This is a genomic window from Burkholderia sp. IMCC1007 (assembly GCF_027257875.1).
GTDB lineage: Bacteria > Pseudomonadota > Gammaproteobacteria > Burkholderiales > Burkholderiaceae > Burkholderia.
In genome coordinates, this window is sequence record NZ_JAPVQY010000067.1 from 1 (window position 1) to 43,008 (window position 43,008).

Genomic DNA, 43,008 nt, shown 5'->3' on the forward strand with positions numbered 1-43,008 from the left:
TGGAGGCTTGACCTCCTTGAAGGGTCGTTCGAGACCAGGACGTTGATAGGTCAGGTGTGTAAGCGCAGTAATGCGTTCAGCTAACTGATACTAATTGCCCGTAAGGCTTGATCCTATAACAAGTCTGCCTTATAGATCGGCGCCGTGCGCAAGCACTGGCCGCGATCCAAAGCGACAAGTTGGATTCTCGTGTGTGATACACACAACTCAAAATTACTGCTTCTTCCCAGATTGGTTCTGTTGGCCACGCCAGCAGAACAACCCCCTTTGCCTGATGACCATAGCGAGTCGGTCCCACCCCTTCCCATCCCGAACAGGACCGTGAAACGACTCTACGCCGATGATAGTGCGGATTCCCGTGTGAAAGTAGGTAATCGTCAGGCTCCCTAAGCCAAGAACCCCCGCCCGAAAGGCGGGGGTTTTTGCATTTCTGGCGCGGATTTACGCGGCATGGGGCTAGATTTCAATGAACGATGAAATCTGCGACGCAATCAGCCGCGGTGCCGGTGAACACTGGCACACGCATAAATCATCACTCAGCGCCGCCTGCCGACCGTCCGGTCCGGTGGTGTGGATACGTGGCCCATCGCACGCGATCTTGCCTACGGTCTTGCATGCAGGGCACGAGACCGGATCGCCCTCGTAAGCCTGTTCGCGGGTGCCGACCAAGTTGTTGGCATCGCCGCCCACGATCAAGCCAGCCGCCGTGGTGGTATCGCCCTTCACGATGTCATAGCGCTTCACTTGGATACTCCGATTCCGTTGGCCGTCGGGCCGCGATAGTGGAAGCTGTTCAGCACTGCGTCCCATGCTTGAATTGCTTGTTCTTTGCTGACGGGCGAGGTTGCCTCCGCAGCTGGTGTAACGTCATCGGGTGCAGCCCCGAAGAGCAACTGAATACCCGCGTGAGGCTTCGAGAAATCGCCTTCGACGCCGGCGGCCAGCAGATAGAACTGATACCTCTGGACGCCGTCCTCGCTGATGTCTATAAGAAGTTCCTCTGCGGGCATGCCGGCGAACTGGCGCGGGCCTTTTCGGAGGATCTTGTATTGATGCGCGTAAGGCTTCAACCCCGACTCAAATTCGGATAGCCCTTTGAGCAACGACGCTTTTTGATCGAGATCGACCGACTCACGCAACTTCACGATCAAATTGGATGGGCGACCGGGTACGAGTCCGACTGCCAACGTAGCATCAAACCCGGGCAGTGCCTTGCCGCTGATGGCGCCACCATTGAAGCAGAACGCACTATCCGGAGGGACGTCCCAAACTCCACGAGGATGTATGTTGCGAAGGATCTCCGACGCATTCTGGATGGCCGTCTGATCATACCCATCGCCGAACCTATTCTTCAGAGTGAATAGCGTCTTGTCTGCTACGGCGTATCCTTCTACATCGTAGACCTGCTCTCCCTGGGGCACGTCATAGCGACCAAAAACGAAGAATCGGGAATCATCGCTTGGTCGAACCACCTGATGTATCCACGGAGTTTTTGTGGCCGTGAACGATTTGTGTGGGTCTAGCCTCATAGTGGCTCTGAGTTCGCGCTCGCGCGCGTCGACCCGATGTGCAAACTCTTGTGCGTTTACGTTCTGCGTACTCTCGATCGAATACCCCATGTATTTGAACTGTTCGTTGTACACCTCGGCGTCACGAGGAAGGTCGAGGACGAAGCGCCCGATACACCGCGGGCGAATATCGTGCATGAGGGATGCGGTCATAACGTGATCCGATGAATTGCTGTTTTTGCACGCCGTTAGCCCCCAAAAGAGAATGGCCAGAGCGGCGAGAATTTGTTTGCCGAAGCGGTTCAATGTGGTCATGCCGGAGCGTCGATTGTTCTTGCGATCTTGACCATGCTATATAGCGTGGCCCAGCGGGCCCACGGATGATTAAAGCACTCCTGATGACCGAAGCCGTTTTGGTCGAAAGCGATCTGTACACCTTCGGCCTTTCCTCCCCGGATGCCTTCTTTCAACCCACGCGCGACCGCTTCACCGGACCACACGGGCACAGTTCCGTCGCCGAAAATCATGCCTCGTTCCGCAGCAAAGTTGGGCGTCATCATTTCGGCTTCGATCGTGTAGACCGCGTCCTTGATGCGAATGCGAACTTGGCCTTTTGCGTTATCGCTCATCAGCTGCGCACCCAGCAAGTCCGCCTCCGTAATGCCGGCTGGGAAATCTCCACGCCAGAAGATACGGCCGAACGTGAGCAGCTTTTCACGGGAAGCAGACACCTCATGACCGCTCGATTTCTTCGATGCGGTATTGCCCGTTGTTGCCGGGTCAGCAACGTGCCGTAGCGGGCCGTTCCCATAAAAGGCGTAGGTCTTCGGGTGATACTTGTTGATCAATGCCGTTTGCCGCTCAACCACCTCACGCATCGTCATTTGAAATTTCTTTTGAACGGTCATGCCGGGCTCGTTTACTGCCAGGCGCTTCTTGGCAATACCAGCCGGATCGAGGACCGCATCAATTTGGCGAGGCACCAATCCGTACCACTGCTGCGATGTGTACAGGGAAAGCGTATCGCCCGGCTTAGGAAGACGGAGAATTTCCTGGCGCCTCAAATTTCGGACAATCCACCATGGTTCATAGTCGTGGTAATCGGGCATCGGCACAAGCTCCAAAGGTCCGGGCGCGTTCGCCGTGATGGCGGTGAACTCTAGGCCGTTCCGGCCCACCAGCACCTGATTGATGATCGCGTTTTCTCCTTGCGCCCCTGCTCGAAAGCGTCTTGCGGCAAGCGGTGCGCCTGTCGCCGGCTGTGCGCCGTGGATCACCCCATACATCAGGTCGGCATGTCCGGCGATTACCGATGCCATTCGCGCGACCAGGCCCCCCATAGAATGCGTAATGACGATCGCCTTCTTGACGTTGTTTTCCGCGCAGATCTCCTTGATACCCATGAGTCGAGACGTCCTGCGATGCTTGTTGTCGACACATTTGATGCCCTCGACCACATGCCGAGCGGAATCCAGATTCGATTGAAGCCAGTTGTAGCCAATCGCATAGACTGGATATCGAAACTCGCAGAACTTCTTGAACTCTTCCGACGCGGCATGGATTACGTCCGCAGCGCGCCCGTGTGCACCATATAGGGTCGGTGGAGTTCCGATGACGGGATTAAGCGTGAACGTTTCGCCCGTTGGATCGCCTGTGGCCCATGCTCCGACAAGTTCGCCTGATTTCGCTGGGTTATTCAGTTGGTGTTCGAGCCATGCCAAAGTGGCGTGGTAGCTCGCGTTGTGCACCGAACCCCAACCTCTACGCCGTGCCTCTTCTACCGTTAAGTCGCAGCCGTTCGTGCTTATGGTGCCGAATGGCGTCACCATGGCTGCGTGTGGATCGTATCGGGTTTGGCGCTCAGCGGCGTTGGCGAAGTACCCGGACGACGCAAACGAAGCGGAACCACGGAGGCCATTCGGTGGACTCCATATCTCCTCGCCAGTGTTTCGGTCGAGCAGCAAGGACCCCATGACGCCAGGAATAAAGATCACCGGGATTGGCTGCCGTGGATCGCAGTCGATCTGCTTCGTGCAGGTGTTCGAGTCGGGGGTTAGTGTCACTCGTGCAGACGAACCGCCTCCACGTTCGTGCTGTGCCTGGATGACGACGACTTTTGCCTTCTTGTCGGTGCTGTTGCTTGCGGGATTGCTCATGCGAGTATCAGGAGGAAACGATGGTCGATCGATGAAGAAGGGGTTCGCGTTCTCATTAGGACACGCCGCTATCCAACACCGTCCCGAGGGAATGGCAACACCCGAATCAGTAACGACTCGATATCGACGTTCTTCTGTACGGTGGTCTGCCCGGATTCGTCCGTCATTCCCTTGATGACCGTTCCGTCACCACGCACGATTTCGTATGGATGATTCTTGAGGACTTCCCCGGTGATCTTGTGATGAAGAACGTACGGATCGTTGAACGCGGTGTGTGGCCGTTCGTTCATGTGCTCGGCGAGCGAGCTTGGCCCGAGCCGGCTGAACGACGCGGCCTTGCTCGTCCGGGCGCCGAGCGTGCCTTCTTCGATGCCGTCGGCCGTGATGCGAATGTATGAACCGCCGCACTTCAGCAGGAGCTCTTTCTTGCCTTCGATGGAAATGCAGCCGCGATTGCTGGTGATCGAAAGATCCAGATCCGCGTAGAGCCGCATGGCATCGCTTTGCGCTTCGATCTCGACCTGACCTTTCGCCGCGAATAGCTTCATGCCCGCCTTCTGGACATACAGGCTGATTTTCTCGACAGCGGCCGCGATCAACGACTTGCCCGTCGCGATGTGGGTATGTTCGCCACTGACAAAATTGATGTGTTTGTCCGCTGCGATCTGTGTCGATTGCTGCGTCGTGGCCGCGATTCCCGCGGGACTGGACATGACGATCAGCGGTGACGCGAAGCCGTTCGCTTCACCCAAGCCGCCGCCGCCCGTTCGACCGCCCGAGGTCTGGCCAGACTCGGGTTGTTGAGTAGATCGTGCGATTGCTTCGAAGTCGTCGCAGCCCGCCTGTAGCGATTCAGCCTGCGCCGTCGCACTCGCATGCGACAACGACTCAAGCAGCATGCCGGATCGTGTCAGCTGATCCCGCGCTTCGGTGACGTCGAGCTGGTCGCTGTCGATCGATTTCGTATGCGTGGTGAGATGGATGCCACGATTCGCTCGTACCGCGCCGTAGTCGTCGGTGTGCAGCACGAATCCCATGCCCAGATAACGGCCCCGCGTGTTGCCGTCCTGGCGAATCAGGTAGCCCTGATGAAACAGGCTGTAGTGCTTGCCCGTGAAGGTGGTTAGCCGTGTGCTGCCTTGATTCGTTGCGTCGTCATGCACCAGCGCGTTGTAGGCGCCAGTCTTGCCGAATCCCTTCGACTGGAATCCCGACAATAGGACGTTCGTATGCCACGGCGGTGGCGTTGTGGCGCCGCTCAGACGGCCCAGCACGAAGGGACGATCGCAGTCGCCGCCCCAGTGCCCGATCGCGACCCATTCGCCAGCGCGCGGGACATGCACAGCGCCATATGCATTACCAGTGTCGGCTTGTAGCGACAGCAGCAAGGGGGACGTGCCGAAGGCGCCAGGGGGACTTTGACGATCCCATACATGTTGTACGCGAATTCGGTTCAGCGGATCGGACCACGCTTCTTCTCCCTCGGGCGCAACGACGTGCGCATGTTCGATGTGTATCGCTGGTTTGGGATGTTCAAACGGGCTGCGATACTGGACCGCCGTACGCTGAGCTTCTATTTCGACGACGAAGAACCCTACTTCTCCGTCACTGAAGTGTGGGCGTGACTCGAAGCGGGCGCCGTGCTTGGCCCTCGCTTCGGTGATCGCCTGCTGCAGGCCGCGGAGTAACGTGTCGGTTGGCCGTCCGATCGGAATGTTGTTCTCGATGTACCAATGCGCTTCAATCGTGACGAATTCACGATCTTGTGGTGGGGTGCCGATGTGCCCGGGGTGATGGTTCAGGACGAAGCGTGCACCCGCATCGATCCACCGCAGGCCGCCAGTTCCGATGTAGCGATGGGCCAACGAATCCCATGCCTCCGTTCGAAGCCGAGCGCGCTGGTCGCCGGCACGAGAATCGGCGTAGCCGTACGACGTAGACTCGAAAATCTCTGTCGGTGCGGATGGAATGTGGTGTGCCGCGCGTCGGCGGCCGTCGCCCGTCTCGTACGTTGTCGAGGCAAGGTCGCTGACCGCGTCGAAATCCTGATGCGATCGTTTGTAATCGAACGAGCGCGATGTGTAGCGAACGCTCTGGAGGGTCTGGTGCGCCGACCATTGCGTCAGGCCGTCTGCTTCATTGTTGGCGTCATCCCGGCAATATGTCACCGAGCGTGCTTCGGGCAGCGACGACAATCGATCGACGACGATCGGAATCGTGGTCGGCTGCTCGCCTTGCTGCACTTCTACGTGCTTCCAATAGCAGTACCAGCCTTCGTCCTCGAGCAACCGGTGAACGAAGTTCAAGTCGGACTCCGCTTGTCGGCAATACGACCGTATGCGCGGTGGGTTCATGATTTCCAGACGGAAGCGGCCGCGAAGCTGGGGGTACCGGTGGAACACGTCGATTAGGATCTCGCGAGCGTCCTTCTCCAGCCAGTAGTGATCGTCGCGCGCATGGCCGAGGAAAAAAAGAGCCGATGCGAACTCGATTTGATAGATGGTGAGATCGCCATCCGAGTCCAATATTCCGGCTCGATGGACGAAGCCGTGGACTGGGCGATACGTCGAGTTAAAAAAAGGTGCGGACGCTTGCTGAATCCACAGCGTGATCGGCTGATGCATCAGCGAGAGCAGTGCGATATCGTCGCGGATCGATGCGACGTCGACGGTCCATCGATAGTCGCGCCCGAGCTTCGCCCAGCCCTTGGCGCGGATGGGAATAAGCATGTTCGCGCCGAGAGGTGTATCCAGCTTCAGCAACCTCTCGTGTTGCAGAAGGCCTCGGTGAAACGCGTCGAAAAGACTGCGGGATGTCAATTTTCCGGACGAAGGTGGTTTTGCCAACACGGTTCTTCTCCCTTTCTCTCAGGTGCTGCGTACGGCGGCGGTGGCGAGGACAACCGTGTTGTCTTCGCGGATTTTTCTATTTGAAATGTCCTGGTCGATATGGCATAGTTTGGGACATGTCCTAAGGAATACAGAATTAAATTCGGACTCGAAACACTTGGATAAAAACAGTGGCGCTTGGAGTTCGAGAAGGAAATTTTCACCAGGACCAAACGTATCGACAAGTCATTTGAATGACCGCTAGCAATGGAGCGAGTGCCTCGTCGCGGGAGATATCTTCCTAGAGAGTTTAGGGCACGCGGTTTTCGCGCGAGAATGTAGTTGACGCCTCTAAATCAGAGAACTGTGTCTGATTGTCACATTGCCGGCGAACAGCGGGGCGGTGACGGTAGCGGCGGTAACTAGCGATGGTGATTACCGTTGTGACTGTTGTTGAGGATTGGTGCTGCAGAATGCGCCGGTGCCGGGCCAGGAAGGGCACGAGAAGACTTTCCGAACGTTGAGCCATCCACCGAGCAGTAAGGGCCGCATAAAGCGGCCTTGGCTCTTTAACGCGCAAACGGGTTTCTCCCGCCCGGCAGATGGTAAGGCTGCTCGCGGAACTCAAGATCGCCATAGTCCGGCGTGATATGGATTTGCCGAAGCAGAAACCTTGTCATGAAGAAGTCGCGGTTCAGCGAAGAGCAGATTATCGGGGTGCTGAAGGAAGCCGACGCAGGCATGAAGGTCGCAGACCTGTGCCGCAAACACGGCATATCGGATGCGACGTTCTATAACTGGCGTAGTCGTTACGGCGGCATGGATGTGTCGGAAGCGCGACGATTGCGGCAACAGGAGGAAGAAAATCAGCGGCTCAAGCGGCTGGTGGCCGACCAGGCGCTGGACATCCAGGTTCTGAAGGACGTTCTCGGAAAAAAGTGAGTTCGCCCGCGCAGCGCCGAGAAGTTGTGCAGCAGGTGATTGAACAGCACGACTATTCGGAGCGGCGGGCGTGCGCGCTCATTGGCCTGAATCGCCGAACGTTCCGACGGCCGGCGCCGCCTGACGCCGGCCATGAAGTGCGGCAACGGCTGCGCGAACTGGCACAGGAGCGGCCACGGTTTGGCTCGCCCCGCCTGCATGTCTTGCTGCGCCGGGAGGGCCTGGTCCAGAACCACAAGCGCACTGAGCGGCTGTACCGCGCAGAAGGCCTGTCGCTTCGCCTGAGACGCCGAAAGAAGCGCCCGAGTCATCTACGCGTGGTAATGCCGACGCCCAACGGCGTAGACGAAAGCTGGGCGATGGACCTCGTTGCCGATGCGCTTGCAAGTGGCCGGCGCGTGCGAATGTTGACCATCATCGATACGTGGAACCGAGAGTGTCCGCACATCGAAGTCGACTTCTCGCTGACGGGCGTCCGAGTAGCGCGCGTGCTCGAGCAGTTGCGGTAACAAGGACGGCGTCCGAAACTGATTCAGGTGGATAACGGCCCGGAGTTCGTTAGTAAGGCGCTCGACGCCTGGGCGCACGAGTATGGCGTCAAGCTGCAGTTCATTCGGCCTGGCAAGCCGGTGGAAAACGCGTACATCGAGAGCTTCAACGGGCGACTGCGCGAAGAATGTCTGAATCAGCATGCATTCGTCAGCCTGGACGACGCACGTAAGCGAATCGAAGTGTGGCGCACGGACTACAACACGGTCCGCCAGCATAGCGCCTTGGGGCAGTTGGCGCCGGACCAATTCCGGCAATTGCATCAACTCACAACCGGCGAGATCACTAACTTACGAATGGCGTACTCGAAGGGGTAAGGTCAGCGGAAATGCATGGGGGGATCCGGATGCGATCCGGGTGCCAAGTACCGCACAAGCACGGGTGCCCCACCGGGCCGCACATCAATACATACGGTTCGCGGCCTTTGCCCATGCGTGCAAATGCAGGATGGCGACGCGTTGCCAACGCAATTGCGCTAGCTTGCCTGCTACGCAGCTAATCCGTACCGCCGAGCCCAGCGCATTCAGCGCGCCGCCGTTCTGGAGCAATCCCAGTGGTGTCGTACTGAATCTCGGCATGCTTCCACGGGCCGCACCAACACGTCTTCAAAGTCAGTTGCAGCCAATGCCAAGTATCTGATCGCGATCCTGTAATCGCGGTTGATGAGCGATGTTGATCGGAAATGGCTGATAAATGCCGATTTTTGACGAAACACTGCCCTCCCTCATATCCCGGTTCTCGGGTACGAAGCGTCGTGTGCTCCACTCGGCCAACACAGCGCGAAATCGTCATAAAAATCTATGCGCATAAAGTCCACTCGCGCGACATGCCCGGCAGAGCGGAGAGCAGCCCCTTCGGGGTAATATCGCCGTTCGTCCCGATTTCCCGGTGCGCTTGTCCGCATCCGCTGGCAGTCGGGGTCTCTTGCATTCCGTGTCCTGCATCGCTCATGACTGACAGCCCCGCACAAGGTGGTCGGACGACCGACTTCTTGCCGTATCTCGTCGCCGCGACGTTCTTCATGGAATACCTCGACACGACCGTGATCGCGACCGCGCTGCCGCAAATGGCCCGGTCGTTTGGCGTCGGGCCGAATGCGCTGAGCCTTGGGATGACCGCCTACATGCTGGCGCTGGCGGTATTCATTCCGATCAGCGGCTGGATCGCGGATCGCTATGGGTCGCGTACGGTGTTCGCGAGTGCGATCGTCGTCTTTACCGGCGCGTCGGTGCTGTGCGGGCTGTCTGAAGGCGTGATGTCGTTCACGGCCGCCCGACTGCTGCAGGGTATCGGCGGGGCGATGATGGTGCCGGTGGGGCGGATGATCGTCGTGCGCAGTACCGAAAAGGCCAAGCTGATGCGGGCGATCGCGACGATCACGTGGCCAGGTATCGTCGCGCCGGTCGTCGGGCCGCCGATCGGCGGCTTCATCACGACCTACGCGTCGTGGCGATGGATCTTCCTGTTGAACGTCCCGTTTGGCCTTGCCGCGCTCGTTTGTACCTGGCTGATCGTCCGGAATACGCGGGCCGACGAGCAACGGCCGCTCGACTGGGTCGGCTTCGTGCTGGCCGGCGGCGCATTGACCTGCCTGCTGCTCGGTACCGAAACGGCCGGGCAGCAGGATGTCGACTTCACGCGCGCGGGCGTCCTGGTGGGCGCGAGCGTGCTGTTCGGCATCGCCGCATGGCTGCATGCGCGACGCTGCGCGCATCCGCTGCTCGATTTCACGACGCTGAAAGTGCCGACGTTCTCGGTCACGGTGATCACCGGCTCGATCACGCGGATGGCGATCAACGCCGTGCCGTACCTGCTGCCGCTGCTGTTCCAGATCGGCTTCGGGCTGTCGCCGTTCCAGTCCGGCCTGTTGTTGCTCGCGAGCGCGCTCGGCAATCTCGGGATGAAAGCCGGTACGTCGTGGATCCTCGACCGTTACGGCTTTCGGCGTGTCGCGCTCGTCGACGTGACGATCGTCGGCATCTTCACGATCGCATGCGGGTGGCTGACCGCGTCGACGCCGTTGGCGATCACACTGTTCGTCGTATTCGTCTACGGGCTCACGCGGTCGATGCAGTTCACGACGCTCGCGACGCTGGCTTATGCGGATATCCCCACTCAGCAGACGAGCGCGGCCAGCACGCTGTGGAGTGCCGCGCAGCAAATGACGATCGGGATGGGGATCGCGTTCGGTGCACTGTCGCTACGGCTCGCGGCATTGGTGCGGGGCGATGCCGTCGGCATGCATTACGTACTCGACGATTTCCGCTGGGCGTTCGTCGCGGCGGGCGTGCTCGCATTACTGACGTTGCCGGGCTACGCACGGCTGGCTTCCGACGCTGGCGACCGGTTGCGTGCCAGCGTGGCGCGAGGCTAGACCGGACTCAAATCGCATTTGCGTTGTGACAGGTGAGTACGCCTGTTTCTCGGCGCTCACCCGCCGCGCTGATTCGTTGTGGCAGCGGTGGCTTGACCGTCAGCCAATCGGTCGTCTGGCACCGCGGGGAGCGGGCCTTCCAGGCAGCCATGCTCGGCGGCAATGCTGTTTGAACAATGCCGCGCGGTGCTCGCCAGAGCATGAATCCGGTGCACGATTAGCGGCAGCGGCAGCGGCAGCGCCAGCGCCAGCGCCAGCGGCACCGGCAGCGGCACCGGCACCGGCACCGGCACCGGCACCGGCACCGGCACCGGCGCGGCTGCCCCGCCTCTCGCTACTGCGCGTCGTGGAAGATGATGCCAACCGTGTGGCGGTGGCCGCTTCGAATTCGGCTCACGCCGTGACGGAGGTTGACGCGATAGACGCCACGGGTTCCCTGCACGGGCCGGCCGTGTACCGCGAAGATCACCGCGTCCCCTTGTGTCAGCGGCACCACTTCCGCACGCGACTGCATGCGCGGTCGCTGCTCGGTCAACACGAACTCCCCGCCACTGAAATCGCGGCCCGGCGCCGACAGCAGGATCGCGACCTGCAGCGGGAACACGTGCTCGCCATACAGGTCCTGATGGAGGCAGTTATAGTCGTCGGCGCCGTATTGCAGGATGAGCGGCGTGGGTCGCGTCTGTCCCGCCGCGTGGCAGCGATCGAGGAACGTCGCATGGTCTTTCGGATAGCGAACGTCGATCCCGAGCGCCTGGTTCCAGCGATTCGCGATCGGCGCGAGATGCGGGTAGATCGTCGAGCGCAGCTCGGCGATGACTGCAGGCAGCGGATACGCGAAATACTTGTACTCGCCGCGGCCAAAGCCGTGTCGCGCCATCACGACGCGCGAACGATAGAGCTCATCGCGCGGATAGAGCGACGCGAGTGCATCGCACTCGCTTGCCGACATCAGCCCCGGCACGCACGCGCATCCGTGGCGATCGAGTTCGGCATCGACGGTCGGCCAGTCGAGCGCGCTCACGCGCCGCGCAATGTCGACGGATTCGACGGCGGGTTGCAGATCGGCGATGTTCACGGGGTACCTCGTTCGTTAGCGATGTGGCGTCGTACAGGCGTGCGAGCTATCGGCAGCGAAGCATCGAGCGTGCCGCGATGCGCAGTCGGTCGTTGTGGAAAGCGCGGCGACGTGATGTCGGCAAGCCCCGCGCATGCCTGCGTCCACGGTGAAAGGCGATGAACTCAGTCTAATGTCGTCCGTGCGACGACGCGCTCCAGATCTTGCTCTTCAATCCGGAAAGAACGGGCGGGTGTGGCGCGAGCATCCGGCGACGGTGGTACGGCGTGTCGGCGACGTTGACGCGGCGATGAGCGGGATGGACTTCGCTCAGCGCGAGCGAAACGGAAAGATTCCGACGCGAAGAGGAGAACCGAAGCGCCGAAGCACCGAAGCACCGAAGCACCGAAGACCCGAAGACCCGAAGACCCGAAGCGCCGAAGCGCCGAAGCGCCGAAGCGCCGAAGCGCCGAAGAACCGACATCGAATCTTCCGCGGCGAGCGGCCGATCCCCCGGCCGCTCGCCGCTTCCCGCTCAGGCGACCGAGCGGAACAACCAGTAAAGTCCGCCGGCCAGCGCGATCGATGCCGGCAACGTCAGCACCCACGCGAGCACGAGGCTGCGCACCGTGCTCCACTGCAGCCCGGATCCGTTCGCCGCCATCGTGCCCGCGACGCCCGACGACAGCACGTGCGTCGTCGACACCGGCAACCCGTACGCATCGGCGGCGCCGATCGTCAGCATCGCGACGAGCTCGGCCGATGCACCCTGTCCGTACGTCAGATGCTGCTTGCCGATTTTCTCGCCGACGGTCACGACGATCCGCTTCCAGCCAACCATCGTGCCGAGACCCAGCGCGATCGCGACGGCGACCTTCACCCAGGTCGGAATGAACTTGGTCGCGTGGTCGAGCTGCTTGCGGTAGTTGTCGATCGCGAGCTTGTCGTCGGCGGAGAATGCCGGCTGTCCCGACTTCTCGATCAGGCGAATCGCTTCGGACACCAGATACATCGTGTTGCGCACGTTGTCGACGTCGCCTTGCGGCACGGCCGCCATCGAGCCCGACGAACCGACCGCGGTCGCCAGCGACGCGGACAGTTGCTGCAGGCCCGGCAGCACGGCCGGCGTTATCTCGCGGCGCTGCACGAAGTGTTCGACGTCGGCGCGCGGATTCGCGGACGGTGCGACGCCGTTCGAGTATTTCGCGAACGTCGCGGCGGCCTGGTTCGCGACGGCGACGAACGTCTGCGACTCGGCCGGCGTGACGGCCTTGTTCAGCGCATACGCGGTCGGCACCGTGCCGATCAGGATCAGCATGATGAGGCCCATCCCTTTCTGCCCGTCGTTCGACCCGTGCGCGAACGACACGCCGGTGCAGGTGAGGATCAGCAGGCAGCGAACCCAGAACGGCGGCGGCTGGTCCTTCGGCGGCTCCTGGTACAGCTCCGGAACCCGGACGACGGCCTTCAGCGCGAGCAGCAGCAGCGACGCGCACAGGAAGCCGACGATCGGCGAGAACAGCAGCGACTTGCCGACGCCGAGCGCCTGGCCCCAGTCGACACCGCTCGTGCCGGACGGGCCGTGCATCAACTGGTTCATCAGCCCGACGCCGATGATCGAGCCGATCAGCGTATGCGAGCTCGACGACGGCAACCCGAAGTACCAGGTCGCGAGGTTCCACACGATCGCGGCGATCAGCAGCGCGAACACCATCGCGAAGCCCGAGCCGCTGCCGACCTGCAGGATCAGCTCGACCGGCAGCAACTGCAGGATGCCGAAAGCGACGGCGCCGCTCGAAACCATCACGCCGAGGAAGTTCCACATGCCGGACCAGATCACCGCGACGTTCGGCGTCAGCGAGTGCGTATAGATCACGGTCGCGACCGCATTCGCGGTGTCGTGGAAGCCGTTGACGAACTCGAAGCCGAGCGCGATCAGCAGCGCGGCGCCGAGCATCAGATACGGGAACAGCGATCCTTCGCGGACCGGCGACAGATCGGCAACCAGGTGGGTGGCGATATAGACGGCGCCAATCGCGAGCACCAGCAGGAAGGCGGCATAGCCGACCTGCCGGGTGCGTTCGGCGGAGCCGCGAGGATTGGCGGCGGACGAAGCAGGTTGATTCATGGCGGCATCTCGGAAGGGAATCGCGTCCGATCCTAGCTTCGGCTACCCGTCAGTTTGATGACAGTCGGGACGACGAATCGCCTCCTTGCAGATGTGTAAGAAACGCGTGCGCAGCCTTTTGCGATGGATGCAGCCGTGCTGCGCCGGCCCGCATCGTCAGCCCGATTGCGGGCAGCGGACTTACACGCCGGTATCGCGCGTGTCGTCGTCGGCCGTCAACGTCCATCCGTCCGTCGACCTGACGAGTGCCGTGCACGACAGCGGTGCGATATCGATGCGCATCGTGGCCCGCGGCTCCATCGGCAGCGCATGCGCGATGGCTGCGCGAATGATCGCCGCATGCGCGATCGCAACGACGTCGCGATCGGGCGGCAGGCCGTCGAGCCATGTGCCGACGCGGCTTGTGACGTCCTCGAACGATTCGCCGCCGTGCGGCGACGCGCGCGGATCGCCGAGCCATGCGCCGAGTTTGTCCGGCAAGTCGCGCGCGAGGTCCTGCAGTCGCTTGCCGCGCCAGCGGCCGTAGTCGACATCGCGAAGCGCCTCGTCGAGCCGCGCGCGTAGCCCGAGCGCATCGGCGGTCTGTCGCGCGCAACGCGCGGGACTGGTCAGCGCGATCACGTGAGGTCCGCCGGTGAACCGCTCGCGCACCGACGCGGCGTCGGCCAGCCCGTGCGCGTCGAGTGGATCGTCGTCGGGAAACGTGCCGGTGCGCATCGCACGGGTCGATGCATGCGCGATCAGGCGCAACGAGACAGGCTGGATCATGTCGGTGGTCGATTGGTCGAGGCGGTAGTGCGCGGCAGTGCCGATCATGCGCGGGCCTTCAATACGCGAACGTTCGCGCGTACAATTCGCCCGATACGAAACGTGGAAGCCGGTGCAATTCCGGCGCGGTCGCGCCACTGTAACCGGGGAATCGATGATCCCGGAAGCCAGACCTGCGTTCGTACCCATCCATCATTTGTCGGGGCGCGATTCCCCTGAGGTGCATCCATGAGCGAAGCAGTGCTGAAGCCGGCGGTCGTGCCGGCGCCCATCCCCGTCCGCGAACTGCTGCCGTGGGCCATCTTCGTCGGTCTGATCTTGCTGCTCGCACTCTATTTCGTCGGCGCGGAACAGGGCGCGACGTCGCTCGTGCCGGGCATGTACGTCCACGAATTCGTGCACGACGGCCGCCATCTGCTCGGCTTTCCCTGCCACTGACGCGGAGTAGATGATGGTCGGAAAGCTGCTCATGCGCGGGATGCTCGCAGGCATCGCCGCGGGCCTCCTCACGTTTGGTTTCGCTAAAATCGTCGGCGAACCGCAAGTCGATCAGGCGATCTCCGTCGAAGAAAAAACCGCCGCCGCTCAAGGCGAGGCACCGGAGCCCGAGCTGGTCAGCCGCCACACGCAGGCGGGCCTCGGGCTGCTGACGGGCGTCGTGACCTACGGCGCGGCATTCGGCGGGCTGTTCTCGCTGGTCTTCGCGTATGCGTACGGACGCGGCAGCCGCCTGCCGGCACGGCCGCTGGCCGCGTGGCTCGCGCTGGCGGCGTTCGTCGCGCTCGTGATCGTGCCGAATCTCAAGTACCCGGCCAATCCGCCGTCGGTCGGCGACCCCGATACCATCGGCTATCGCACGGGCCTGTTCTTCCTGATGATCGCGATCTCGGTCGCGACGATGGTGTTCTCGGTCGGCGTGCGCCGCCATCTGGTGGCGAAGCTCGGGCAGTGGAACGCGTCGATCGTCGCCGGGCTCGTGTTCATCGCGATCATCGCGGCCGTCCAGATCGGGCTGCCGTCGGTCAGCGAACTGCCGGCCGATTTCCCGGCGGCCTTGCTGTGGAAGTTCCGCGTGGCGGCCATCGGCATGCAGGTGATCATGTGGACGACGATCGGCCTGCTGTTCGGCGCGTGGGTCGAGCGCGGCGAACGCGCCGGCATGCGCGCCGCCTGACGCGCGGGGCGACCGCGGGCGCGCCTAGCGCAGCATGCGCGGCGCGCTCCACGTCGATTCGCGCGCGAGGGCGACGAACGCGGCCAGATAGTCGATCGCTGCATCCGCTTCGCGGATGCCGAGGAAGATCTGCTTCGCGATTCCGTTCCTGCCCAGCTTGACGGGCACGACCGGCATCCGGTCCGCGTATTCGTCGGCGAGCCACCTCGGCAGCGCGGCCACGCCGCGCCCGCTCGCGACCATCTGCAGCATGATGTCGGTTGTCTCGATCGACTTGTGGCGCCGCGGCACGATGCCGGCCGGCGTCAGGAACTGGTTGTAGATGTCGAGCCGGTCGGTTTCGACCGGGTACGTGATCAAAATTTCGTCGCCGAGCTGTTCGGGCGTCACGTAGTCCGCGTTCGCGAACCGGTGCGAATCCGCGACCACCAGCACCTGCTCGTAGTCGAACACGGGATCGAAGCGCAGCCCCGGCTTGTTCAGCGGATCGGGCGTCACCAGCACGTCGATGTCGTAACCGAACAGCGCGCCGATCCCGCCGAACTGGAAGCGCTGCTTCACGTCGACGTCGACGTCGGGCCAGCGCGACAGGTACGGCGACACGACCTTCAGCAGCCACTGGTAGCACGGGTGACACTCCATCCCGATGCGCAGCGTGCCGCGCTCGCCCTTCGCGTACTGCTTCATTCGCTCCTCGGCGAGCTCGAACTGCGGCAGCAGCCGGTTCGCCAGCTTCAGCAGATACTGGCCGCCCTGCGTGAGCCGCAGCCCGCGGCCTTCCCGGTCCCAGATCGGCGTGCCGAGCTGCTGCTCGACTTTCCTGACGGTATGGCTGAGCGCCGATTGCGTGAGGTGCAGTGCGTTGGCCGCCGCGGTCAGCGAGCCCTGGCGCTCGACTTCACGGATCACGACGAGATGGAATCGTTCCAGCATGGCTATCGCTTACCCCAACAGATACATGAACAAATTTAATGGTTGAATGAAATAATGCCATTTTATTTCATGAGATGAAATCCCTATGATGACTGCCGGATCTTCAATTCTTCTCTGGACGGCAGCTTCATGGTCACGACACACAACCTCGGTTTTCCGCGCATCGGCGCGAAGCGCGAACTCAAGTTCGGTCTCGAACGCTACTGGAAAGGCGAATCGTCGCGCGACGAACTGAAGGCGCTCGGCGCCGAGCTGCGGCGGCGCCACTGGCACGACCAGCGCGATCTCGATCTCGCGCCGATCGGCGACTTCGCGTTCTACGACCAGGTGCTCGACATGAGCTTCACGCTCGGCAACCTGCCGAAGCGCGTGCAGGATTTCCACGGCGATGCGCTCGACAACTCTTTCCGCGTCGCGCGCGGCCGTTCGGCGCAGTCGGCGGAAGAACATACGGCGTGCTGCGGCGGGGTCGCGGCCGGTGAAATGACGAAGTGGTTCGACACGAACTATCACTACATCGTGCCGGAGTTCCATGCGGACACGAACTTCTCGCTCGATCCGTCGCGTCTGCTGCAGCAACTCGCCGAAGCGAATGCGCAGGGCGTGAATGCGAAGCCGGTGATTCTCGGCCCCGTCACGTACCTGTGGCTCGGCAAGGCGAAGGACGATTCCGATCGCCTCGCGCTCCTGCCGAAGCTGCTGCCGGTGTACGGCGCGCTGCTCGACACGTTCACCGCGCAGGGCGTCGAATGGGTGCAGATCGACGAGCCGATTCTCGTCACCGAGCTCGATGCCGAATGGCGTCAGGCATTCCGCACCGCGTATGCGGCGCTGGAAACGCGCCGCATCAAGCTGCTGCTCGCCACCTACTTCGGCCAGCTTCAGGACAACCTGACGCTCGCGGCGTCGCTGCCGGTCGACGGCCTGCATATCGACGCAATCAACGCACGCGACGAAATCGACGCGCTGGTGCGCGAACTGCCGGCCGGGCGCGTGCTGTCGGTGGGCGCGATCAACGGCCGCAACATCTGGAAGACCGACCTGAATGCAGCGCTCGACTGGCTCGAGCCGCTCGCGAAGCAATTGGGCGATCGGCTGTGGCTCGCGCCGTCGTGCTCGCTGCTGCACGTGCCGGTCGATCTCGCGAGCGAAGCGAAGCTCGATGCGGAAATCCGCTCGTGGCTCGCGTTCGCGCTGCAGAAGCTCGACGAGCTGAAGGTGCTCGCGACCGCGCTGAACGAAGGTCGCGACAAGGTGGCCGACGCGCTCGCCGCGAATGCCGCCGCGATCGATTCGCGGCGCCGGTCGCCGCGCGTGAACAACCCGGCAGTGAAGGCCGCGATCGCGCGCATCGACGCGCAGCTCGGCAACCGCGCGAGCCCCTATGCGCAGCGTGCATCGAAGCAGTCGGCACGGCTGAACCTGCCGGCGTTCCCGACGACGACGATCGGCTCGTTCCCGCAGACTGCCGAAATCCGCCAGGCGCGCAGCCGGTTCAAGGCGGGCGCGCTGGACGAAGCTGGCTATCGCGCGGCGATGCAGGCCGAGATCGAGCGCAGCGTGCGCGAACAGGAATCGCTCGAACTCGACGTGCTCGTGCACGGCGAAGCGGAACGCAACGACATGGTCGAATACTTCGGCGAGCAGCTCGACGGCTACGCGTTCAGCCAGTTCGGCTGGGTGCAGTCGTACGGTTCGCGCTGCGTGAAGCCGCCGATCCTGTTCGGCGACATCAGCCGCCCGAACGCGATGACGGTCGAATGGATCGCCTATGCGCAGTCGCTGACGGACAAGCCGATGAAGGGCATGCTGACCGGCCCGGTGACGATCCTGAACTGGTCGTTCGTGCGCGACGACCAGCCGCGCTCGGTGTCGTGCTACCAGCTCGCACTGGCGATTCGCGACGAGGTGCTCGATCTCGAGAAGGCCGGCGTGCGCGTGATTCAGATCGACGAGGCCGCGCTGCGCGAAGGGTTGCCGCTGCGCCGCGCGCAATGGGCCGAGTATCTGAAGTGGGCGGTCGAGTCGTTCCGCATCACCGCGAACGGCGTGCAGGACGATACGCAGATCCACACGCATATGTGCTATTCGGAGTTCAACGACATCATCGCGTCGATCGCCGACATGGACGCGGACGTGATCACGATCGAGACGTCGCGTTCGGACATGGAGTTGCTCGATGCGTTCGACACCTTCAAGTATCCGAACGAAATCGGGCCGGGCGTGTACGACATCCATTCGCCGAACATCCCGACGCAGGATCACATCGTCGCGCTGATGAAGAAGGCGGCCGAGCGGATTCCGGCGGAACGTCTGTGGGTGAACCCGGACTGCGGGCTGAAGACGCGTCAGTGGGCGGAAGTGATTCCGGCGCTGACGAACATGGTCGCCGCCGCGAAGACGCTGCGCAGCCGGGTGCAGTGACGCGGTCGCGTTGATCGCGCGAGCGCCGCGCGACCAGCATGCCCCGGTGCTTCGCGAGGCGCCGGGGCGTTTGCGCCGATCGTCAATCCGGCCGCGTCACCGTGCCGAGCGGCACCGCGGCGAGGTCGACGTAGCGGAACGTCGCCCGCGCGTCATGGACTGCCGCGGGATCGAGCACGACATCGAGCAGTGCTTCCCGATCGCCGGGCGCGACCGCGATACACGTGCCGTCGGGCGCGGCGACGACGCTCGTGCCGCTGAACGTGTAGCGGTCGCCGGCGCCGACGCGGTTCGCCATTGCGACGTAGAGCTGGTTTTCCAGCGCGCGCACCGGGATCATCTGGCGATGCACGTTGCCGTACGGGTTCATCATCCCGTCGAGGATCACGACCAGTTCGGCGCCGGCATGCGCGAGCGCGCGCGCCGTTTCCGGAAACTCGAGATCGAAGCAGATCAGCAGCCCGACCTGCATTCCGCGCCACGCGCAGACCGGAAACGCGTCGCCGGCCTCGAACACGCCGAGATCGGATTCGTACAGATGCGTCTTCCGGTAGCGCAACAGCACGTCGCCGTTCGCATCGATCAGCAGCGCGGTATTGAAGAAGCGCGAGCCGTCGCGTTCCGCGAAGCCGAACGCGACGGCGACCGCCGCATCGCGCGCGGCAGCGCGCACCGCGGTGACGGACGGCCCGTCGAGCGGCTCGGCCAGCCGTCCGACATCGTCGGGCGTCGGGAAGCCGCTGACGTACGTTTCGGAGAACACGACGAGGTCGGCCGCGCCGCGCGCGGCGGCGATGATCGCGAGCGCTTTCGCGAGATTGCCGGCGACGTCGCCGTCGCGCAATGCCGACTGGACGACGCGAAGGCGCGGGCCGTTCATCGTGCTCATCGTGCGTCTCCCAGCGCTGCCGTGGCGGCCGGCGCGTCGGGCGCGGGGGTTGCCGCGATCACGCGTCGTTCGTCATCGAGGTCGAGCGAGCGCGACAGGAGCCGGTAGACGCCGCCCGCGACCGCCAGCCCGACGAGCCACGCGATGTCGACGCCGCCGAGCATCCGCGCGACCGGCCCGACGAACACCTCGCGGTTCGCTTCCGCATCGAACACGTAGAAGAACGGCACCATCGCCGCGAAGCCGATCAGGTACGACAGGATGCCGCGCAACTGCCACGCGCCGTACAGGCCGTCCGGCGTGAAGAAGTGCGTGATCGCATAGCGGCCGCGCCGCACGAAGAAATAGTCGACCAGGTTCACGGCGGTCCACGGCACGAGGAAGTAGAGCATCAGCGTCAGGAAGGTCTGCAGCAGCGCGATGCCGTTGCCGCGGATCGCGAACACGCAGGCGAGCACGAAGGTGCTGATGGCGACGATCGATGCGACGCGCGCGCGGCGTGTCGGCCGGATCGGCACGATGGAATCGATGCCGGTGAGCACGGTGAGCATCGCGCTGTACGCGTTGAGCGCGATGATCGGCAGGAAGCCGACCAGCGACACGATCGCGATCAGCTTGCCGAGGCCCGGCACGAGCGCCGAGCCGACGTCGTTCATCGCGACCAGCGCGTCGGCCGCATGCAGCTTCTGCGCGAGCCACGCGCCGAGCCCGATCATCCACGTGCCCGACAACGACGCGCCGGCGAAGATCACCGCGATCAGCTTCGTGCGGCTCGTGTGCTTCGGCAGGTAGCGGGAGTAGTCGGACACGTACGGCGCATACGAGATGTTGTAGCTGGCGGCGATCGCGAACTGCGTCGCGAATCCGATCCAGTTGAAACCCGGAGCGGCCGCCGACGCGGCGCCGGCCTGCGCGGGCGCCGCATGCCCGAACGCGAGCGCGAGCGTGACGAGCGCATAGAGCGGCAGCGTCGCGATCAGCGCCCACGTGAAAGTCCGGTGCATCAGGTCGTGCCCGTAGATCGCGAGCAGCGCGCCGATCGCAACGGCCGCGACCGCGACGAAGCCGCCGTCGATGCCGAACACGTTGTGCACGCCGTCGACCATCAGCGACACGTTGACGACGTTGAAGCCGACGAACACGAACAGCGTCGCGAGCAATGCGACGATCACGCCGCGATAGCCGAACTGCGCGCGCGACTGGATCATCTGCGGGAGTCCCATCTCCGGCCCCTGCGAGCCGTGGAACGCCATGAAGATCGTGCCGAACATGATGCCGAGCGCGCCGGCGAGCGTCGTCCAGCCCGCCGACAGCCCCATGCCGGGCCCGACGAAGCCGATCGAGATCGTGAAGAAATGGAAGTTGCCGAGGAACCAGAACGGCCCCTGGCTCGCGAGCTTCGCGTGGCGTTCGTGTTCGGGGATGTAGTCGATCGAGTGATGCTCGATCGCCAGGCCGGCCGGTTCGGCGCGGCCGAGCTCGAGGGTGTTGGGGTGGTTCATGTCGGTTTGTCTCGATGGGGTCGCGCGCGGTTCGTCGAGGCGACCGCGCGCGCCTGCCCGCCGCGGGACCGTCGCGGCGGACAATGTATATCGGGGTGGCGGCGCGTGCTGCGCGCCGCCGGACAGCGCAAAAAAACGGGCAGGCGACGCGCCTGCCCGTTGCGGGGTCTTACGCGGTGCGTGCGCCGCGCGGCAGCGCGTCGCGCGCCTTGCCGGGCGCACCCGCATCGTCGATGCTGACGCGGCGCGAGATCAGCCACACGCACAGCGACGACAGCACGGCAGCGCTCGTGTACTGGAGCGCGAGCGGCCACCATTGCGGCGCGGTGTTCTGCGCGACGATGGTCGCGACGAGCGGCGTGAGGCCGCCGGCGAGCGCACCGCACACCTGATACGCGATCGAGATCGCCGTATAGCGGATCCGTGCGACGAAGATGCCGCTGACGAAGCCCGCGACGACCGAGTAGTAGCCCGATTCCGCGAGCGTCGCGAGGCCGACGCCGACCGTGATCGACACCGGCGTGCCCAGGTGCACGAGCGGCAGCATCACGAACGGGACGATCATCGCCCAGGCGCCGGTGATCAGCAGCACGCGCGTGGTGCCGAAGCGCTGCGCGAGGAACGCGGCCGCGAGCTGCACGACGAACTGCAGCACCGCGACGATCGTCATGCAATGCAGCACCATCGACCGGTCGAGCGACAGGAACTGCGTCGCGTAGCTGATCATGAAGATGTTGCTGAAATACACGCCGGCGATCCCGTACACGTTCGCGCCGATCGCGAGCAGCAGCAGCGGCCAGACCTTGAGCGCTTCGCGCAGCGGTTTTTGCGCGATGTTGCCGCTCTTTTTGACTTCCTCGAACTCGGGCGATTCCGACACGCTTGCGCGGATCACGAAGCCGACGATCAGCAGTACGGAACTCGCGAGGAACGGCACGCGCCAGCCCCAGCTCATCATGTCGTCCTTCGACAGCGTGCTGATCGCGCCGAACGCGAGCATCGACAGGATCAGGCCGCTCGCGCTGCCCAGCTGCGCGAACGACGCGAAGAACGTGCGCTTGCCTTCGGGCGCATGCTCGCCGGCGAGCAGCACCGCACCGCCCCATTCGCCGCCGACCGCGATGCCTTGCAGCACGCGCATCAGCACCAGCAGGATCGGAGCGATCACGCCGGCTTGCGCATGCGTGGGCAGCAGGCCGATCGCGACCGTCGACACGGCCATCAGCATCAGCGTCGCGAGCAGCGAACGCTTGCGGCCGAAGCGGTCGCCGAGATAGCCGAACATCACGCCGCCGAGCGGCCGCGCGAAGAAGCCGACCGCGAACGAGCCGAACGACGCGAGCAGGCTGATGAAGCGGTTTTCGCCGGGAAAGAACAGCGGCCCGAACACGATGGCGGCGGCGGTCGCATAACTATAGAAGTCGTACCACTCGATCGTGGTGCCGACGAACGAAGCGAGCGCCGCCCGCTTCGGTTGCTTGACGGAAGTCCCCATCTCGTCGTGTGCTCCTCTGGAATCCTCTGATTTTGGAATAGTGACGGCGCCGGGATCAGTCGCGGTACGCGACGCCCGGCAGCACGCACAGCAGCTCGTACGCGAGGTTCGCGCCGAGCAGCGCCGTGGTGCCGAACGGGTCGTACGGCGGCGCGACTTCGACGAGATCGCAGCCGACGATGTTCAGCCCCTTCGCGCCGCGGATGATCTCGAGCGCCTGCGGCACCGTGAGGCCCGCGATTTCCGGCGTGCCGGTGCCGGGCGCATACGCCGGGTCGATACCGTCGATGTCGAACGTGATGTAGACGGGCGTATCGCCGATGCGCGCGCGCACTTCTTCCATCAGCGGCGCGAGCGACTTGTTCCAGCATTCCTCGGCCTGGACGACGCGGAAGCCCTGCTCGCGGCACCAGTCGAAATCCTCGGCCGCATAGCCGGTGCCGCGCAGGCCGATCTGCGTGACCTTGTCGCCGTGCAGCAGCCCTTCCTCGACCGCGCGGCGGAACGGCGTGCCGTGCGCGATTTTTTCGCCCATCATCGTGTCGTTCACGTCGGCGTGTGCATCGACGTGGATCAATGCAACCTTGCCGTGCTTGCGGTGGATCGCGCGCAGGATGGGCAGCGCGATCGTATGGTCGCCGCCGAGCGTGATCGGCTTGCAGTCGTGTTCGAGGATCGCGTCGTACGCGGCTTCGATGCGGGCGATCGAATCGTGCAGGTTGTACGGATTGATCGCGACGTCGCCGATGTCGGCGATCTGCAGCGAATCGAACGGCGCGGCGCGGGTGGCCATGTTGTAAGGGCGCAGCAGCACGGATTCGGTGCGGATCTGGCGCGGGCCGAAGCGCGCACCGGTGCGGTTGGAGGTGCCGAGGTCGAACGGCACGCCGACGAAACATGCGTCGAGGCCTTCGGCGCTCGACACGTGCGGCAGGCGCATCATCGTCGCGATGCCGCCGCAGCGCGGCATTTCATTGCCGCCGAGCGGCTGGAAATAGGGGTGGTCGTTCATGGGGCTGTCTCTTCCGATGTGGGGTTGCCGTATCATTCGACGCGGCCTGGCGCATAGTTTTACGCGTCCGGCCGGAAAGAAGAATGCGAAGATATCGACGTAAACATCGATTTTCATCGATGTATGGAAGGGGATGAACGTGCTGGGGAATCTGTCGACGCTCGATCTGCGGTTGATCCGCGTGTTTCTCGCGGTCACGGACGCGGGCGGCGTATCGGCCGCGCAGTCGGTGCTGAACGTCGGCCAGTCGACGATCAGCGCGCAGCTGTCGTCGCTCGAGACGCGGCTCGGCTACCGGCTCTGCGAGCGCGGCCGCAGCGGTTTCCGCCTCACGCCGAAGGGCGAGCGGTTCCACGCGATGAGCCGCAAGCTGCTCGCGGCGCTCGACGAATTCGGGATGGCGGCGCGGCACATGGACCGCCAGCTGGTCGGCACGCTGAACATCGGCCTGATCGGCCATACGCCGGTCAGCCAGAACGCGCGGATCGCCGAGGCGATCGCCGCGTTCCGCACGCGCGACGAAGCCGTGCGCTTCTCGATCTCGGTGCGCGCGCCGGGCGATCTCGAGGAAAAGCTGCTGAGCGACGAGATCCAGATCGCGGTGGGTTACTTCTGGCATCGCGTGCCGTCGCTGCACTACACGCCGCTGTTCATCGAGCGGCAGGTCGCGTACTGCGGCCGCGGCCATCCGCTGTTCGACGGCGCGGGCGCGCTGACGCCGGCCGACGTCGCCGGCTTCGAATGGGCGTGGCGCTCGTATCCGCTGCCGGAGGCGCAGATGTCGACGACGCCCGATCGCGTGACCGCGACCGCCGACAACATGGAAGCCGTCGCGCTGCTGATCCTGTCGGGCCATCATCTCGGCTACCTGCCGCAGCATTTCGCGGCGCCGTACGTCGCGCAGGGGCTGCTCATGCCGCTCAACCCGGAGCAGTTGCGCTACGACGTCACGTTCCACATGGTCGTGGCGCGCAACGGGCGCGGCGACCCGGTCGTCGAAGCGTTTCTCGAGGATCTCGAGCGCGCGCATCAGTCTCCCGACGTGGTGTGACGCGCCGCATGATGCCGGCGCGGCCGGCAACGTGAACCCGCGTCACACGGGCGCGGCCTGCCGCCAGGGTTACGGCACCGGCAATCCCGCGTCGTGCTTCACTTCCCGCAACGACAGCGCCGATTCGATCGACGTCACGCCCGGCAGCATTCGCAGCGATTCGCGCAGGAACGTGCCGTAGTCGTCGAGATCGCGCGCGACCACCTGCAGCAGATAGTCGGCCGTGCCTGCGACGTTGTGGCATGCGAGGATCCGCTCGATGCCGAGCACTTCCCGTTCGAACCGGTCGGCGACCTTGCGGTCGTGCGTCGCGAAACGCACGAGCACGAACGCGACGACGCCGAAGCCGAGCGCCTGGCGCGACAACTGCGCGCGGTAGCGCTCGATATAACCGTCGCTTTCGAGACGCTTCAGGCGACGCGCGCAAGGCGTCTCGGACAGGCCGACGGCGTCGGCGAGACGCGCGATCGGCACGCGGCCGTCGCGCTGCACCGCAGCGAGGATCGCGCGATCGGTTTTATCGAGTTCGGTCATTTTGGCGGAATCCTTGTTGGAACCACATGATTGTGGAGGATTCCTCTGTCGATCGCGAGTTCGGTGTCCAAAATGGCCAATAATCCCTCGTCCCTCAGCGGCAACATATCGTCATTGGAGGACGGGGGCAGACCATGATTTCCACGCATTTGCTGTTGATTTATCTCGCCGCGCTGGCGGCCATCTATGCGGTACCGGGGCCCGACATGGCGCTCGTGCTGCAGACCAGCATCGGTCGCGGCGTGCGTCCGGGCATGGCGGCGGCAGCCGGCCTGTCGCTGTCGCGCACCGCGCACGTGACGCTGTCCGCGTGCGGCGTCGCGGCGCTGATTCGCAGTGCGCCGTGGCTGTACGAAGTGATCCGTTACGGCGGCGCGCTCTATCTCGCGTACGTCGCGATCCAGGTGTTCCGCTCGCCGGTGTTCGCGCTCGGCGACGGCGAGGCCGCCGCCGCGGGCGAACTGCGGCAATCGTTCGTCAAGGGGCTGCTGACGAACCTGCTGAACCCGAAGGCGCTGCTGTTCTGCTCGGTGCTGCTGCCGCAGTTCGTGCGTCCCGAAGCCGGGCCGGTGGTGTGGCAGATGTTCGAACTCGGCGCGCTGCTCGTCGCGGCCGGCGTGTGTTTCGACGTCGCATGCGTGTTCGGCGCGTCGCGCATCGCGGCGTGGATGCGCGCGCATCCGCTCGCGCAAACCGTACAGCGCTGGACGTTCTCGGCGGCGCTGATCGGCTTCGCGCTGCGCCTGTCGATGGACTGACCGGCCGATCGAACCGCATCCCGGCATCGCTGCCGTGCCGCTCGACCGGCACGCACGCTGCGGTGCATCAACGACCCGAGGCCGCGCGCAATGCCGGCCTTTGCACGCTTGTTCGTCGCGGCGGCGCACACGCGAAAATCGTCTGACTGTTCTAAACTTCCTTGAACTTCGCGCTGCTGCGAACCGACTGACCGAGCGGAACCGTGTGCCGCCGGCCATGTCCGATTTCCTGGCTGTTCCGTGCAACGCGGTACCAAGGAGGGTCTGAACATGGCAAGACATCTTCAAGCCGACCGTGAACCCCGCATCGTCGCCGAGTCGAAGTGTCTCGGCCAGTGCGATCCGGCACAACGCATCCACGTCACGATCATGTTGCGGCGGCAGGAAGAAGGGCAACTCGATGCATTGGTCCACCAGCTCGCTGCCGGCGACGCCCGCGCCAAACCGGTGTCGCGCGACGCATTCGCGCAGCGTTTCTCCGCGAGCCCCGACGACATTCGCAAGACCGAGGACTTCGCACGCCGTCATCAGCTGACGGTCGATCGCGTCGATCCGGTCGAAAGCGTCGTCGTGCTGTCCGGCACGATCCAGCAGTTCGAAGCCGCGTTCAGCGTGAAGCTCGAGCGTTTCGAGCATCGTTCGATCGGCCAGTATCGCGGCCGCTCGGGCCCGATCGTGTTGCCCGACGATATCGGCGATGCGGTCACGGCCGTGCTCGGCCTCGACAGCCGCCCGCAGGCGCGGCCGCACTTTCGTTTCCGTCCGCCGTTCAAGCCTGCCCACGGCGCGGCGGCCGTCACGTTCACGCCGATCCAGCTTGCATCGTTGTACGACTTTCCGGCCGGCGACGGCGCCGGGCAATGCATCGCGATCATCGAACTCGGCGGCGGCTATCGCGCGGCCGACATCCAGCAGTACTTCCGCGGGCTCGGGATCACGACGCCGCCGACGCTCGTCGACGTGAACGTCGGCACCGGCCGCAATGCGCCGACCGGCGAGCCGAACGGCCCGGACGGCGAAGTCGCGCTCGACATCGAGATCGCCGGTGCGATCGCGCCGGCCGCGAAGATCGCGGTCTACTTCGCGCCGAACAGCGACGCGGGCTTCATCCAGGCCGTGAACGCGGCCGTCAACGACAAGACCCACCAGCCTTCCGTGATCTCGATCAGCTGGGGCGGCCCGGAAGCGATCTGGCAGGCGCAGTCCGCGCAGGCGTTCGACCGCGTGCTGCAGGCGGCCGCCGCACAGGGGATCACGGTGTGCGCGGCGTCGGGCGACAGCGGCGCGGGCGACGGGTTGCAGGACGGCACCGATCACGTCGATTTCCCGGCGTCGAGCCCATACGTGCTCGGCTGCGGCGGCACGCAGCTCGATGCGCTGCCGGGGCAGGGCATTCGCAGCGAGGTCACGTGGAACGACGAGGCGGCCGGCGGCGGCGCGGGCGGCGGGGGCATCAGCACGATGTTCGACCTGCCGACGTGGCAGAAGGGGCTCACCGTGACGCGCGCCGACGGCAGCAGCACGCCGCTCGCCAAGCGCGGCGTGCCGGACGTTGCCGGCGATGCATCGCCGCAAACCGGCTACGAGGTGTCGATCGCCGGCACGCCCGCGGTGATGGGCGGCACGAGCGCGGTCGCGCCGCTGTGGGCCGCGCTGATCGCGCGGATCAACGCGGCGGCCGGCGCATCGGTCGGCTGGGTCAATCCGGTGCTGTACAAGAATCCGGGCGCGCTGCGCGACATCACGAAAGGCTCGAACGGCACGTATGCGGCCGCGGCCGGCTGGGATGCGTGCACGGGCCTCGGCAGCCCGGACGGCGCGAAGCTCGCCGCGCTCCTCGCGCGCAAGCCGTCGAGCTGACGCGCCGGCACCTGCATTTCCTTTCGACGCGGGTTCCCTGCCCGCGTCTTTTTTCACCTCCAGGAGCAGCACGATGGGCATCGATTCCGCATCTTCCGGCGGCGTGTATCCGCTGCATCACGGCGACCTCAATTCGCATGGCGTGCCGGCGGCCGTCAGTCCGGTCGCGCTGAGCCTCGGTCGCGACCAGCCGTTCTTCGATCCCGTTGCATACGGCAACGGCCCCGACGACTCGGTAACCGACACGACCGAAGCGGCCGCGATCACGCACCACACGATCCTGATCGACGGGAAGCGCATTGCCTATACGGCGACCGCCGGCCACCTCGTGACCGTCGATCCGAGCAGTTCGCAGCCGGCCGCGAAGATCTTCTACGTCGCGTTCACGGCCGACGGCGCGAAGGAAGAAACGCGGCCCGTGACGTTCTTCTATAACGGCGGGCCCGGTTCGTCGTCGGTGTTCGTGCTGCTCGGCTCGTTCGCGCCGAAGCGGATCAAGACGTCGATGCCGGGGTTCACGCCGCCCGCGCCGTACCAGATCGAAGACAACCCCGACAGCATGATCGACCACAGCGACCTGGTCTTCATCAACCCGGTCGGCACCGGCTACTCGGCGGCCGTCGCGCCGAACAAGAACCGCAATTTCTGGGGCGTCGACCAGGATGCGGATTCGCTGAAGCAGTTCATCAAGCGCTACCTGACGAAGAACAACCGCTGGAATTCACCGAAATACCTGTTCGGCGAGTCGTACGGCACCGCGCGCAGCTGTGTGCTCGCGTACAAGCTGCACGAGGATGGCGTCGACCTGAACGGCGTCACGCTGCAGTCGTCGATCCTCGACTACCGGCAGGCCGGCAATCCGGTCGGCGCGTTGCCGACCGCGGCCGCCGACGCGTGGTATCACAAGAAACTCGGCGTCAAGCCGGCGCCGGCGAATCTCGGCACGTTCGTCGAGGAAGTCGCGCAGTTCGCGCGCACCGACTATCTGAACGCGCTGCGCAACGTGCCGCATGCCGACCCGGCCGTCGTGCAGAAGCTGTCGGAGTACACGGGCATCGACACGGCGACGCTGCAGTCGTGGGGGCTCGACATCGCCGGCTACGATGCGCGCGGCAATTCGCTGTTCCTGACGACGCTGCTGCACGCGCAGGGGCTCGCGCTCGGCTCGTACGACGGCCGCGTGACGGGGATCTCGTCGGGCATCGCCGGCAAGATCGATCCGAACTCGGGCGGCAACGATCCGACGATGACGGCGGTCACGGGCGTCTACACGGCGATGTGGAACAGCTACCTGAACGAGCAGCTGAAGTTCACGTCGAACTCCGCGTTCACCGACCTGAACGACCAGGCATTCCAGAACTGGGATTTCAGCCACATCGACCCGACCGGCGCGCAGCAGGGCATCGATGCGAAGGGGAACGTGATCCTCTATACGGCCGGCGATCTTGCGGCGGTGATGGCGCTGAACGTCGACCTGAAGGTGCTGTCGGCGAACGGCTTCTATGATTTCGTCACGCCGTTCTACCAGACCGTGATCGACCTGCAGCAGATGCCGCTCGAGGATCAGAAGGTGCGGCAGAACCTGTCCGCGCGTTTCTATCCGTCGGGGCACATGGTGTATCTCGACGCAGGCTCGCGCACCGCGCTCAAGCGCGATCTCGCGACGATGTACGACGCGACGGTCAGCGATACGGGCGCGCGGATGCGGATTCGCGCGTTGCAGGCGAAGAAGACGGGCGGGCACGCATAGCGTCGCCCGGCGCCGATGTGCCGCGCGCAGCCGGGACGCTGCGCGCGGCGGTGGGTCTGCCGCGGGGCGGCCGGCTTGTGCGGTTGGCTATGCAGTTGGCTTATGCGGCCGGCTTATGCGGCCGGCATATGCGTGCAGCTTATGCGGTCGGCCAGTCGAACATCGTGTACGGCAGTGCGCGCTTGTGGCGCGAGCCATCGTAGAAGCGCAGCACCGTTTCGTAGACGCGATCGGCGACCGGCTTGCCTTCGAGGAAATCGTCGATCTCGTCGTAGGTCACGCCGTACGCATGCTCGTCGGGACGCAGCGGGCGCAGCTCCTCGAGGTCGGCCGTCGGCACCTTCATCACGATCAGCTCGTCGCCGCCGAGCGCGCGTGCGACCCCGCGCACACGACGCTTGCTCAGGCCTGCGAGCGGCAGAATGTCCGCGCCGCCGTCGCCGAACTTCGTGAAGAAACCCATCAGCGATTCGGCCGCGTGATCGGTGCCGATCACGATGCCGCGCCGCGCGCCGGCCACCGCGTACTGCGCGATCATGCGCTCGCGCGCCTTGATGTTGCCGTGCACGAAATCCTGCTGCGCCGGGTTTTCGAACGCGTGGCCGGACGCGACCAGCGAACGGAGCATCGCATCGGCGGCCGGCTTCACGTCGACGGTCAGTACTTCGTCCGCGCGCACGAACGCGAGCGCGCGCTGCGCATCCTCTTCATCGTTCTGCACGCCGTTCGGCAAGCGCATCGCGATGAAGCGCGCATCGTAGCCGCCGGCGCGCAGCTGTTCGACCGCGAGCTGCGCCAGCCGGCCGGCCGTCGATGAATCGACGCCGCCGCTGATGCCGAGCACGTAGGTCCGCAGGCCGGTCGAACGAAGGTACTGCGCGAGGAAATCGACGCGGCGGGCGATTTCGGCCTCGGCGTCGAAGTGCGGGGCGACGTTCAGTTCGGCAATGATCGCGCGTTGGCGGCTGGCGTAATCGGCGGATGTCATGAGGGAAGTTCCGGAACGAAATGCAAGGCGCCCATCATAAGCGCAATCGCGGCCCGGCGCCGCGCTGGGCGTGCGATCGGGCCGCCGCGCGTTGCATCGGCGAGACGCGGTGCATCGTGATGGTGCAGCCCGTGATCGGGCGCACTGGAGCGGGCGTCCGGATGCGTCGTTTCGAGGCGTCGCTTCGATGCGTGCGCGGCCGATTCGTGCGCGGCCGATGCCGTCGACGCTCGCGCCCGCATCAGCCCCGCGCCCCCGTCAACCCCGCGCCAGCACGACGCCCACCAGCGCGAGCGCGAACCCCGCGAGCTGGACGGCCGCGAGCGTTTCGCCGAACAGCAGATAACCCTGCAGCGCGGCGAGCGGCGGCGCGAGAAACAGCAACGACGTCGCGTGCGCCGCGTTACCGCGGCGCAGCATCCACATCAGCATCGTGACCGCGCCGCCGGACAAAAACACGATGCCCCACACGAGCGATATCCACAGCGCCGGCGCGCCGATCCAGCGCGATTCGTGCAGCAGCGCGACGAAAATCGCCGCGACGATCGCCGCGCCGAAATTCTGCACGGCGACGGCCGTGCGCAGGTCGTTCTGCGCGAGCTTGCCCTTCTGGTACAGCGAGCCTGCAGTGATGGAGCCAACCGACAGCACCGACACGGCCACGACGAACCACGCCGGCGCGGCGCCCGGCGGCGCGACGCCGCCCGCGACCTTCGGCGCGAGCACGAGTGCGACGCCCGCGAGCCCGAGTGCCATTCCGAGCCAGCCGCGCGCGGGCAGCCGCTCGTCGAACAGCGGCACCGCGAGCACGGCGGTGGCGAGCGGTTGCAGTGCGCCGAGCAGCGCCATCACGCCGGCGTTCAGCCCTTGCGCGACGGCCCAGTAGCTGGCGCCGAGATAGACGCCTTGCAGCAGTGCGCCCGCGATCAGGTGACGCGGCCATTCGCGGCGGGCCGGCCACGGCGCGCGCGCGACCAACGCCACCACGCCGAACAGCACGGCCGTGCCCGCGAAGCGCGCAAGCAGGAACAGGTTCGGATCGGCGTAAGGCTTGATGGCCCGCGCGACGATGAAGCCGGTGGACCACAGCGCGACGAAGGCCGCGGCGACGAGCGAGGTAAGCATTCAGGGCGAGCCGCGACGCGGCCGGACAAATCGTGAAGTCGGCCAGTATCGGGCGAAGCGAGGGAGCCGTCTTGTCGAATTCTGCACTCGCTGGCGTTTGCACGCTTGGTCGCCACACCGTAGCGGAGCGGCGGCGAAGGCGTTAAGTCGGGGCCAGTATCGGGCGAAGCGAGGTTGCGGTCTTGTCGGATTCTGCGCTCGCTCGCGTTTGCACGCTGGGTCGCCACAGCGCGCGGAATGGCGGCGAAGGCGATCGTCGAGGACTGCAAGTGCTGCGGCCGGCAGCCGTATAGGCGTCGCGCCGGCGCGCGGCACGACTGCACGCGGACCGCGCGTCATCGAACGGCCGGAGCCGGGTGAACGGGCCGCAACGGGCACGCGCACATGCGCACATGTGCGCGCACGACTTCAAAACGTCGGGAAGATCAGTCGAGCGAGAACGTGTCGAGCGGCTGGTTCGCGCGCGCGTCGGTCGCGAAGCGCGCGGCGAGCTGTTCGTACAATCGGCGCGCCTCGTCGAGCGTCAGGTCGATCCAGTACGGATCGCCGGCGCCGTCGTTGAGTCGTTCGGGCGAAAACTGGATTTCGAGCACACTGCCTTTGCGATACATTGCGCGAGTTCCTTGATGGTCTGTCGTTCAGCGAAACACCGAGTGTAGCAATCGCATGCCGCACAGATTCGCGCGCCTCAGGCAATACACAATTTCACTTTCGCGGCACGCGCTCGCGCGTCGCGCTGCCGTCAAATGACGGTCAAACGGCCGTAATACAATGATCGGCTTACCCATTACCAGTCGCCCCGGGCGCATTGCGATGCTGGCGGAACAACGTCATCAATACATCCTGTCGGAGCTTGGACGGTCGGGCGCGCTGTCGGTCGCCGAACTCGTGCGTTCGCTCGACGTGTCGCGCGAGACGGTGCGGCGCGACCTGAACGCGCTCGCGGCGCGCGGCCTGCTCGTGATGACGCACGGCGGCGCGCTGGCGGCGGACCGCCGCGAGCCGAGCCTGTCCGAGCGCGAAGCGGCGAACGCCGAAGCGAAGCGCACCATCGGCCGGCGCGCGGCCGAATTCGTGCCCGACGACGCATCGGTGCTGATCGACTCCGGCAGCACGCCGCATGCGGTCGCGCTCGCGCTGGCCGACCGCCACCGGCTGTCGATCTACACGAACGACTGGCGCACCGCGTTCGTGCTCGCGCGGCGCAACGGCAATCGCGTGACGCTGCTCGGCGGCGAACTGTCCGACGACGAAGATGCGACGTTCGGGCTCGATACGATCCAGCAGCTCGCGCAATACCATGTCGACTTCGCGTTCGTCGGCGCGGGCGGCATCACGGCCGACGGCGACTGCACCGACTATTCGCGGCTCGCCGCCGAAGTGCGCAGCCGGATGATCGCGGCCGCCGGCACGGCGATCATCGTCGCCGACCATTCGAAGTTCGGCCGCGTGACGCCGGTGCGGATCAACGGTACGTCGGCCGCGCGCTATCTGGTCACCGAACGCATGCCGGACAAGGCCGTGCGGCGCGCGCTGACGGCCCGCGGCATCGAGCTGCTCGTGTGCGACTGACGCCGCGCCGACATACAAGATTCATCGAACGGTCATCGCACCGGAAGAAGCGCCGTCGACACTGACCCATTCATCTCTACCGGCCGGCCCGGCAGGAGCAACGAATGACCGTCAGCGTACGCAGCTACCTTTCCCCGACCCTCGTGCTGCTGGCCTTCGTGCGCGACGAAGGCCGATGCCGCGCAGCACGACGGCCAGTCCCTCGATGCGGCGACGCTCGCGAACCTCGAGCTGTACCATCGCCGGCGCGATCGCCGCGACGTGATCGATGCTGCGTATTTTTCGCCGGCGACGGTGCCGCACGGTTTCGAACCGGAGCTGCGCCTGTTTCCGGGCGAACCGGCGCCGGTCTATCCGCCGGTCGTGATCCATCACAAGTTCATCGTGATCGATGCGGAAGGCGCGAATCCGATCGTCTATACGGGTTCGGCGAACATGAGCCGCAACTCGGAGCAGTACAACGACGAGAACCTGCTCGAGGTCCGCGACACGCGAATCGCGGCGATCTATCTCGCGGAATTCCTGCGACTTTACGAACACTATCGTGCGCGGGCGCTGTCGATCGGAACGAAGCGGCGTGGCGCCAGTGCGCCGCGGCAGCTTGCGCTCGCAGCGGATTCGAGCTGGGCGAAGAAGTATTACGTGGCGGGCAGTCCCGAAGAGAAGGCGCGGATCGCACTGGCGTCGAGCGTGCCGGCGGACTCGATGGCCGCGCCCGTCCGGCGTCGGGTGGCTTGAACGGGCGCGCAGCGTGCGTCCGGCTCATGCCGGTTGCACGCGGTGCGCTGTCGTGCCGGGACGTGCGCCGCCGGAAGGCGAGTTCATCGCTCGCCAGCGGACCTTCGGATGGAATAGTGCCGTGGGTTTACGCGGCGACGTAGCGCAGCACGGAGTCGGCGATCGTCTCGCGATGCCGCGCGCGCAGGCGCGGCGCCGACGGATCGCGGCCGAATGCGGCGCCGAACGTGTAGCGGTTCGACACGCGGTGGAAGCAGAACGAGCTGATCAGCAGGTGCAGGTCGAACGCGTCGATGTCCTTGCGGAACGCGCCGCTCGCCGCGCCGCGCTCGAGCAGTTCCTCGAGCGTCTTGATGATGCTGACGTTGCGGTTCTTGAACGACTTCAGCTGTTCGAGATACTTCGCGCCGTGGATGTTCTCGATCGACACGAGGCGGACGAAGTCGCGATGCTTGTCGTGATAGTCGAACGTGAATTCGACGAGCCGGCGCATGCCTTCGCGCGGCTCCATGTCGCCGACGTGCAGTTCCTGCTCGAGCGCGCGGATGTCGCCGTACACCTTCTCCAGCACGGCCTCGTACAGGCCTTCCTTGCTTTCGAAGTAGTAGTAGAGCATCCGCTTCGTGGTGTTCGTGCGCTCGGCGATCGCGTCGACGCGCGCACCGGCGAGGCCCATCGCGGAAAACTCCTGCGTGGCGACGTCGAGGATGTTGCGCTTGGTTTGCTCGGGATCGTATTTGCGCCGCGCGTCGGACGCAAGCGCGCGGCTTTCGGACGTGGCGGCCTTGCTTCCAGCTTTCATGTGACTTTGTTGTGGGTTCGCGGCGGCATGGAGAAATCATTCTAGCATGCGGGAAATCCCCGCCCGGCCGACCTTGCGCTCTAATCGGCCCGGCGGTTTCGGCCGCCGCCGCGGTTCAGCGTCGGCACGACGCGAGCGCGTCGCGCGCCTGGTACGCGGTGTACGTGAGTTGCGCGGCGGCGAGGCCCGCAAGCCCGAACGTGCGCGTGAGCCCGAACGCGGCGAAGCCTTCCGGCACGGGCTGCTCGCCGGCCAGCGCGGCGGCGAGCGCTTCGCCGGCGACGGTGGTCGGCGCCATCCCGTGGCCGCCGAACGCGAGCGCGTGCCACACGCCGTCCGCGTCGCGGCCGATCTGCGGCATCTTGTGCCGCGCATAGCTCATCAGGCCGCCCCACGCGTAGTCGACCTTCACGCCGTCGAGCTGCGGATACACGCGCAGCAGGTCGCGCCGCAGCAGGCGCGCGATCGCGTCGGGGCCGCGATCGAGCACCGAGATCCGGCCGCCCCACAGGATCCGCGTGTCTTTCAGCGGACGGTAGTAGTCGAATGCGAAGCGCGTGTCGTAGATCGCGTACGGTGCGTCGATCGCGTCCGGCAGCCGCGTGCCGAGCGGTTCGGTCGCGATCACGTAGGTCGCGATCGGCAGCACCGCGCGTTCGATGCGCGGCGACACGCCGCGCGCATAGCCGCCGCCGGCGAACACGACGTCCTTCGCGCGGACCGTGCCCTGCGCGGTGCGCACGACGTAGCCGGCGCCTTCGCGCGCGATGCCGAGCGCGGCCGAGCGCTCGTACACGCGTGCGCCGCCGCGCGACGCGGCCGCCGCGACGCCGAGCACGTACTTGAGCGGATGGAAGTGGAACGCGTTCGGCTCGAACAGGCCGCCGTAATAGCGCTGCGTTTTCAGTCGCGCACGCAGCGCGTCAGTCGCGACCGGTTCCCAGTCGACGTTGAATTCCTGCTTCATCAGCGTGCGCACGCCGTCGAGCCGCGACGGATCGTCGAACCAGTTCGCGAGCATCACGCCCTCGTCGACGATGTCGCAATCGATCCCGTAGCGCGCGATGCGCGTGCGGATCAGGTCGACCGCATCGACGGTGAGCCGGTACAGGCGACGCCCTTCGTCGCGGCCAAGCGTGCGCAGCAGATCGGCGTTGTCGAGGCTGTAGCCGCCGAACACGAAGCCGCCGTTCCGGCCCGATGCGCCGAAGCCGACCCGCTCGCCGTCGAGCACGACGACGTCCGTCACGCCGCGCTCGACGAGGCCGAGCGCCGTGCACAGGCCGGCGAGGCCGCCGCCGACGATGCAGACCTGCGTGTCGATCGTGCCGGTCAGTTGCGGGTAGGGTTGGCGGGTAACGGTGGCTTCGTAGAAGTTCTGCATGCGTGTTCGGTGACTCGTAACGGCGGAAAAACAGGCGGCGCGCGTCGATCTTGCCTGAACGCGCGCGCCGCGTCGAATGGGGTTTTCAATGCGCGGGCCGCCGCGGTCGGGCAGCGGCCGGCGCGCGACCGGGCGTCATGCGCCCGGCGTCGGGTTGGCCGGCCGGGCGACGTAGGCCGGATACCCGGCGTCGGCCTGCTCCGTGGTGTCGCGGATCGCGTTGCGCTCGATCCACGGCGCGATCTCCATGTCCTCGTAGCGGACGAGGCGGCACTTGCGCACCAGCGCGTAGCCGAGCCAGATCACGACGAAGAACGGCAGGCCGATGTAGGTCGCGGCGATGCCGGCCCAGTCGATCTTGTCCGCGAGGAACGCCTGGTAGTCCTGGCCGAGCGCGACGATCGCACACAACGCGAACGCGAACAGCGGGCCGAACGGGAACCACTTCGATCGATACGGCAACTGGTCGAGCCGGTAGCCCTGCTTCACGAAACCCTTGCGGAACCGGTAATGGCTGACCGCGATGCCGAGCCACGTGATGAAGCCGGCCATGCCCGACGTGTTCAGCAGCCAGAGGTACACCGTCTTGTCGCCGTACAGCGACGTGAGGAAGCACAGCCCGCCGATCGCCGTCGTCGCATACAGCGCGTTGCGCGGCACGCCGCCCGGCGACAGCTTCGCGAACAGCTTCGGCGCGCGGCCTTCGACCGCGAGGTTGTAGAGCATCCGCGTGGACGCGTACATGCCCGAGTTGCCGGCCGACAGCACGGCCGTCAGGATCACAGCGTTCATCACGCCGGCCGCAAAGGCCAGGCCGGCGTGGCGGAACACGAGCGTGAACGGGCTCACGCCGATGTCGGTCACGTCGCTCTTCAGCAGGCTCGGGTCGGTGTACGGAATCAGCACGCCGATCACGAAGATCGCGAACACGTAGAACAGCAGGATGCGCCAGAAGATCTGGCTGACCGCGCGCGGGATCGTCGTGCGCGGATTCTCCGATTCGCCGGCGGCGACGCCGATCATTTCGGTGCCCTGGAACGAGAAGCCCGCGATCATCGCGACGCCGAGCATCGTCGCCCAGCCGCCCGCGAACGGCGCGTCGCCGATCGTGAAGTTGCCCCAGCCGGCGCTCGGGCCGCCCTGCATGATCCCGAAGATCATCAGCAGGCCGATGCCGACGAACGCGAGCACCGTCAGCACCTTGATCAGCGCGAACCAGTATTCGGCCTCGCCGAAGCCGCGGACCGACAGCGCGTTGAGCGCGAAGATCAGCGTGAGAAAGATCGCGCTCCACCAGACGCCCGGCACGTGCGGGAACCAGTAGTTCATCACGAGCTGCGCGGCGACGAGCTCGACCGCGAGCGTCACGGCCCAGCTGTACCAGTAGTTCCAGCCGAGCGCGAAGCCGAAGCCTTCGTCGACGAACTTCGAGCCGTAGGTCGCGAACGAGCCCGATACCGGCATGAATGCGGCCATTTCGCCGAGGCTCGTCATCAGGAAGTAGACCATCAGGCCGATCAGCATGTACGCGAGCATCGCGCCGCCGGGGCCGGCCTGCGAAATCGATGCGCCGGACGCGACGAACAGGCCGGTGCCGATCGAGCCGCCGATCGCGATCATTCGCAGATGGCGCGCCTGCAGGCTGCGGTGGAGGGACGGCTTCGCGGGCGGCGAGCCGGACGAACGGGGCGAATCGGGGCGGGCATCTGAATGCATGGCGGGTGCTGGGCGCTGTCTCCGGGATTGTTTTGGCTGCGAACGCGACGCGACGCGTCGTGTTGCCGGCCGCCGCCGTCGGGCAGCGGCGGGGCTTCGCGGGAATGTCCGGTGCAACCGGCCCGCGACGCGCGTCGCCTTCGTCTGTCGTCCGGCCGCACGCGGCGGCCGTCGATGCGCCGGGTGCGTGGCACCTCGACGTCGCCTCGATTGTGTGTGCGCGGCGTGGGGTCGGCAACCGATATTTCCGCACAGGGTGATGCGACTTTGTCATCAAGTCGCGGCCGTCGACGCCGGTGCGAATGGCCGGGTAAGGAGCTTCGGATACGTCCCATGCGCGGGCCGAAACGACTCGGCGCGTCCTCCCAGGGTGTTGCGTTTTGGGAATGAAGTCGTGAGTTAATATCAATAGCGGGCCGACTTGTGGCCATCGACAATGTGTCTCATGGATCGTGCCTTGCGAGGTGAGGGCGCGCCGTCCGGCCGGTTTTCCGGCGGCGGCGCAGCGCGATGCGCCACGCGGCGCACCGGCCTGCCGAGCAGCGCATCCGCTTGCACACGGCGCGCGAACGCGCTCCAATCGAATCACGCGGGCGGCGTCGCCGCCGCACCGATCAATCTGTCCCTGAAGAGGAAGTGATGCAATTCAACGACATTCTCGCCGCGCTCGATATCGATCTCGCCCAGTGGAAAGGCAATGCGCTGACCGCGCGTTCGCCGCTCGACGGCGCGACGCTCGCGACGCTGGCGGTCGACTCGCCCGCCGACGCCGAGCGCAAGATCGACGCCGCACACGAGGCATTCCTCAAGTGGCGCACGGTGCCGGCGCCGGTGCGCGGCGAACTGGTGCGCGTGTTCGGCAACGTGCTGCGCGAGCACAAGGCCGAGCTGGGCCGCCTCGTCACGCTCGAAGCCGGCAAGATCACGTCCGAAGGGCTCGGCGAAGTACAGGAAATGATCGACATCTGCGATTTCGCGGTCGGTCTGTCGCGTCAGCTTTACGGCCTGACGATCGCATCCGAGCGCCCGGGCCACCGGATGATGGAAACGTGGCACCCGATCGGCGTGTGCGGCGTGATCTCGGCATTCAACTTCCCGGTCGCGGTGTGGGCATGGAACGCGGCGCTCGCGTTCGTGTGCGGCGATTCGGTCGTGTGGAAGCCGTCGGAAAAGACGCCGCTCACCGCGATCGCGTGCCACGTGCTGCTCCAGAAGGCGATCCGCGAATTCGAGAAAACGCATCCGGGCGTCGCGCCGGCAGAGCTGAGCCAGCTGGTGCTCGGCATGCGCGATGTCGGTGAAGTGCTGACGTCGTCGAAGAAGGTGCCGGTCGTCAGCGCGACGGGCAGCGTGCGGATGGGCCAGGAAGTCGCGAAGGTGCTGAGCCAGCGCCTCGCGCGCGGCATCCTCGAACTCGGTGGCAACAACGGGATGATCGTCGCGCCGAGCGCCGATCTCGACCTCGTGGTGCGCGCCGTCACGTTCGCGGCGGTCGGCACGGCCGGCCAGCGCTGCACGACGCTGCGCCGCCTGATCGTCCATCGCAGCATCGTCGATCAACTGCTGCCGCGCATCGAGAAGGCGTATGCGTCGGTGAAGGTTGGCAGCCCGCTCGAGGAAGGCACGCTCGTCGGCCCGCTGGTCGACCGCGCGTCGTTCGACGCGATGCAGAAGGCACTGGCCGATGCGCGCGAGCAGGGCGGCGAAGTGAAGGGCGGCGAGCGCGTCGACATCGGTCACGCCGATGCGTACTACGTGCGTCCTGCCATCGTGCGGATGCCGAAGCAATCATCGGTGGTCGAGCGCGAGACGTTCGCGCCGATTCTCTACGTGATGGTCTACGACAACTTCGAAGACGCGATCGACGTGCACAACGCGGTGCCGCAAGGCCTGTCGTCGGCGATCTTCACGAACGACATGCGCGAGGCCGAGCAGTTCATGTCGGCAGCGGGCAGCGATTGCGGGATCGTCAACGTGAACATCGGCACGAGCGGCGCGGAAATCGGCGGCGCGTTCGGCGGCGAGAAGGAAACGGGCGGCGGCCGCGAGTCGGGTTCGGATGCGTGGAAGGCTTATATGCGCCGTGCGACGAACACGATCAACTACAGCCGTCAGCTGCCGCTCGCGCAGGGCGTGAAGTTCGACGTGTGATGGTGCGCGCCCGGGAGGGCGCGTCAGCGATCGAATGACAAGGGCCGGTTGCCGCGTAAGCGGTAACCGGCCCTTGTCGTTTTCGGTGCTGCGCGTACTGCGTGTGTTGCCTATGCTGCGTCGGTCGATCGGCACGCACGCGCATGCTCATTCACTCAACGGCTCAGGTCGCGTGGCGTCATCGCTCGCGGGCATGTTCTGCACCACCAGCATCTGCGGCGTCGACAGCGTGATCTGCGCCGCGCGCAACTGCTTCAGGATCTCGAACAGCAGGTCGCTCTTCGTCGAGCTGGCGATCCGCGGGCTTGCCACATAGCCCGTCACGCTCAGCGTGATGCCGTCCGGCGTCAGCTGGCTGAACGTGACCGATGGCGCCGGTTTCTCGAGAATCGCCGGGTGTTCGCGATACGCGTCGAGCAGCAGGTCACGCACCTGTTCGGGATCGGTGTTCAGCGGGAAGGTCAGCATCAGCGTCGCGACGCCCTGCGTGCTGTTGCCCATCGTCACGTTGCGCACGTTCTGCGAGATCAGTTGCGAGTTCGGCACGATCACGGTCGAGCGGTCGCTCAGCTGGATCTCGGTCGCGCGCACGTTGATGCGGCGAATGTCGCCTTCGACACCCGCGAGACTCACCATGTCGCCGACCTTCACCGGCCGCTCGGTCAGCAGGATCAGCCCCGACACGAAGTTCTTCACGATCTCCTGCAGGCCGAAACCGATACCGACCGACAGTGCGCTGACGATCCAAGCGAGGTTGCTCCATCTGACGCCGAGCAGCCCGAGCGTCATCAGCACGATCAGCACGTAGCCGACGTTGGTGAACAGCGTGACGAGCGACACGCGCATGCCCGCGTCCATGCCGAGCGCCGGCATGAACTCGCTGTCGAGCCAGCGGCGCACCGAGCGCAGCAGGTAGAAGCCGATCGCGAACCCGATCACGGCGTTCATGATCCGGTCCGGCATGATGTTCAGGCTCTGCAGCCGTTGCCCGCCGATCATCGCGATCAGGCTGTCGAGCAGGTCGCTCGGCGTCGTGCCGAAGCCGCCCGTCAGCAGCGCGACGGCCGCGACCAGCATCAGCAGGCTCGTGCCGAGGCCCGACACGACGGTGTGCGCCTGGTCGAGATGGCGGTCGTCGAGCGCGAACAGGTGCTTGATCTGCTTGCCGGTCGACAGGCTCGTGGAGAACAGGCTCTCGCTCGCGTCGCGCGTCAGTTGCGTGAGGATGTAGACGCTGCACAGCACGATCTCGAACCACACGAGTTCGTACGTGATGAAGCGCGCGACCGTGATGTAGCCGATCACCAGCGCGACCAGCGACGCGACGATCGCCAGCGTGACGCCGGCATGGATCACCCCCGCAAGCGTCGAGCGATGCTCAGGCGCTTCGCCGGCTTGCGCGAGCGCGCTGCGCACGCGGTTCGCGCGCAGCAGCGATGCGCCGACGGTCAGCGCGACGACGAGCGACACGATCCCGCGGCCGAGCAGCGTGACGGACAGGCTGGTGTCGACGATCCGGTTGATCGATTCGAGCGTGCCGGACATCAGCAACAGCGCGGCCAGCACGCCGGGGAACGGCTTCATCGCGAGCGCGACCTGATCGGCGAGCGCCGGCAGCCGCCACGACGGATGCTTCGTACAGAGCAGCGCGCGGCCGAGGCCGGCGATCAGCGCGCAGGTCACTGCGAGCTTCGCGAACTGATCCCACAGATCGCTCATCGACGGCGTGAGCTCGTAATGCCGGGCGAGCGCGAGATAGAGAATCTGCACGGCAACGGCGGTCGCGAACAGCGTCGAGAACGCCGTCGACAGCGCGAGCGCGCTGCGGCGCAGCCGCGTGGGCGGCAGGCGGTTCAGGCAGACCCACGCGAGCCCGCGTTCGACGAGGCGGCGGCCGCCGAGCCATGCCGCGAGCGCCGCGATCAGCAGCAGCGTGGTGATCGCACGCTGCCCGGGCAGCCACGACGAGCGCAGCATGTCGCGCAGTTCATCGTTGAAATCCTCGAGCCGATGGACGTCGTCGGGCGACAGATGAAACAGCGGCAGCCAGAACTGCGCGCCGAAGATGCTGCCCGAACGGAATGCAAGCTGGTTGCGCAGCAGGCTGCGGTGCAGTTTCGCGAACTGATCGTTCAGGTTCGCGAGGTTGGCCTTCTGGTCGGCGGCCTGTTTCAGCGCGGCGTCGATCTGTGCCTTGCGCGCGTTCAGCGTCGCCCGCTGTTGCGCGACGGCGGGCGTTTCGGGCGATGCGCCCGGGGCCGGCGGCGGGCCGAGCACGTCGAGCTGCGCCTGGATCTGCGTGCGCTGCGGCGCGAGCTCGCTGCGCAGCTTGTCGACGTCGGCGCTCAGTTCCTGCGTCGCGTCGCCGAGCCCGTCGAGCTCCTTGCTGTTGCTCGCGTTCGACGTCTGCTGCTTGATGCGGTCCTGCTGGACCTGCATCTGCTTGAGTTGCGCAATTGCGTCGTTCAGCGAAATGGTCGGCACGGGCGCGCCGACACCGCTCGCGCCCGGCGCGGACGCGGCCGTCGGAAACGCCGACGCGGTCGCGATCGCTGCGAACTGCAGCAGCGCGAACAGTGCGAACCGGCGTGCGTAGAGGGAAAGTCGTTGTATGGACATGGAATGCTTACGTTTTGCTGACAATCCCGGGCGCCGAAAGGCGCCGGGAAGCCGGGAGTTGGCCCGGTAGCATGTTACCGGGGTGTGGCGGCGGCCATGACGGCGCTTGTGCGCAAGGGTGTGTCGCGCGCCGGGCGGCCTGCGGTGCCGTGCGACGGCGCGCAGCGCCCGTCCCGCGGGGCTCGCGCCGGCGTCGGCTGCGCGGCTGCGGCGGCGCAGCG

Annotated in this window: 31 protein-coding genes, 2 rRNA genes, 2 pseudogenes and 1 riboswitch; of the genes and pseudogenes, 14 read left to right on the top strand and 21 right to left on the bottom strand. The window is 65.4% G+C overall.

Going from position 1 to position 43,008, the window contains the following annotated elements:
• A 23S ribosomal RNA gene (locus tag O1Q03_RS34585) occupies positions 1-115 on the top strand; the annotation flags it as partial.
• A 155-nt stretch (positions 116-270) separates the two neighbouring features.
• Positions 271-383, top strand: a 5S ribosomal RNA gene (gene rrf, locus O1Q03_RS34590).
• A gap of 73 nt (positions 384-456) precedes the next feature.
• Here the strand turns inward: rrf and O1Q03_RS34595 are convergent.
• The 4 genes from O1Q03_RS34595 to O1Q03_RS34610 form a co-directional block, all read right to left on the bottom strand.
• Entirely contained in the window at positions 457-744 is a 288-nt protein-coding gene (locus tag O1Q03_RS34595; RefSeq protein WP_269509408.1) for a PAAR domain-containing protein, read from the bottom strand.
• The gene (locus tag O1Q03_RS34600; RefSeq protein ID WP_269509410.1) at positions 741-1,823 is read right to left on the bottom strand and encodes a T6SS immunity protein Tli4 family protein; all 1,083 of its coding nucleotides are present in this window, start codon (positions 1,821-1,823) and stop codon (positions 741-743) included. Before O1Q03_RS34600 ends, O1Q03_RS34595 begins: the two co-directional genes overlap by 4 nt.
• A complete protein-coding gene (locus tag O1Q03_RS34605; protein ID WP_269509412.1) occupies positions 1,820-3,664 on the bottom strand; it encodes a hypothetical protein in 1,845 nt (614 codons plus the stop codon). Before O1Q03_RS34605 ends, O1Q03_RS34600 begins: the two co-directional genes overlap by 4 nt.
• 68 nt (positions 3,665-3,732) lie before the next feature.
• Complete coding sequence (locus O1Q03_RS34610; protein WP_332112569.1) at positions 3,733-6,426, bottom strand: type VI secretion system Vgr family protein; 2,694 nt, start codon at positions 6,424-6,426, stop codon at positions 3,733-3,735.
• A 744-nt stretch (positions 6,427-7,170) separates the two neighbouring features.
• Here O1Q03_RS34610 and O1Q03_RS34615 point away from each other — a divergent pair.
• Positions 7,171-8,300, top strand: a pseudogene (locus tag O1Q03_RS34615) (IS3 family transposase).
• A 632-nt stretch (positions 8,301-8,932) separates the two neighbouring features.
• Positions 8,933-10,357 (top strand): DHA2 family efflux MFS transporter permease subunit, encoded by a 1,425-nt coding sequence (locus O1Q03_RS34620; protein WP_269509415.1) that lies wholly within the window; start codon positions 8,933-8,935, stop codon positions 10,355-10,357.
• A 56-nt stretch (positions 10,358-10,413) separates the two neighbouring features.
• On the opposite strand, the gene O1Q03_RS34625 is transcribed toward O1Q03_RS34620, so the two are convergent.
• The 4 genes from O1Q03_RS34625 to O1Q03_RS34640 form a co-directional block, all read right to left on the bottom strand.
• Positions 10,414-10,668, bottom strand: coding sequence for a hypothetical protein (locus tag O1Q03_RS34625; protein WP_269509419.1), 255 nt, complete (start codon positions 10,666-10,668; stop codon positions 10,414-10,416).
• 23 nt (positions 10,669-10,691) lie between these two features.
• A complete protein-coding gene (locus tag O1Q03_RS34630; protein WP_269509421.1) occupies positions 10,692-11,435 on the bottom strand; it encodes a 2OG-Fe(II) oxygenase in 744 nt (247 codons plus the stop codon).
• 514 nt (positions 11,436-11,949) lie between these two features.
• A complete protein-coding gene (locus O1Q03_RS34635; protein WP_269509423.1) occupies positions 11,950-13,542 on the bottom strand; it encodes an inorganic phosphate transporter in 1,593 nt (530 codons plus the stop codon).
• A gap of 180 nt (positions 13,543-13,722) precedes the next feature.
• On the bottom strand, positions 13,723-14,310 hold the full coding sequence (locus O1Q03_RS34640; RefSeq protein WP_269509466.1) for a histidine phosphatase family protein: 588 nt from the start codon (positions 14,308-14,310) through the stop codon (positions 13,723-13,725).
• 56 nt (positions 14,311-14,366) lie between these two features.
• Positions 14,367-14,505: riboswitch (cobalamin riboswitch) on the top strand.
• 33 nt (positions 14,506-14,538) lie between these two features.
• Between O1Q03_RS34640 and O1Q03_RS34645 the strand changes: the two genes are divergently transcribed.
• Both O1Q03_RS34645 and O1Q03_RS34650 read left to right on the top strand, forming a co-directional pair.
• Complete coding sequence (locus O1Q03_RS34645) at positions 14,539-14,748, top strand: CbtB domain-containing protein (RefSeq protein WP_059238899.1); 210 nt, start codon at positions 14,539-14,541, stop codon at positions 14,746-14,748.
• Positions 14,749-14,761: 13 nt separating this feature from the next.
• Positions 14,762-15,484: a CbtA family protein gene (locus O1Q03_RS34650; RefSeq protein ID WP_269509427.1), complete on the top strand. Its 723-nt coding sequence runs from the start codon at positions 14,762-14,764 to the stop codon at positions 15,482-15,484.
• Positions 15,485-15,508: 24 nt separating this feature from the next.
• Here O1Q03_RS34650 and O1Q03_RS34655 read toward each other — a convergent pair whose 3' ends face one another.
• Entirely contained in the window at positions 15,509-16,417 is a 909-nt protein-coding gene (locus tag O1Q03_RS34655; RefSeq protein ID WP_269509429.1) for a LysR family transcriptional regulator, read from the bottom strand.
• Positions 16,418-16,546: 129 nt separating this feature from the next.
• Here O1Q03_RS34655 and metE point away from each other — a divergent pair, with 129 nt between their 5' ends.
• The gene (metE, locus tag O1Q03_RS34660) at positions 16,547-18,841 is read left to right on the top strand and encodes a 5-methyltetrahydropteroyltriglutamate--homocysteine S-methyltransferase (RefSeq protein ID WP_269509431.1); all 2,295 of its coding nucleotides are present in this window, start codon (positions 16,547-16,549) and stop codon (positions 18,839-18,841) included.
• Between the two features lie 82 nt (positions 18,842-18,923).
• Here the strand turns inward: metE and O1Q03_RS34665 are convergent, their stop codons facing one another.
• The 4 genes from O1Q03_RS34665 to speB all read right to left on the bottom strand — a co-directional run bounded on the left by O1Q03_RS34665 (position 18,924) and on the right by speB (position 23,739).
• A complete protein-coding gene (locus O1Q03_RS34665) occupies positions 18,924-19,730 on the bottom strand; it encodes a carbon-nitrogen hydrolase family protein (RefSeq protein ID WP_269509433.1) in 807 nt (268 codons plus the stop codon).
• Positions 19,727-21,232, bottom strand: a complete 1,506-nt coding sequence (locus O1Q03_RS34670) for a purine-cytosine permease family protein (protein ID WP_269509435.1) — start codon at positions 21,230-21,232, stop codon at positions 19,727-19,729. The genes O1Q03_RS34665 and O1Q03_RS34670 overlap by 4 nt, the downstream gene beginning before the upstream one ends.
• A 169-nt stretch (positions 21,233-21,401) precedes the next feature.
• Positions 21,402-22,727 (bottom strand): MFS transporter, encoded by a 1,326-nt coding sequence (locus O1Q03_RS34675; RefSeq protein ID WP_269509437.1) that lies wholly within the window; start codon positions 22,725-22,727, stop codon positions 21,402-21,404.
• 55 nt (positions 22,728-22,782) lie between these two features.
• Positions 22,783-23,739, bottom strand: a complete 957-nt coding sequence (gene speB / locus O1Q03_RS34680) for an agmatinase (protein ID WP_269509439.1) — start codon at positions 23,737-23,739, stop codon at positions 22,783-22,785.
• Positions 23,740-23,872: 133 nt separating this feature from the next.
• Between speB and O1Q03_RS34685 the strand changes: the two genes are divergently transcribed.
• Entirely contained in the window at positions 23,873-24,790 is a 918-nt protein-coding gene (locus O1Q03_RS34685) for a LysR family transcriptional regulator (protein ID WP_269509441.1), read from the top strand.
• A gap of 69 nt (positions 24,791-24,859) precedes the next feature.
• On the opposite strand, the gene O1Q03_RS34690 is transcribed toward O1Q03_RS34685, so the two are convergent.
• Entirely contained in the window at positions 24,860-25,324 is a 465-nt protein-coding gene (locus tag O1Q03_RS34690) for an Lrp/AsnC family transcriptional regulator (RefSeq protein ID WP_269509443.1), read from the bottom strand.
• Positions 25,325-25,458: 134 nt separating this feature from the next.
• Here O1Q03_RS34690 and O1Q03_RS34695 point away from each other — a divergent pair, with 134 nt between their 5' ends.
• From O1Q03_RS34695 to O1Q03_RS34705, 3 genes are all read left to right on the top strand, one after another.
• On the top strand, positions 25,459-26,082 hold the full coding sequence (locus O1Q03_RS34695) for a LysE family translocator (RefSeq protein ID WP_269509445.1): 624 nt from the start codon (positions 25,459-25,461) through the stop codon (positions 26,080-26,082).
• 270 nt (positions 26,083-26,352) lie between these two features.
• Positions 26,353-27,942, top strand: a complete 1,590-nt coding sequence (locus tag O1Q03_RS34700) for a S53 family peptidase (protein ID WP_269509447.1) — start codon at positions 26,353-26,355, stop codon at positions 27,940-27,942.
• Between the two features lie 73 nt (positions 27,943-28,015).
• Complete coding sequence (locus O1Q03_RS34705; RefSeq protein ID WP_269509449.1) at positions 28,016-29,692, top strand: S10 family peptidase; 1,677 nt, start codon at positions 28,016-28,018, stop codon at positions 29,690-29,692.
• A 139-nt stretch (positions 29,693-29,831) separates the two neighbouring features.
• Here O1Q03_RS34705 and nadE read toward each other — a convergent pair whose 3' ends face one another.
• From nadE to O1Q03_RS34720, 3 genes are all read right to left on the bottom strand, one after another.
• Positions 29,832-30,680: an ammonia-dependent NAD(+) synthetase gene (gene nadE, locus O1Q03_RS34710; RefSeq protein WP_269509451.1), complete on the bottom strand. Its 849-nt coding sequence runs from the start codon at positions 30,678-30,680 to the stop codon at positions 29,832-29,834.
• 258 nt (positions 30,681-30,938) lie between these two features.
• Positions 30,939-31,805, bottom strand: a complete 867-nt coding sequence (locus O1Q03_RS34715; protein WP_269509453.1) for a DMT family transporter — start codon at positions 31,803-31,805, stop codon at positions 30,939-30,941.
• Between the two features lie 425 nt (positions 31,806-32,230).
• Entirely contained in the window at positions 32,231-32,416 is a 186-nt protein-coding gene (locus O1Q03_RS34720) for a hypothetical protein (protein ID WP_006752380.1), read from the bottom strand.
• Positions 32,417-32,618: 202 nt separating this feature from the next.
• Here O1Q03_RS34720 and O1Q03_RS34725 point away from each other — a divergent pair, with 202 nt between their 5' ends.
• Together O1Q03_RS34725 and O1Q03_RS34730 are read left to right on the top strand one after the other, a co-directional pair.
• Complete coding sequence (locus O1Q03_RS34725) at positions 32,619-33,377, top strand: DeoR/GlpR family DNA-binding transcription regulator (protein ID WP_098551096.1); 759 nt, start codon at positions 32,619-32,621, stop codon at positions 33,375-33,377.
• Between the two features lie 162 nt (positions 33,378-33,539).
• A pseudogene (locus O1Q03_RS34730) lies at positions 33,540-34,115 on the top strand (phospholipase D-like domain-containing protein); the annotation flags it as partial.
• A 127-nt stretch (positions 34,116-34,242) separates the two neighbouring features.
• Here O1Q03_RS34730 and O1Q03_RS34735 read toward each other — a convergent pair.
• The 3 genes from O1Q03_RS34735 to O1Q03_RS34745 form a co-directional block, all read right to left on the bottom strand.
• Positions 34,243-34,917 carry a TetR family transcriptional regulator gene (locus O1Q03_RS34735; protein WP_269509456.1) on the bottom strand — a complete coding sequence of 225 codons (675 nt, stop codon included), beginning with the start codon at positions 34,915-34,917 and terminating at the stop codon, positions 34,243-34,245.
• A 115-nt stretch (positions 34,918-35,032) separates the two neighbouring features.
• The gene (locus O1Q03_RS34740; RefSeq protein WP_269509458.1) at positions 35,033-36,301 is read right to left on the bottom strand and encodes an NAD(P)/FAD-dependent oxidoreductase; all 1,269 of its coding nucleotides are present in this window, start codon (positions 36,299-36,301) and stop codon (positions 35,033-35,035) included.
• A gap of 135 nt (positions 36,302-36,436) precedes the next feature.
• Complete coding sequence (locus tag O1Q03_RS34745; protein ID WP_269509460.1) at positions 36,437-38,017, bottom strand: amino acid permease; 1,581 nt, start codon at positions 38,015-38,017, stop codon at positions 36,437-36,439.
• Positions 38,018-38,656: 639 nt separating this feature from the next.
• Here O1Q03_RS34745 and amaB point away from each other — a divergent pair.
• Positions 38,657-40,168: an L-piperidine-6-carboxylate dehydrogenase gene (amaB, locus tag O1Q03_RS34750; protein WP_269509462.1), complete on the top strand. Its 1,512-nt coding sequence runs from the start codon at positions 38,657-38,659 to the stop codon at positions 40,166-40,168.
• Positions 40,169-40,315: 147 nt separating this feature from the next.
• On the opposite strand, the gene O1Q03_RS34755 is transcribed toward amaB, so the two are convergent.
• Complete coding sequence (locus O1Q03_RS34755) at positions 40,316-42,787, bottom strand: DUF3772 domain-containing protein (RefSeq protein WP_269509464.1); 2,472 nt, start codon at positions 42,785-42,787, stop codon at positions 40,316-40,318.
• Positions 42,788-43,008 lie beyond the last annotated feature (221 nt).

Coding starts and splice junctions, on each gene's coding strand:
- O1Q03_RS34600 (WP_269509410.1), bottom strand. CDS start 1,823: ATGACCACATTGAACCGCTTCGGCAAACAAATTCTCGCCGCTCTGGCC.
- O1Q03_RS34605 (WP_269509412.1), bottom strand. CDS start 3,664: ATGAGCAATCCCGCAAGCAACAGCACCGACAAGAAGGCAAAAGTCGTC.
- O1Q03_RS34620 (WP_269509415.1), top strand. CDS start 8,933: ATGACTGACAGCCCCGCACAAGGTGGTCGGACGACCGACTTCTTGCCG.
- O1Q03_RS34635 (WP_269509423.1), bottom strand. CDS start 13,542: ATGAATCAACCTGCTTCGTCCGCCGCCAATCCTCGCGGCTCCGCCGAA.
- O1Q03_RS34640 (WP_269509466.1), bottom strand. CDS start 14,310: ATGATCCAGCCTGTCTCGTTGCGCCTGATCGCGCATGCATCGACCCGT.
- O1Q03_RS34645 (WP_059238899.1), top strand. CDS start 14,539: ATGAGCGAAGCAGTGCTGAAGCCGGCGGTCGTGCCGGCGCCCATCCCC.
- O1Q03_RS34650 (WP_269509427.1), top strand. CDS start 14,762: ATGGTCGGAAAGCTGCTCATGCGCGGGATGCTCGCAGGCATCGCCGCG.
- O1Q03_RS34655 (WP_269509429.1), bottom strand. CDS start 16,417: ATGCTGGAACGATTCCATCTCGTCGTGATCCGTGAAGTCGAGCGCCAG.
- metE (WP_269509431.1), top strand. CDS start 16,547: ATGGTCACGACACACAACCTCGGTTTTCCGCGCATCGGCGCGAAGCGC.
- O1Q03_RS34665 (WP_269509433.1), bottom strand. CDS start 19,730: ATGAGCACGATGAACGGCCCGCGCCTTCGCGTCGTCCAGTCGGCATTG.
- O1Q03_RS34670 (WP_269509435.1), bottom strand. CDS start 21,232: ATGAACCACCCCAACACCCTCGAGCTCGGCCGCGCCGAACCGGCCGGC.
- O1Q03_RS34675 (WP_269509437.1), bottom strand. CDS start 22,727: ATGGGGACTTCCGTCAAGCAACCGAAGCGGGCGGCGCTCGCTTCGTTC.
- speB (WP_269509439.1), bottom strand. CDS start 23,739: ATGAACGACCACCCCTATTTCCAGCCGCTCGGCGGCAATGAAATGCCG.
- O1Q03_RS34685 (WP_269509441.1), top strand. CDS start 23,873: ATGAACGTGCTGGGGAATCTGTCGACGCTCGATCTGCGGTTGATCCGC.
- O1Q03_RS34690 (WP_269509443.1), bottom strand. CDS start 25,324: ATGACCGAACTCGATAAAACCGATCGCGCGATCCTCGCTGCGGTGCAG.
- O1Q03_RS34695 (WP_269509445.1), top strand. CDS start 25,459: ATGATTTCCACGCATTTGCTGTTGATTTATCTCGCCGCGCTGGCGGCC.
- O1Q03_RS34700 (WP_269509447.1), top strand. CDS start 26,353: ATGGCAAGACATCTTCAAGCCGACCGTGAACCCCGCATCGTCGCCGAG.
- O1Q03_RS34705 (WP_269509449.1), top strand. CDS start 28,016: ATGGGCATCGATTCCGCATCTTCCGGCGGCGTGTATCCGCTGCATCAC.
- nadE (WP_269509451.1), bottom strand. CDS start 30,680: ATGACATCCGCCGATTACGCCAGCCGCCAACGCGCGATCATTGCCGAA.
- O1Q03_RS34715 (WP_269509453.1), bottom strand. CDS start 31,805: ATGCTTACCTCGCTCGTCGCCGCGGCCTTCGTCGCGCTGTGGTCCACC.
- O1Q03_RS34720 (WP_006752380.1), bottom strand. CDS start 32,416: ATGTATCGCAAAGGCAGTGTGCTCGAAATCCAGTTTTCGCCCGAACGA.
- O1Q03_RS34725 (WP_098551096.1), top strand. CDS start 32,619: ATGCTGGCGGAACAACGTCATCAATACATCCTGTCGGAGCTTGGACGG.
- O1Q03_RS34735 (WP_269509456.1), bottom strand. CDS start 34,917: ATGAAAGCTGGAAGCAAGGCCGCCACGTCCGAAAGCCGCGCGCTTGCG.
- O1Q03_RS34740 (WP_269509458.1), bottom strand. CDS start 36,301: ATGCAGAACTTCTACGAAGCCACCGTTACCCGCCAACCCTACCCGCAA.
- O1Q03_RS34745 (WP_269509460.1), bottom strand. CDS start 38,017: ATGCATTCAGATGCCCGCCCCGATTCGCCCCGTTCGTCCGGCTCGCCG.
- amaB (WP_269509462.1), top strand. CDS start 38,657: ATGCAATTCAACGACATTCTCGCCGCGCTCGATATCGATCTCGCCCAG.
- O1Q03_RS34755 (WP_269509464.1), bottom strand. CDS start 42,787: ATGTCCATACAACGACTTTCCCTCTACGCACGCCGGTTCGCACTGTTC.